Raw genomic sequence first — 56,165 nt, forward strand, 5'->3', positions numbered from 1 at the left:
CCGCCGACGAAGATCGTGTCACCGGAGAGGAGGTGCTTCTTGTTCACCAGGAGCGACGTCGACCCCGGCGTGTGCCCCGGCGTCGGGATGGCCAGCACCTCGACGATCACCTTGCCCATTCGGATTTGCGAATGGTTTTCCAGCGGCTCAAAGGAGACCGTTCCGTCCTGCACGTCGCTCGACGGCAGGTAGTAGGTCGCCCCCGTCCGCTTGGCCAATTCGGGGCCGCCGGAAATGTGGTCGGCGTGCACATGCGTGTCGGCGATGTGCCGGATCACGGCCCCTTCCTTTTGGACAAGCTCCAAATATACGTCGATGTGGCGACTGGGATCGACGATAAGCGCTTCCCCTTCGGAAATGAGCACGTAAGACAAGCACCCTTTGGCCAACCGGTTGACCTGATACAACTTCAGGTTCTCGTCGAAGGCCACTAGCTCGGGTTGATAGAACTGGCTCCACGCCAGCATGCCGCCTTCCAGGGAGACGGCGTTGTACCCCCGCTTGCGGAGTTGTTCGGCCACAAACTCCGACGCGCCGCCCTTGGCACAGACGACGACGATGTCCTTGACATCGTTCGGGATGGACTCCCAAATGGATTCGTCTTCTTCGACGAAGGCAAAATACGGCACATTGATCGAAGCGACGTGTTTTCCTTCGATTTTCCAGTTCGCGTACTCGTCCTCATTGCGAACATCCAAGATGAATATGGGTTTGCCGGAGGCAATCTTCTCATGCAATTCCTTTGTCGTAATAACAGGGATGTTGCTCACAGCCATTCCTCCTTTGCACGCAATTTAGAAGTTCAGTGTCACGTCGGCATCAAAGGCGAAATCGAGAAATGTCGCCGCACCGCCAATATCCACACCGTCGATGAAGTGAGAGCGGTCCAGCCCCATGACGTCGATCGTCATTTGGCAGGCGATCAGTTTGACGCCGGATTCCTTGGCCATGTCGAGCAGCTCGGCCACTGACGGTACACCGGCCTTGGAGAAGTTTTCTTTAAGATGTTCCTTACCGGGACCCAGTTGCAACATCGAGGCCGCATCCTTGTGAATAATCTCCAACCCGTCGAATGTGAAGAACACGGCCACTTCAGCATCGAGTGCTGCCGCCGCCGTGGCGATGTTCAGCACTTTGTAGGCTGTCTCCAGTCCTCCCGACGACGCGATGATGGCCACACGTTTTTTCTTATCGGCCATGATTTTCATCCTCCCTCATGATTCATTTGTCAGTCATCGATCCTGTCATTACACGCTGTTTTCCATGGGACCTTCCCACTTTGTCATCCCCGGGATCACGTTTTTGACATGAGCAAACCCTTTTTCGTCCAGCAGCTGGCACGCGAGATCGCTGCGGCTGCCTGTGCGGCAGATGACATAATACGTTTTGTTCGGATCCAGCACGGACAGTTTTTCTTCCAGTTCTCCCAGGGGAATGTTAACGGCCCCGGGAATGTGGCCAAAGGCGTATTCGGCAGGTTCGCGCACATCGAGGACCTTCACGTCCTCACCCGCGGCAAGCTTCTGTGCGAGCTCTTCGTTGGAGACGGTGTGCGGAAACCGCGTTTCCGGTTTTTCCTCTGCCGCCGTAGCCCGGCGGATATAGTGATGGAATTTCCCGTTTTCCTCCTTCACACCAAGGTAATGATGGCCAACCCGTTGGGCCCATCCTTTGAGATCGGCGAGAGATCCTCGATCGGTGGCCACCACCTCCAACACCTGGCCCGGGGCAATTTCATCAATCGCCTTTTTGGTCCGGACCACTGGCATCGGGCAGGACAGCCCCTCGCAATTGACGGTCTTGTCGACGCGAATATTCATCACTCCGATCCTCCTTTTCCGTCAGTCTCATTCCACGCCAACATGCCACCCCGCATGTTGCGAACACGGAACCCACGTTCCGCCAGATAGGCGCACGCTTTGGCGCTGCGATTGCCGCTGCGGCAGACGACGATCCACTCACGATTGGGATCAAGCTCTCCCAGACGCAAGGGCAATTCGTCCAGCGGAATGTGTATCGCGCCGGGAATATGTCCTTTGGTCCATTCTTCTGCTTTCCGCACGTCAAGCACACCAATTCGATCTTTTTTGCGCGCCAGTATCGTTCTTGTTTCCCGCGGCGTAACCTCGGGCACAGGAATGGTTACGTCGGTGTTTCACCTCCGTTTTATTTTACCTATACCCCTATGGGTATCATCTAGATCATAGTATGGGAAACTCAAATCGATTTGTCAAGGGGTTCTTGGCGGATTCATCCGCACTTGATTTGTAGCTTGAACCAACGCATTCCGAAATATTCCAGGAAAGTGATGGGAAGCTCAATTCCATACTAAGAAAAAGATATGTGCAGCACCGTTATTCGGATAGGAGGTTTCCGACGATGATGCGACGTGTATGGTGTCGCCTCTTGGTTTTGGTCGTGGTAACCGCTTTTGCAGTCCCTTCGGCGGCTGCACAAAAGACTGACGGCTGGGCCATCGACGTGGTGCAACTAGGCGATACCCTTTCCGTCATCGCCAAGCGCCACGGCACGACGTGGAAACGCCTTGCGCAACTAAACGGGCTTTCTCGCCCCCATTTGACCCCCGGTCAAGCGTTGATTGTGCCGCGTTCGTCGCTACCCGTGCGTTCCGGCGACACACTGTGGGAACTGGCCATGCGGCACGGCATGGCCGTTAGCCCGCTGGGTCACGCAAACGACCTGCGCGCCGAGCACTCCCTTGTTAGCGGAGAGCGCATCCGCATTCCGCAACCGGCACGATCGCCAATCGATGCGGGGCTGTTTTTTGTGCCCTCGGGCAACGATGCGAAAGACCGCGCCTTGCTCGCCCGCTACCGCTCGATGGTCCGTCGCGTGGGGCTTTTTGATGTGCGTATCAACGCAAATGGTTCGTTGCAGGTGCGTTCCTTCGGCCCTGCCACCACCCTATTGCGTAAGCAGGGCCAATGGCCCTATCCTGTGGTAACCAATTTGACGAACAAAGGATTTGACGATGAGCACATCCGGCACATCCTTTCCGATCCGGCCAGACGGCGCACCCTCGTCGACAGTATTTGGCACTTACTCAAGGCGAACGGCTTTCCGGGGGTCATGCTGGACATTGAAGGGCTAAAGCCGAAAGACCGTGTGCTGTACACGCAGTTCCTCCGCGACCTCAGCGCGAAGCTGCGTCGCTCCGGGATGGAAATCGCCGTTTCTGTGCCTCCCAAACAGAGGGCCGACATGCCCACTCACGCCGGCGCGTACGACTACCGTGCTATTGGGAAATACGCCAACCGCGTGTTTGTGATGGCCTACGACTGGTATATTCCCCCCTTCACCGGCCCCGGGCCTGTCGCTCCGTACCCGCAAGTAATGGCCACGATGGCGTATGCGTCCAAGGTTATTTCGCTCAAAAAGCTCTATTTGGGTATCCCCATGTACGGGTACGACTGGAACCTGGCGACCGGAAAAGGACGGGCGCTCTCCCAGCAGAAAGCACTTGAACAGGCGATCGATCACGGGGCGACGATTCGGTTCGATCACCGTTCGCGTACGCCGTATTACCAATACGCCGTAAACGGGCAGAAGCACGTAGTGTGGTTTGAGGATGCGCGGAGCCTGGCATCCAAATTTGCCCTTGTGAAACGGTATAAATGGGCGGGAATGGGCGGTTGGCAGATGAACCTGTTTTTCCCGCAGGGCGAAACGCTGTTTTGGTTAGTCTTCCGGCCGTTGTAGCCAGCACTGAATGACGTGGCTCGTGCCGTTATGGTAAAGCCCTTCTTTCCGTTCGACCTCGCCCCAGTACCAATGCTTGATCCGCCATGACGAAAAGGAAAACCAAAACTCAGCCGGATGATACAGGAGTGTTGGATCCGCCGGCCCTCCGGTACCATACTGGACCTGGTGCAGTGAAAAGACTTCCATTACCAAGTGGCCTCCCGGTTTGATCGCGGAGGCCATGAAGCTGAGCACCGCCTGGCGCTGTGGCGCGGGCAGGTGTAGGTAGGTGCAAACGACAACATCAAAGTGCGCCTCCGGCCATTTGGCTTTCGTTACGTCGACCCACTCCGTCGTCACCCGCACACCGCGCGATGCGGCCAGCCGCCGACACTTTTCAAGACCGGATTGGGCATAGTCCCACATGGTCACCTCGTGGCCTTGTTCGGCGAGGTATACGCGTTTCGCCCCTCCCCGTCGGCCACGGCCAATGTACGGCCCTTGGTCAGTTGCGGTGCCACTTGCCGCACAAAGGCGTTGGGCTCCGTTCCATATGCGTACGCTTCTTGCGCAAAACGACTTTCCCAGAACTTCCGATTGGCCATTACAATTCCTCCCTCTTTCGACTTTAAAAGAGAATGTCATACCAGATTTTAATGGCGGTCGCCAAAATCAAAGCGGCCAAAATCCACTTCAATACCTTAGCGTTGACACGCTTGGCGACACGCACGCCAAGGGGCGAAGCTAACGTACTGGCGATAACCATGATCACCGAGGGCCAGAAATACAAATGGCCGGTAAACACCTTCCCCACCGTCGCGCCAATGGACGAGATGAACGTAATGGCCATCGACGAGGCGATCGCCACACGGGTGGGAATGTTCAGGATCACCAACATGATCGGGATCAGGATAAACGCTCCCCCCGCACCGACAATCCCAGACAGCAGACCCACAATAAAAGCGGAAAGGACGGAAATCGATTTGGAAAACGCCACCTCGTCGGAATGGACGTCGCGTTCTGGTCTTGGAATGAACATCATCACAGCTGCGATCGCCGCCAGTATGGCGTAGATGAAGTTGATGACTTCATTGGCCAGATATTTTGAACCGTACCCGCCGAGAAAACTGCCAATGATGATCGCCGTTCCCATGTAGGTAACCAGTTTGGGATGAATGTATCGGTCCTTCCGATATGCCCATACGCCTATTAATGTTGTGAAGAAAACCTGCACGGCAATCACAGCCGAGACCTCCTGCGCCGAATAGGCCGCTACTCCAAAGAGAACAGGGATGTATAGTAATAAAGGATAATTGATGATCGCTCCTCCAATTCCTAATAATCCGCTGATAAAAGAGCCGACAAACCCGATAGCAAACAATGTCAACGCTTCGGTCAACGTCATGGCTTTCAATGCTTCTCCTTTCTTTTCGGGAAAAATACATATACCGGTATCGGTATTATATATCGTGATAAAAAACCGATCAACCTTGATATGGGCCTGCCGCTCCTTAACAACCACTATCTCGGACAATCTTATTTTTCAGCCAATCAACGGCAAGGTATACTTGCCTTTTGTCAACATCTTCGTTAATATACCCCTATGGGTATTTAGGAAACTAAAGGAGGTCCTTGACCATGTCCGTTGTGATCGTTACCGATCGGAATTTTGACCAAACAATTGATCAACCGAAGCCCGTTTTGGTTGACTTCTGGGCGCCGTGGTGCGGGCCATGCCGAATGCTGGCTCCCATTCTGGAGGAACTGGCACAAGAGTTAGGTGATCGCGTCACCATCGCCAAGCTAAATGTCGATGAAAACCCGTATACCGCCAGTCGATACGGTGTCATGAGCGTCCCCACGTTGAAGCTGTTCCGGGGCAGCATTGAACTGGGGACAACGGTTGGCTACAAACCAAAAGAGCTCTTAAAATCGTGGGTTGAATCGTATCTTTAACAAAATCAGGGGCCACTCTTTACCAGAGTGGCTCCGGTGGGTTTGAGACTACTAGCCTGTCACCTTTCAGCAGTCTCCCGGTTCTTTAAAGAACCAGGATGTTTACTAAGTTTCAATGTCTCTTTCATGCGAAAGGCTATCGTTAATCCTGCCAGCAAGGGTAATAACGCCACCATACCGATCGCCCAAGAGATGTTCAATACATCGGCAAGGATCCCTGCCATCAGAGCCCCGAACGCGTAACCGCTGTCCCGCCAAAGGCGGTACACTCCCATGGCTGACGCCCTCCATTCCGGGTGAGCCACATCGCTGATCGCCGCTTGCAACGTAGGATAGACCATGGCAGTACCCAACCCCAATAATATTGCTCCAATAATCCACGAAACAAAAGAGTCCGTAAACAGAATCCACCAGATGGACAAGGCCTGCAGCCACATGCCGGAAGCGATCATCCATTTGCGGCCGATCCGGTCGCTCAGCACTCCCGTAAACAACTGGAAAAAGCCCCACGCAGCTGGATAGAGAGCGACGATAATCCCGATTTTTCCGACAGCCAAACCCGCCGAGGCGAAGAACAGCGGAAACAATCCCCAGGCCATGCCGTCTTTCAAATTGGTGGACAAACCGGCGAAGCTGCAGGTGGACAGTGTTGGATCCTTCCACGTGGTTTGCCGGAACACGTTGCCGGTTGACATCTGTTGATCCGATTTCGTTAGTTCTTGTTGACGGGACTGTAGTTTCAGATGTTTGCCGGTGTCCTTTACCATGAGGGACAATATCAACCCGATTCCTACAAAACCGATACCAAGATAAAAAGGTTCCGGTCGCAGATCATATTGCGAGGCGATATATCCGGAAAGGACGGTGGTCAAAGCAACGCCGATATATCCCGCGAATTCATTCAGACCGATGGCCAATCCTCTTTGTTTAGCGGTAACCAGATCCACTTTCATGTTGACGGTCATGGACCAAGTCAGCCCTTGATTGATCCCCAAGAGGACGTTGGCAAAGACGACCCACCACCAGGAGTCCGCCCATATGACGATCAAAGGCACAAACAGTCCAATGATCCAGCCAGTGACCAATACTTGCTTTCGTCCTATCCAATCGGCAATCCGGCCGGCCAGGAAATTAACAATGGCTTTGGTGAAACCAAAACTGACGATAAACGACAGAGCGGCGCTTGTAGACGCTAGACCAAAAACTTTTTCTCCGATAAGTGGAAGAACCGTCCGTTCCAAGCCGACCATGGATCCGACAAACAGATTAATCACGACTAGCAAGGCAAACAACGCGAAATTTTCCTTTAAGCCAATTTTTACTTGTTCTCGTGTTTCTGGATATTTCATCAAACCTTCCTCCAACTGCTGGATTTGAAGAAGGCCCCGATTTTGGGGCCTTCCCTTTATTAATTTGCCTTTCCCTCATTGATTTTCCGGATTTTTTCATAGTTCTCCGGCTTCGGGGGGATATCTTTGGTCATGAATTCTACAAACTCTTCTTTGGATTGTATTTGCAGGGCCTTGTTCAGCCGCTTTTCAAAACCGATGGTCGAAGAAGGTTTGCCGCTTAAGAACCGGCCGCAGACAGATCCCGAATAGGCTCCAGGATATATTTCAATGTGGTCATCTAATTTCATCAGTTTATTAAACAGACTGTCGTACAAATCTCCAGCCCCTTTTTCCAAGGAGGATGCAAGTTCCGTACGTCCGACATCTCCAACCATCAGCGTATGGCCCGTTACAACAAACCAGGGCTCATCCCCTCTCGGGGTATCCGATACCAAAAGGGAAATGTGTTCCGGAGTGTGACCGGGTGTATGCAAGATCTTGATTTTGGTATTTCCCGCCATGATTTCATCCCCGTCATCCACCGGGGTAAAGTCATATTGAACATCCGCAGAACGGTGCAGGATGTATTTGGCACCGGTTTGTTCGGCCAATTTTCTTCCCCCGGAAACATGGTCTGCATGCAGGTGTGTATCAAAGACATATTCAATGTTCAAGCCCAGTTTTTTGGCTTCCTCAATATAAAGGTCTATGTCTTCCACAGGATCCACTACAACCCCTTGCGCTTTGCTACCACATCCAAACAGATAGGAAATAGCAATCGGATTCGTGTGTAAGTATTGACGAAAGATCATCGTAAAACCTCCCTGTATGCTTTATCAAGAAGTGGTCTGAAGCTCTTTCCATTCTCGTACTCCATCCTCCAAACGAATCGCCTCGATACCATGGGAACGAAACCGTTGGACGGCTTCAGCTGCATAAACACAATAGCGTCCTCGGCAATAAGCTACAATTTTTTTATCCCGTGGAAGTCGGGACAGATGTTGTTCCAACTCTTTTACTGGTATGGACAAGGCTCCCGGAATATGGGCGAATTCGTATTCTTCCCTGGGACGAACATCAATCAATACCAGATCCTCATTTTGGAGCCGAGACTTTAATTCGTCGATTCGGATCGGTTCCAGTGCATCGTGATTGGCTAGAAACTCATCCCGAAGTTGCTTTACTTCGGCCAATAAGTCTTCGCCAAGTTCTTGCATCAAAAGAAGTAATCGGTTGATTTTCGGATCGGATAATCGGTAAATGGCGTAATTACCTTTCTTTTGAAATCGAACCAAGCGGGCTTCCAGAAGGGTTTGTAGATGCTGAGACACATTGGCGACACTCATGCCTGTTTCTCGAGACAATGTCTCAACGGTTTTGGGGCTTTGAGACAACAAATCGAGAAGTTCCAGTCTACGGGGGCTGGATAAAGCTTTGCCGATCCGGGCAAATTGGGCATATACTGCGTCCTTAAACATACGCGAATCTAAATTCACAACATTCACCTCCCCTTATTCAACTATTCAACTAATCTATTGAATAGTATACCGCATTAATCCAGGGTTTAAACACAGGTTTTTTTAACCAGGGGTACCGCCAGCAATTTAAAAAAATCCTACGCTAAGCAACCAGCATGAGGCAAACAACGCCGATTTTCCACTTTAAGACAACGGGGGCTTTGAACTGGTGAGAGGTAACGTCATAGGGGCAATACCAGCGAAGCTGTCATCAGGGGCAAAGTAAAAATCATATGTAATCAATTTCCTGCAGAATTACTTTTGACAACACTAATAAGCATATGCTTATATATACATGGGGTGATGAGGATGGATATTCATCTTCTCGCAGAATGCCATAAGGCACTTGGAGACAAAACACGCCTACAGATTCTGGCGCTATTGAAGGAAGAGGATTTGTGTGTCTGTGAACTGGTAGAGATATTGAATATCAGCCAACCCGCCGTTTCCCAACACATGCGTAGGTTGAAAAGTGCTAAGTTGGTGAAGGAGCGCCGCCAGGGGCAATGGGTTTTTTATTCCTTGGATGGGTCGATGTACCCATTCTTTGAGCAAGTTCTTCAGTCTTTACCGAATGCTTCTGAAGAGATCGAGCAGCTAAAAAAGAAAGGCCTCAAAGTTTTATGCGACTGATAAGTTCCGATCATCATCCTTTGGAAAGGTTGTGTCTTAAGTGAGCGGTGTGATGAGAAGACTCTCATTTTTAGATCGGTATCTAACGTTATGGATCTTTCTTGCCATGGTTATTGGTATCGGATCCGGTTATCTTTTTCCGGGTATGGTGAAGGTCTTGACAGGTTTTCAGGTGGGAACCACATCGATTCCGATTGCCATCGGATTGATTCTTATGATGTATCCCCCTCTAGCCAAAGTGCGTTATGAGGAACTGGGACAGGTATTTCGTAACTTCCGAATTCTTGGTTTATCTCTGATACAGAACTGGGTCATCGGACCTGTTTTGATGTTCGTATTGGACATTCTGTTTTTACGAGATGAGCCGCAATATATGATTGGTCTCATTCTCATCGGCCTTGCCAGATGTATTGCGATGGTCATCGTATGGAATGACTTGGCGAATGGAAATAGGGAATACGCTGCGGGTTTGGTAGCCTTTAATTCGATTTTCCAAATCCTTTTCTATTCCGTTTACGCTTATATTTTTGTCACGGTTATCCCGAAATGGTTAGGCTTAGAGGGAGCAATTATGAATATTACCATGGGGCAAATTGCTAAAAGTGTGTTGATCTATTTAGGAGTTCCCTTCTTAGCCGGTATGATTACCCGGCTTACGTTGGTGAAAGTGAAGGGGCGTGAGTGGTACGAAACTACATTCATTCCGGTCATCAGCCCGATTACACTGATAGCGCTGCTGTTTACGATCATTGTCATGTTTTCCTTAAAAGGCGAATTGGTACTCCGATTACCGTTGGATGTGATTCGAATTGCAATCCCTCTTCTGATTTACTTTGTTGTGATGTTTCTCGTTTCGTTTTATCTGGGGAAAAAAGTTGGGGCAGATTACTCCAAAACGGTATCCCTCTCGTTTACCGCTGCAAGCAATAACTTTGAATTGGCTATTGCGGTAGCCATCGGCGTTTTTGGTATTCAATCCGGAGCTGCTTTTGCCGCTGTCATCGGTCCTCTCGTAGAAGTACCTGTCTTGATCGGACTGGTAAACGTAGCATTTTGGTTCCAACGGAAATACTTTAGGCAAAAACAAGCCGAGGTCTAAATAAAACAGGAGGTTCCATCCATGAAAAAAAAGATCATTTATTTCTTGTGTACCGGAAACTCATGCCGCAGTCAGATGGCTGAAGGATTTGGGAAGAAATACTTAGGTGATCGTTTCGAGGTATACAGTGCGGGAATTGAAGCACATGGACTAAACCCAAAAGCAGTCAAAGTAATGGCTGAAAAAGGTATTGATATCTCCAACCAAACTTCTGATACCATCGATCCCGAATTGCTTAATAAAGCGGACCACGTTATCACCCTCTGCGGGGATGCAAATGATAAATGCCCGATGACACCTCCTCACGTTCACCGTGATCATTGGGGGTTTGATGATCCAGCCAAAGCCCAGGGGACGGAAGAAGAAGTGTGGGAAGTATTCCGTCGTGTCAGGGATGAGATCGAAGAACGGATTCGACGGTTTGCAGAAGAAACAAAGGAGAGCTAAACGGATCATACCATCTCCCCAACCGACGATCAATATCCGCTTAATAATAAAAAGCTTCCTTGGAGGAAACTGTTTATGCACAAAGTAATCGTATTGGGAACTGGACCGGCTGGCCTGACGGCGGCCATTTATCTGGCTCGTGCCAATATGAAACCCCTCGTGATCGAGGGGCAGGAACCAGGTGGACAGTTGACCACCACTACCGAAGTGGAAAACTTCCCGGGCTTCCCGGACGGCATCCTGGGCCCGGAATTGATGGATAATATGCGAAAACAAGCGGAGCGCTTCGGAGCCGAGTTCAAACGAGGTTGGGTGACTGAGGTGGATCTGTCGAAGCGCCCCTTCAAACTTTCGGTGTACGGTTTGGGCGAACTGGAAACCGAATCCTTAATCATCTCTACCGGTGCATCGGCAAAATTGCTTGGAATCCCTGGGGAGAAGGAGAACCTGGGGCAGGGTGTTTCCACCTGTGCCACTTGTGATGGTTTCTTTTACCGGGGCAAAAAGGTCGCAGTTGTCGGTGGAGGCGACTCTGCCATGGAAGAAGCTAATTTCTTAACGAAGTTTGCCACCGAAGTGATCGTCGTCCACCGACGTGATCAACTGCGCGCCTCCAAGATCATGCAGGATCGCGCTAAGAAAAACCCGAAGATCAAGTGGGCAATGAATCGAGTACCAGTTGAGGTCGTATCTAAGGAAGAGGGCGGGGTTAAAGGATTGAAAGTGCATAACAAGGAAACTGGCCAAGAGGAACTCATCGAGGTAGATGGCATCTTCGTCGCGATTGGCCACCGCCCCAACACCGCCTTCCTGAACGGCCAGCTGAAAACGGATGAACTCGGCTACATTCAAGTAGAACCCGGCAGCACCCGAACCAGCGTCGAAGGCGTCTTTGCCTGCGGTGACGTACAGGATCGAGTTTACCGTCAAGCGATTACCGCCGCTGGAACGGGTTGCATGGCTGCGATCGACTGCGAAAGATTTCTTGAAGGTGAAGCTTCTGTTGACTGGAGCCAAAGCCTTTGAAAAAGAAAACCGCACCCCCTTACTGGGTGCGGTTTATTCTGTCTCCTCCAACAACAATTTTTCCATCGCCATCACATCAACGAACTGGCCGTCCAGCTTTCCTTGGTTTTGAAACACTCCTACTTCTCGGAAGCCCATTTTCCGATACAAACCTTGGCCGAGATGGTTAAAGGGAAAAGTAAACAGCACCATTTTGAAAAAGCCGTTTTCCTTCGCCTTTTCCTCCAACACCCGCAAAAGTCGGGAACCGACTCCTTTTCCCCGCCAGTTTCGATCGATATAAACGGAAACATCTGCCACCCCTGCATAAGCACACCGATGAGAATACGGATTGAGTGAAGCCCATCCCTGAACTTCACCGTTGAGCTCTGCGACCAGCACAACGTATCGGGGGGATCTTTGGTGAAACCATTGGTTCATCTCTTCCATGGTTTTGGGCTGCTCCTCTAATGTGGCAATCCGATCTTCAATCCCTTGGTTGTAGATGTCTCGGATCCGGGGGATATCTTTTTCTTCCGCTTTCCGGACGACCCAATCATAGCTCATTCATTTCACCTTCGCTTCCGTATGAAGGAGATTTAAGAAAAAACGGTCATTCAACTCCCGACAAAAGCATTCCAGGGTATCTTGATTTACGGCGTAATAGTGCCACTTGCCTTCTTTCCGCTCATGAAGAAGGCCGGCGTTTTTCAATTCTTTCAGGTGATAGGACACTTTGGATTGCTTCATATCCAACGCTTCTTGGATATCACAGACGCACATTCCTTTCGTGCAACATTCTTGGATCGGCGTTTCATTAAGGCTCCCTTTGGCTACCAGGTCCATGATCTGCAACCGAATCGGATCTGATAGAGCCTTAGCGATTAAGGATAATTGTTCATTCGTGCAAACCATAGGTGTTCACTCCTTTACTCCTGACACGGGTAAAACCCGGGCACCCTGCCCAGGTTTTACGGAAGGTTAACCGTTGTTGGTGGTGCAGCAAGCGCTACCAGATTCAAAATGAACGGAGGATTTTCCGTATTGATCTGCGTCTGCTTTTACCACAAACACTTCCCAACGATGTCCGTCGGGACTAGTCACCCAGATTTTATCCTGACGTGCGTAACAGCATGTGGTGTCCATCTCGTCGAAGGTTGCCAACCCGGCACTTTTGAGTCGTTCCTTGGCGGCCAGCACTTCTTCCGTCGAGCCCACTTGGATCCCAAGATGATTGATCCCGCCGTTGACTTCGCCTCCCTCATTCAACGTGAAGTTTAAGGCGGGTTCATCCAAGTCAAATTTAGCGTAACCCGGACGTACTTTGACAGGTTCTTCTCCAAATAGGTGCCGGTAAAATTCAATGGATTGCTCCAGGTTTCGGACGTTGATAGCGACATGGGGTTTGAGAATCATGGTCATCATCCTTTTCATGGGAATTAAAACGGTTGGGAACAGCAAGCCAATTGTTTTTGCAGGTACTGTTGGTATCGAGGATCATGGGGAAGGGTTTTGAACCACTCCAACCATTTACGAAGTCTAAACGGACTTTGTCTGACCATTTTTGCTTTCTGACGGATTTCCTCCGACCGAATCCTGCAATGCTCCAAATCGTTCATCATGGGGTTGCACCTCAAATCAATTTTTGTTGATTCGAATATACATCAATTATTTTTGATTCGTCAAGCACTAAAATCAACTTTTTTTGATTCGATTGCTTGGAGGAAAAATCATCGCAGAAACTCCATTCTACGATATAATCGAGGGAGGTTCCGTCAGAGAACGCCGATCAAAGGGCAGATTATCCCTCGGAATTTTTGTCACAGAATGATTTTCAAAGGAGGTCGGTTTGTGCATCCTACGATTCCCAATTTTTTATTCGACCTGAAATCGGACGGAAGAAGCCAGAAAACCCTGAAAACATACGAGGGAGTGATCCATCAGTTTATCCGGTGGTTTGAAGAGACGACAGGGGAAACATTTGACCCTGAGAACGTAACGCCAATTGACGCAGCAGAATATAAACAGTATCTCATGAATCGATCCAAACCAGCCACAGTTAACAAGACCCGTATCGCACTGAAACGGTACTTCGATTGGCTTGTGAAACAAGAAATGTTAAAGGAATCTCCCTGGAGTGCCATCCGACCTGTCAAGCAGGGTCGAAGAGCTCCCCGATGGCTAGATCGTAAAGAGCAACGTGCTCTTCTCCGGGCGGTTCAACAAGGGCGAAAGCCGCGGGACATCGCAATAGTGTACTTACTCCTGCATACGGGGCTCCGAGTTGAGGAATTGTGCCTCCTGCGCCTAGAAGACGTGGAGATGTCTGAACGGAAAGGAAAAGTGATCGTTCGCCAAGGAAAGGGGGGGAAATGGCGAGAGGTGCCACTGAACCGTGACGTCCGAAAGGCGCTTGAATCGTGGTTGGAAGTTCGACCTGCCTCAAGTCCTTGGCTGTTTGTTTCCACCCGGTCTGAGCGGATGACCCCTCGCGCCGTTCAGTTTGTTGTGCGGAAATATGGCCAACGGGCGGGGCTGGAACATTGTACTCCCCATGTATTGCGACACACGTTTTGCCATGAATTAGCGATCAAGGGAGTATCCCTCGACGTGATTGCCATGTTGGCAGGGCACATGACTGCCGACGGGCGCCCGAACATCGCTACAACGGCCATCTATACCACACCAGGGAACAGGACCTGCGCCGTGCCGTTGATCAACTTTCCTGGGAATAGGGGGGTGAAGTGTGTATCGCCGCACTCGAGAACTTCTGACGGAAGAACAAAGGGAGCAGTTTACGAAAATTTCCCCTACTTTGGACGAGTGGGAGCTGGGAGCTCATTACACACTAACGGAGCAGGATCGAGCTCTGATTCGCCGCCGCCGGGACGAGAACCGGATCGGCTTTGCCGTTCAGTTGTGCGTTCTCCGACATACGGGTTGGCCGCTATCGGAAATCAAGGAGGTCCCCGACCGGGTACTCCACTACATTGCCAACCAAATCGATGTGGACCTAGACGCATTCCAGCGTTACGCTACTCGGGAGACGACCCGGTGGGAACATATGCGGGAAATCCGGGAAGAATACGGATACCGTCCATTTACGGTCAGGGAGTACCGGCAGTTAGCCAAAGCTCTGCTTCCTCAGGCAATGGAAACAGACCATGCTATGCACTTGATCTACTGGGCCCTTAATTGGCTACGGGAACGGAAAATCATCCTCCCAGCCATTACCACCGTGGAACGCCTGGTCTGGGAGACCCGGCGGCGGGCGGAAGAGAAGATCTACCGTCTTCTGAACGCCGCCTTGACGTCCAACCAAAAAAAGCAGTTGGAAGAACTGATCAGGACCCGAATGGAAAACGGAAAAACGCCCCTGGGCTGGATCAAGGAAGACCCCGGTCAATCGTCTCCCCGGGCGTGCAAAAAGGCCATTGAACAACGGAACCAGATCCTAAAGCTGGGGCTGGAAGTGGACACACGGGGAATACATCCGCAACGGCTCCGGCAATTGGCCCGTCTCGGACGGAATTACGATCCGCAAGCCTTCCGCCGGTTTCCGGAACCCAAACGGTACGCAATTTTGGTGGCTTACCTTCTGGAACTGTGCCAGGACATCACTGACCAGATCATCGAGATCAGCCGCCGGCAAATTGCCAATTTGCACGCCAGCGGGAGAAAAGCACAGGATGAGATTCAAAAGCAAAACGGGAAGGCGCTGAATGAAAAGATTGTGCGTTTTGTGGATTTGACAACCGTTCTCCTGGAGGCCAAAAAGAAAGGACAGGATTTGGATGAAGCCATCGCCTCCACCATCACGTGGGAACGATTAGCCCAGGAACGAGACGAGGCACGGGAGTTGACCCGTCCTGCCAATTACGATTATCTGGACTTGGTAAAAAACCGATACAACTACTTGCGGCAGTATACGCCGACCTTCTTGGACGCCATGCAATTCCAATCCACCCAAGCCGCCGCCCCTCTGCTGGAAGCTGTTGATGTGATCAGAGACCTGAATCGATCCGGAAAACGGAAGGTTCCCGAGGATGCACCCCTTGAGTTCATTCCAGACCGATGGTTGCCTTATGTGATGGATGATCAAGGTCGGATCAACAAAGTGTATTACGAGATGGCAACCATGACCGAGTTGCACAACCGGATTCGCTCCGGCGATGTATCGGTAGTGGGAAGTCGCCAACACAAGGATTTTGAGGAATATCTGGTGTCTAAAGAGGAATGGGAACAAGTCCGTGCCACCGGAAACGTTCGGTTGACGGTTCCTCTTTCGGTGGAGGAATATCTTGAGGAAAGGACACAGGCGCTTCGGAAACGCCTGGAATACGTTTCAGAAAACCTGAACCGATTGGAAGATGCCCGACTGGAAGATGGAAGTCTCCATGTGGACCGGTTGGAAAAAGAAACACCCCCGGAGGCAGAGAAACTAAGCGACATCCTGTATGCGATACTACCACGGGTGAAGCTCACCGAACTGCTGGCTGAAGTAGCCCACTGGACGGGTTTTGACGAAGCGTTCATCCATGCTTCCACCGGCCACCCACCAAAGGGAGACGAAAAGGCCGTGGTGCTGGCAGCACTGATGGCAATGGGGACTAATATTGGGTTGACCAAGATGTCGGAGGCCACCCCGGACATCTCCTACCGGCAGATGGCCAACGCCGTCCAGTGGCGGCTGTACGACGACACCATGAAACAGGCTCAGAAAGTCCTGGTCCGATTTCAGCAAAAACTCCCCTTAGCCCGATACTGGGGTGACGGGACCACTTCCTCCTCAGACGGGATGAGGGTCCAAGTTGGGGTTTCTTCCCTTCACGCGGAGACAAACCCGCATTATGGCCGCGGAAAAGGGGCCACCTTTTATCGGTTCGTCAGTGATCAGCAGGTGGCTTTTCACGATCTGGTGATTAACGCCACAGCCCGGGAAGCACCGTATGTAATCGATGGTTATCTGAATCACGAGACGGATCTTCAAATCGAAGAGCATTATACGGACACAGCGGGGTATACGGATCAAGTCTTCGGGTTGGCCCACCTGTTCGGGTTCCGCTTCGCTCCTCGCCTACGAGATCTGCATAATGCCCGGTTGTTTACGATCGAGAGTGCAGACCAGTTCCCCCGATTGAAAGAATTTCTCCGCTATAAAATCCATACTCCGATCATCCGGAAAAATTATGACGATGTTCTCCGGATGGCACACTCCATCCAACAGGGAACCGTTTCTGCTGCTCTCCTTATGGGAAAGCTCGGGTCGTACGAACGCAAGAATGAACTATCCAAGGCCCTGCAGGAGATGGGGAGAATCGAAAAAACGATCTTTCTCTTGGATTACGTGTCGGACAAGGCTTTGCGACGCCGAGTTCAACGGGGCCTGAACAAGGGTGAGTCAATGAACTCCCTCGCCCGGGCCATTTTCTTCGGGAAACGCGGTGAACTGCGGGAGCGGGCACTGAACGACCAGTTGCAGCGGGCCAGTGCGTTGAGCCTTCTCATCAACGCCATCAGCATATGGAATACGGTCTATCTGACGAAAGCCGTAGAAGCATTGAGAAAAACCCGTTCCATCCCGGAACCCTTGCTGTCGCACATCTCTCCTTTGGGGTGGAACCACATCAACTTTCTTGGGGAATACAAGTTTTCTCTGGATCGGGTCCCCAGTCTGAACAACCTTCGCCCACTCATACCTTTGGGTGAATAACGAAATAGGTATTATTTCCTAAAATCCCAATTATACCGGACGATTTCAGGAATGAAGACGGTAGTTACGTTCCACAACCTTGCTTCGTACTTAAAACACGAGAAAACGAAAATCTGACGGCCTGAGAGGGATTCATTCTGTTACTCGTGAGAAGAAAACGAAGGAACCAATCCCCCGTATTTCGGCGGGGGTTTTGTCTTAAAGTGAAAAAAATACCTTTTTGCTTCACTTGGTTGCTCCCTCAAGGAAATAAGCCAATCTCACGAATCCTCACTCGTTCTCCCTTTTTCAAGGAACAAACGAACCACTTGACGGAGGATGTTTGAAGGAAAGAAAGGAGTTGGCTATCCAGTGGGCAGTAAAGAAGGGGGAGGTACCCCTTTTCCAAAATATAGTCGCGCATGGATCTCCACTATACCCTTGTGGCGTGCCCTCCCATGTCTCACAGGGTCTTCGCCCTTACATTCCTTCGTTCAGCCTGCCAAGGGGTGGAGGCCAGTGGAATACTTAGCGACAGGGTCATGCCCGTATGGTCTCTTTCGTACCGGCTCTCCGCGCTTCGTTTGTCCGTGATGAAGGTAAAACGGGAAGAATCCAGAGATTATACAGCCATCTGTATCTGGGAACAGCGAATGTCTCCTAGCATCTTGTGAACATCATAGGTCATCTGTCGCCTGCCAAGTGTGAACAAAACCCGGATTAACTTGCAACACAGAGCAATCAGGGATTGCATCTTTTTCAGCGGATTTTCCGGACGCGTCGTCAGATACCGATGTAATGCCCGAAATTCCGGATTGTGGGCTGTCAGCGGTAGAATGGCTTTAAACAACAGAGATCGTAGACGAGGTCGTCCCCTTTTGGTGATGCAAGTGCGCCCCTTGTGCTGTCCGGAACTGTTTTCTTTGAGGTTCAATCCTGCCAGTCGGATCACCTGTTGTGGATGATCATAGGCCGTCAAGGGACCCACTTCCGACAGAAACCCGGCTACGGTCGCCCATCCGATCAAGGGGATACTCAGCATCTCCCTGGTACCGGGAATGGACTGTAGCAGCTCTTGGATTTTGGTGGAGAGTTGATCCATTTGCCGACGTAAAAACTCATATTGCTCCAGAAGCATTTGCAGCTCCATCCGGGCCATCGTCAAACCCTCGGTTAAACCAATGGAATTCCGGGCGGTTTGCACCAACCATTCGGCACGTTTTCTACCCACAGCCCGCTGAACCACAGTTTTCCACTCGGCTGCGATCCTTTCCGCTCCCCGTTCCAGGATGTCCTTGGGAAGTGGAAAATGCTTCAGCGTGTACAGGGAAGCCTTTCCTTCCCAGTCCTTAAACACTGTCGGGTATTCGGGAAAATACCGATCGAACCAATGGTGCATCCGGTTCTTAATTCGCTTGAGATCTTCCGTTAACCGGTCCCGTTGGATCATGGCAATCCGTAGGTCGGCATAGACACTAGTCGGCACATTAGGTTCCGAGTACCGCCCGTCTTTAACCAACTGAGCGATGACCTTGGCATCCTTTACGTCGTTCTTGGTTGGTGAATTGTCGTCAAGTTCCTTGCTTTTCTTTACGTGTAAGGGATTGACCAGCACCACTTGGATGCCTTGTTTTCTAAGAAACTGAGCTAATGGCAGCCAATAATGGCCGGTTGGTTCCAATCCAAAAAGGACGTGCGTTTTCTCATGTTCTGCCTGGAGTGTTCGAATCCACCGAATCAGCCGGTTGAATCCAGCATGGGTGTTCTCAAACGTCAAGCGGGATCCGTACTCGATTCCTCGAAAGTCCTGTGCCCGGGCCACATGAACTTTCTTGGCGATATCCGCACCGACAATGAGGCTAGATTCTGTGATTTGCTCCAATTTCCGATTTTGTTTATACTTCATGTGAGTACCTCCTTGTTATTCAGGGATCAAGGCCTTGACACCCCGTATGTTAACAGGAGGTACTTTCTTTTTTCAAAGTGCCTCTTCTTTTGTTACAGGAATGCTTAGCGTAGGATTTTTTTAAATTGCTGGCGGTACCCCGTGCTGTGGTATATTCGTTTATCTTGCAAACCGGTTTGAAATAAATAAGGAACATACTGTTGAAAAGTTGACTGACTTAATCGGCGAAACAGATATCGACCATTTCTCTCGTCAACTGATTATCCTACACAAACATCCATTCTCGCTGTTGATATAGATTGAGCAAAAAAGACTGCAAAAGGTGTCAGGAATCCGTCTGCCGATCGAATTAGGGACATAATGGAAGGAGCATGCTATGCATACTGCAGCAGAATGAAGTCGATTGCCACGGCCACACATGATGGGAAAATATTGGGGTGCCAACAGCATTTGTAAGTGTCCAACGCAGGGGGAAATTTGATCGTAGCATAAGGTCTTACGATGAAAATCAAGATGAACAGGTGAAAAGCTGTGAAGAACAATACTGAGCGTATTCAACCCCGTTAAAAATGAGCGGTTTCTTTCCGTTCTTGGCGTAGGTTATTTTAAAAAGCCGGTGAAACGTTCTCATGAAAAGAACCCAATGGGTATTGTTGTTCCGCGATTCGGCATGATTCGGTCGGATATGCGATCACACGTGAGTTTGGGAGAAGAACAAAGTGACTCCCGTCAATTGGGGGGAGATTCCGTTAAATAAAGGCTTTAGGGAACCGGTTGTTTTGTGTCCAAAATGTGTCTAACGAAATGATCCGGTGAACCCAACCCTCACCGTTCGTTTGCAGGGTTCTACCAGTTGTACAGGTAAGGAAACACATGGCGGATAACCGTCGTCGCCCGTTCGGGAAGATGGTGATTCCCTTCGCGACGAACGGGCGGGTTGTTTAAAGAAAACGACGGACGGTTGGCCTATTTTTGTACAAAATCAAACTGCTCCCATGTGCTCGCTGTCGGACGGTTCGCCACCAGAACTGAATCCAAGTTGAGATCGGCGCTTAAGTAATTGTGATTTCCAAGATTTTTCAACGCTTTTTTTCCGTTTGCCTGAGTTTCCACCTGGAAGGTTTCCCATGGACCGACAGTTTCTTTATCGGCGAAAACCGAGCCATCTGATTTGACGGAGACGAATTTGTAATCGGTCGAAGACAAGAGTGCCACTTTGCCGTTGCCCAGGTCCTTCACTTCAAACATTTCCCATACGCTGGCGCCATCGCGGTTTGCGCGGAGTTTGCGGTCACCGACAAACTTGTCCACTGTCACAAATTTGTCGTTGGCCGCCGCTTTAAGCGCGATGAAGTTTTTCGCGGGAGCGGGTTCATACTCATTGTTTTGGCGCTGATAGACGCGGACATAATCGATTTTGTAATTTTGCGGGAAGATGGTGGTGTTGTCCGGCGCGCCGGGCCAATCCCCGCCTACGGCCAAATTCAGGATGATGAAGAAATGATGGTCAAAGACCCACTTGCGCCCGTCCAGATCGTGTGGCGTCCGCACTTGGTACAGTTGGCCATCCACATACCACCGAATCACGTTGGGTTCCCATTCCACCGTATATGTATGGAATTGTGTGCTGATGGTGTCAGGCGTATCATGATAGGCGCCGATTCCCGTTGAACCGTTGTAACCGGGACCATGCAGAGTTCCGTAAACAGTGGCGGGGGTTTTGCCCACATATTCCATGATGTCCAATTCGCCGCAATTGGGCCAACCCACTTGGCCATAGTCGCTCCCCAACATCCAAAATGCGGGCCACATGCCTTGTCCCCGAGGGAGTTGTGCTCTTATTTCGATTTTGCCGTATTTGAAATCAAATTTGCCTTGGGTATTCAGTCTGGCGGAGGTATAGTTAAAGGTTCGGCCATTGTAAACCTTGTCTTCCCGTTTGGCTTGGATGACCAAATATTTGTTCCCGGCATTGTTGGGATCATTTTCGAAATAAACGTTGTTGGTCGTGTATAGTTGGAGTTCGTTATTGGGACCGGGGCCGGTTTCAAAATTCCACTTGGAACCATCAACGCTATTGCCGTTAAATTCGTCACTCCAGACTTGCACCCAAGAGCCGGCCGCTTCAACCCGCTGGAGAGAGGGCGGCATCAACCCGTACGCCAGGGTGGCAGTCAAGAACAATAAACATATTCCCGCGGCCAACGACTTCTTCAATAACATGGAGGTACCTCCTTTTTGGATGGATGGGAGACTTAAGACAACACAACCTTGTGCTCTCTTATTTTTCTCCATTTTCAAAATATAAAATTCTTTATGTATAATCTTATGATACATGCTGCAATCAGTCAATAGGGGTTATCGGGCAGGGCGGACGCAACAAATGGATTTCATTTCTTGGGCAGGTGGCGGCAAAGCGTTGTTTTTGTATCAACCGTTTAAAACCTCAATTTCCCGTAAAACGGCCTCCCTGTTTCCATCACCACGGATTCCCGGGATAATGCAGCTGTCAGCAGCGGTTGGGCACCGAGAACGATGGACAATAAGCCGGGGGATACGTCTGCATCCAAAGCCAAGAAGAAAAACAACTGATATCCAACTTGCATCGTCAAACCGGTGATGATCACATCCCGCCACTCCGATCGATCCCTCGGCCAAGCGGGACGCAAACATAGGGATATCCCCCACATCGGTACCATGGCCCATATATGACGCAACGACAGAAAAGCCATCGGCGAAGCGTCTTGCAATCCCCACTCCACAAAAATGGCGCCGCTGCTCCACAACAGGACAAACACTGCCGGTATGATCCACTTCCCCACTCAACATCGACCTCTTTCCCGGCTTATCTCAGTGACTTGCTCCGCACGGCTAAAGTACCGGAGGCACTCCCTTCGGTCGCCGTGGGCTTCTCGCTTCATCCGGCATGGCAACCCACATCCATCCGCGAAGGCTTCGTCCAATCTTGGAAAAGGGTCGGTTCTGATTGTCCGTATTTCTGCCCAGGAACGTATCCCAATCGGAGGATTTCTGCGGCATTGACCTCTCTGCCTGCCACATATCCGCATGGGCAACGATAGATACGTTTTTTTCATGTCTCCTTTACGCTCTGACCACATTTGGAGCATGCCTGTGACGTGTTGTGAGGATCGACCGTGATCACCTGCTTGTCGGTTGTCTTGTAAGCCGTGAATTGAACCGGCATCCTCCAACCGGCATCAGCCCGTGGATTGTGATTCTTCATCAGCATGGATCAGAAGGGAATTGAAACAATGTCAGACTTGTGAGAGAGGAAGCCTTCCCGCGTCCGACGCTCGCTTCTCATCCCAACCCTAAAGGGCTGGGTTTTCCCGCTCGCTCTATATAAAACCACCCTGATATCGCAATTCATACACTTTTGTATCTTTCAGGCGGATTTCCTCATATCCATGAAAGCGATCCAGTGTTCCCTCCCATTGGTTCAGATAGATAAGCGACCCATTTTTCCAGATGTCCGGCCCCCGATAAGGCGCCTCCTCCGATCCCAAGCGCAATGCTTCTCGCAAGAATGCATAGATGGAACGAATCTGTTCCCGATCGCTGATGTTGAGCACTCCTCCCCCATAGCTCATAGCCCATACGGGTTGGTCCAAATGATATACCGTTTCCATCCCTGTAAACCTCTCCATACCGAAATAGATATCCCGGTAGAAATAAGCACCATCACGATATTCCAATTGTTTGGATCCTTGTAACTGTGGTGGGACGGTAGCATCGTCTCCTTGGGAAGCATATGTGGATCGTTTGGCTGTTAGGAGGAAAGAAATGAGTCTGCGGTGCATATGGATCATCTTTGTGGTTTGTTATGCAAACCTGTATGTAATATTATACGGTTTGTTGAAATCATGACAGCAGAAAGATTGCATTAATTCCCACTTCTTCTACATCATATCATAGATATTGGAACTTGTAACAAGCGAAAAACACATGGATGAAAAGGGGGTAGAAAGAAAAAATACCGAGCCGGCAAAGTATTTCCCCTAGCTCCGCGGTCCCCACAGCATCACGGACACCCCAATCAAGCAGATCCCTGCTCCAATCCAGTCATAAAAATCGGGGGTCTTCTTATCGATGACCCATCCCCACAAAACGGACATAACAATGAACACTCCCCCGTAAGCAGCGTAAACCCGCCCAAAGGAAGGGAAAGATTGAAAAGTGGCGATTACCCCGTACAAGGCCAAGGTAAGCCCGCCAACCATTCCCCAGTAAAACGGCTTTCCCTCCCGTAACCAAAGCCAGATCAGGTATCCTCCGCCTATTTCCGCCAAACCGGCAAGAAAAAACAAAATCGCTGCCTGAATCATTGGTTTGTTCACCCCATCCATTTACCAAGCCGGTCTTCAAAGAAAAGCCTGGTTCCTTCTCCGATCCACGCGATCGGCTGATCAAAGGATTCCAATGCCCGGACCGCAGCTTGCGCATTGGTAGCTTTGGAGTCATTATAATACGCGACACCTTCCACCCCGGATTACGTGATCGTCACGGCAATTCTGTTACTGCTGGCCATCGGGGTTGTCATGGTGTACAGCGCCAGTGCCGCCTATTCGTATCATCTTGCCGCCAACGTTAACTGCGAATCGGCCAACATAGTATAACATTCAAAAGGGGTCCATATGAAGGATAAGTGAATCATCATGGCCGGAAGCAGAATTCGGTATGGTGGGGCATATGCTTGCTCTTACTCTCTCTCATCCTCCTTCACAGAATGATATATACAGTGAAGGAGGTGTCTTCTTCATGTGTTTGCCATGCACCAGTAAACGTTAGATTCACTCAGTCAGCAACGGTGTACGCGTCGGTGGTCGTGTCCCGATCGCTACCCAACAATCTGTCCGAAGTACCGCTAATGCTCTTGTGGGCAAAGTGGTGATAGTCCGTACCACATTGGGATCGTTTGTCGGTTGCCTTCTTGGTGTGTCACGAAGGAGCATTCGGTTACTTGTCTTCAACGGGGTTTTCTTCATGTCCATGACAATCCCCAGACGGATCATTTTTTCCATTTTTCGCTTCCCTTGCCCATAAATCTCGGCGGTCATCCCCGGTTATCTGGGGCTTTTTTTACTCTATAACAGGAGGCAATCCGAAGGGGCGATATTGTCGAAGCATCAGACTTACCACTCCAGAGGTATCACTAAAGGGAAGTATGTCAATCGTGGAGGCATGTTTTCCGGAACACATATTCCGGGGAACTGATGTTTGTTCTTTGGAGCAGATTCGTGTATACTGGAGAAAATGGGAAACATCATCGACTAGGAGTTGAGGGTGATGACAACGCGACTCTCCTCGCGGCAAAAGGCAATCTTGGACTACATAAAGAAATCGGTCAAAGAGAGGGGATATCCACCGTCTGTTCGCGAAATCGGAGAAGCAGTGGGCTTGGCGTCCAGCTCGACGGTACATGGTCATCTTGCCCGTTTGGAAAAGAAGGGGTTCATTCGACGCGATCCCACCAAACCGCGGGCCATTGAACTATTGGATCGCGGTGATCCGGAGGAAACGGTCCGCTCCTCTGACACCGTATTGGTACCGCTGGTCGGGAAAGTCACCGCGGGGGAACCGATCACTGCCATCGAAAATGTGGAAGAATACCTCCCTCTCCCTCGTCGCCTGGTCGGCAATGCAGAACGGGCGTTTGTCTTGTCCGTTCACGGCAACAGTATGATCAACGCCGGTATTCTCGACGGTGACCATGTGGTGGTGCGTCAGCAGAACACCGCCGAAAACGGGGATATCGTCGTGGCGATGACCCATGACGGGGAAGCCACCGTAAAACGCTTCTACAAAGAAAAGGATCATATCCGCCTGCAACCGGAAAACGACGAGATGGAACCGATCCGCCTGACAAGTGTCAGTATTTTGGGGAAAGTAATCGGGGTATTCCGGGAAATTCATTGAGAAACAGAGAAGTGACTGAGGCCATCAACAAACCCAGCGGAAATAACGCTGGGTTTGTCATTGTTGCAGCCTCAGTTTTCTCCTGTCAATTTACAACATTGATGCAAGAACACCACTACGCGTCTAAAGGATCAATTCCTGCTTTTTCGGCTTCCTTGATCCGCTTTATGAGTTTCTCCAATGGAATACCCGCATAATTGGTACTCGTATAATCCAGCTGATACACAAAACCGGCTGCGGACCTCGACTCCGTAAGTGGATGGATCTCCAGTTTCCATCCATTCAAATCATGTGCAAGATGCTCCTTTTGCTCCTCATTCTCGATTGCAAAAAATGCAACTCCTCCGGGACGGTCCACAAAATGATCGTGATACACACAATGACCTCTTTTTTTGTCCCCGATATAATCATTAAATAAAGCATTTGCTTCTCTTAGCTTCAATTGTTCAGGAGCGTTGGCGACTACAAGATAACACCGGGGTTTCATTATTTTCACCTCCTTGTATCGCAAATGAAAAATGAATGAACATTTTCGATCACACAAAAGGGAAATCCTTCTCCGGTACACAGTAGCCAACTCTGAGATTTGTAATGATACCCTTATGGAACGAAGGGTAAGAGTGGACCATTGTCTCCAAAAAGGATGTCTGCCCTGGAGAATCACCCACCCCAACAACACATCAGCAACCGTGAATAAAAAGACGAGAATAAGAAAAGCCTGATATTTGAACAAACCAAAATGGGTGATAAAGATGAGAAAAGGTTATCTGATCTTCATCGCATTGGTCCTACTTTTGGCGGGATGCAATCCAACCAAACAAAGCAGGGAAGCAAATCCTCGTCCCAAGCAGCTGAGCAATCAGGCTGCTCATCCGGAAACAGTGCCCATGGAGAGCAGAGGCAGGATACTCCCTGACAAAAGAGGGGATCATAACCTCCCAACCAACGCATCCAAACCCCGCATTGAGTCCATTGGCTTTTTGGAACCGGTCAACCCCGTGCAAGCAGTTTCCGATGTCAATGAAGCCGGTCGGAACTTGACTTACATCGGTTTTTTCAGTTACCGCGTTCAACCCAATGGAGATTTGATTCCTTTAAATGATGCGATCCCCTTGTCAGCCGCCAAACGGAACCGTGCAGTCCCGATGTTGGTGATCACCAACTTCGCTAATGGAAATTTCCAGCCGGATATCGCTCACCGGATCTTTACGGACCCCACGGCGTCTCAACGGCTGATTCAAAACGTAATCCGTGTCATGAAGCAAAAGGGATACCGTGCCTTAAACATAGACTTTGAACACATCCGCGAAAAAGATCGGCAGCTGTACAATGGATTTTTGGCGAGATTCGTGCCACAGATCAAAAAGGAAGGCTATCCGGTATCCACCGCCCTGGCTCCAAAATCCAGTGACAAACAGGCTGGTCCTTGGCATGGTGCCCATGATTATGCCTTCCATGGAAAAATAGCGGATTTTGTCATTTTGATGACCTATGAATGGGGTTGGACCGGCGGACCTCCCATGGCCGTTTCTCCGATCCCTCAGGTTCGTAAAGTCGTGAATTATGCCGTTTCCAAGATCCCTCGGGAAAAGATCATCATGGGAGCGCCGCTGTACGGTTATGACTGGACCCTGCCATACAAAAAAGGCGGCCCCCCGGCTAAACGGGTGTCGCCGCAGGAAGCCGAGACTTTTGCTCACATGAAGTCGCTGAAAATCCAATACAATAACCGAGATCAAGCTCCGTACTTTTTCTACACGGATCAACGGGGCAAAAAACACGTGGTCTGGTTTGAAAACGCACAGAGTGCCCAAGCCAAATTCAACTTGATCAAGGAGTATCGGCTTCGGGGGATCGGCTATTGGGTTCTGGGCGAGGATTTCCCCAGGAACTGGTCCCTGCTGCAAGATAACTTCAACATCCGTAAGTATTGAATCAAAAAGGGAAAGGGCAACCGACGTAATTGCGACCATTACGTATCCACCGGAACAAGAACCCCGTATAAACATGCGGGGTTCTTGTACAAAAACGAAACACGATCGCAGAAATTCATGCTGGCGGTGTATGCGGGGGAAGCTTCAACCGTCCATCATTAGCTGTCCGATGACACAAATCAGCCCTCCCACTACAAATGCCCACAGCATGGGCAATGCAGGGAATAATTTCTTTCCGTTGATAACTGATGGATGACAGCAAAGCTCCTGTTGCCACGGACGATTCACACCTTGCGCTTTTCCCCTTCTCATTTGGTTCAACACATGTTCATACGTTACAATAGCCGAACAACAGCTTCCGCTGCTCCCGATAAATCATCAAACCGCAATTCCCGAATCGGTCTTGCGGAAGTTTGAAACCGTGTTTCGCCAACAAATCAACCGGTCTACCCATGCGGAATAACAGAATAAAATTTCTCTTAACTGCTTCGCTTGATCCGCTTTCATCAATGTTCCATACGTAGATCCTTTTGCAGAAACCCTTATGAATTCAGCATTTCCGTATTTGCCAAACCAAACAAGATACGTCTCTTTCTCCTTGTTCTCGTAATTCACTTGGAAACGGGCATCCTCTTTTCTGGACATTGACGGATTTGTTCCTTCTTTCCAATTGACGTTCTCTACAATCGTCATTACCTTTTCAACGATCTTCGTTTCATCAATCGTTGTTTTGTATCCATTCGTTTTTTGAATCACAATTGCAATGGGTTTTCTTGCAGGCATTTCACTGCAACCCACTAACCCGAGCAACAGCACACAGAAACATAGCAAAAACGAAATTTTACGCATTTCAATTCAACCCCTTAATCGGAACATCTCAAAAACCGTCTTGGATGAAGACAGCCAGAACCGCTCTTGGGCGGGATCACGGAATATGCTACAATCCAAAAACAAAAGAGATTGAATGGGGGGGAGAACAATGAGAAGTGAAAAGGAAATGCTCGATTTGATACTGAATTTTGCGAATGATGATAAACGGATCCGCGCGGTCATATTGAACGGATCACGCGCCAATCCGAATGCGCCCCGCGATCTGTTTCAAGACTACGACATCATGTATATCGTATCCTCCGTGGATGATTTTGTCCAAGACCGCAGTTGGATCAATACCTTCGGAGAATTGATCATGATGCAAACGCCCGATGAAAAAGTTTTCCCGCCACCAGATCCTAACGATGGCAGCTTTGCATTTCTGATGTTGTTCACGGATGGGAATCGGATCGATCTCACGTTTTATCCCGCTGACAATATATCCGAATTGCGTTTGGAAAGCACCAGTTTGCTTCTGCTGGATAAGGACGGAATATTGGAACCGTTGCCACCGGCAAGTGACAAAGATGGTGTCCCTGCACCTCCTGCTGAAAAAGAGTTTCAGGACTGTTGCAACGAATTTTGGTGGATTACAACAAACATCGCCAAAGGATTGTGGCGCAAGGAGCTTCCATATGTGAAGTACATGTACGATCGTCCTGCACGGGATGCGCTTAACGCGATGTTGAGTTGGTATATTGGTACTCAAACAGGCTTTTCCGTCGATACAGGAAAGTTTGGCAAGTATTTCGAGAAGTATCTTGATCCGAAGCGTTGGAAAGCATTCGTCCAAACATTCCCTGATGGCGAATACGATAATATTTGGCAGTCCCTTTTTGTGATGTGTGATCTCTTTAGGGAGACCGCGATTGAGGTGGCGCTGCATTTTGGATTCCCCTATCCATATGACGATGATCGGAGAGTCACCGATTATCTGAAACGCGTACGGGTTCTTCCACGAGACGCGGAATCCATATTTTAACAGGATGCCGCCAACAAAAGTGTGCGCCAAGCACATCGGGAGAAATTTCACTCCGGTCTGCGAACGAAACCAAAGACAAACCCCGCTGGGGTCACCGGATCAAAAATGAACACAAAACCCCACGTAGGAGAGCCAAGGTTTGTTTCTGAACAAAAATTTCTTGACGAGGAGCAATCATGGCGTTCATTTGCTAAACAAAAATCAGACTACCGACCATGCTCGGCAGTCTGATTTTTGTTTATTGATACTTTTCAACGAAACGTTGAATCCGGTCCAGCGCTTTTTCCAGTTGTTCCATGGATGTCGCATACGAGATGCGGATATGATCGGGAGATCCGAATCCCGATCCGGGTACAACCGCCACTTTTTCTTCGTCCAACAAGGCTTTCACCCATGCATCCACATTCTCGAAGGGTGAAGCATCCGTGGCCGCACGCACATTGACGAACGCATAAAATGCTCCTTGCGGTGGCAAGATGCGGAACCCGGGGATCTCGGACAGACGTTTCACCACGAAATCGCGGCGTTCCTTGAAGGCGGCCCGCATGGTGTCCACCGGTTCCTGCGTACCGGTCAACGCGGCAATCGCCGCATATTGAGCGATGGAGGTGGGGTTGGAGGTGCTGTGGCTGGCCAATCCCGTCATCGCTTTGATGATACGGGCATCTCCAGCGGCATAACCAATCCGCCAACCGGTCATCGAGTAAGTTTTGGATACACCGTTGATGACAATGGTATTCCGGTAGAAGTCCGGCCCCAGGCTGGCGATGCTCACATGTTTTTCTTCACCGTAAATCAGGTGTTGATAAATTTCGTCGGAGATGATCGCCACATCGTGTTCAAGGCACACTTCACCGAGCGCCCGCAGCTCCTCCGCCGTATAGACCATTCCGGTCGGATTGGAAGGACTGTTGATCAGAAACGCGCGTGTCCGATCGGTGATCGCGGCGCGCAGTTGCCCCGGCGTGATTTTGAATCGTTGTTCCTCAGTCCCTTCCACGATCACCGGAACGCCTCCGGCCAACTTCACCTGCTCAATGTAGCTGACCCAGTACGGAGCCGGGATAATCACTTCGTCACCGGGATCCAACATGGCCTGAAACAAGTTGTACAGTGCATGCTTGGCACCGACTGTCACCACAATCTGATCCGGTTCATAACGCAAACCGTTGTCTTGACGAAACTTGTCGGCGATGGCTTTTTTCAACTCGGGAATCCCGCCTGAAGCCGTGTATTTCGTGTGCCCCGCACGCATGGCTTCTTCGGCCGCCTTCAAGATGTGTTCCGGCGTATTGAAGTCCGGCTCGCCGGCGCCGAGGCCGATAACGTCATGTCCTTGTTGTCTCAGTTCTTTCGCTTTAGCGGTGATGGCCAGCGTGGACGAAGGGGTCAGTTGCTGAGCCCGCTCAGAAAGTTTCATGGTTCTCCTCCTCCAAATCCCCTGGTTTGCTCCATATTGTACTGCAACTGTCTGTATACATCAATCGTTAACCGTTGACCGAAGGTTCAAACCGGAGGAATGAACAGGCGTATTGGGTGACAGAAGGGTGAGCCTTTTTCATCGGAAAAAGACCCACCCTTGTTCATCATGAATGTTTCACCAGATTTTTGGTCTCACGCGCAATCATCAATTCCTCGTCGGTCGGGATGACCAACACGGACACCCGGGAGTTTTCCGTACTGATGATCCGCTCTTGTTTGGAGCGTTCGGCATTTTTCTCCCGATCCAACTCTACACCCAGGAAATTCAACCCCTTGCAGACGCGTTCGCGCACGAGCGAAGCGTTTTCCCCGACACCGGCAGTGAAAATGATGGCATCCACGCCGTCCATGGCCGCCGCAAAAGCCCCGATCGCCTTGCGCAGGCGATATGTATACATATCCAACGCAAGACGGGCCTGATCGTTACCCTCAAACATCGCTTCGGTGATTTCGCGCATATCGGCGGACAATCCCGACACGCCCAAAAGACCGCTGTGTTTGTTCATCATGGAATTGACTTCGGCCAACGTCAATTCCTCTTTGGCCATCACAAACGGGACGATGGCTGGGTCGATGCTGCCGCAACGGGTTCCCATCATCAATCCTTCCAACGGGGTCATACCCATGGTGGTATCCACGGATTTTCCGTGTTGAACGGCCGCGAGGCTGGCCCCGTTGCCGATGTGGCACGAAATGAGCTTCAACTCTTCCAACGGACGCCCCAATACTTCCGCCGCGCGCAATGTTACGTATTTATGAGATGTACCGTGGAAACCGTACCGACGGATCTTGTACTTCTGATACAGCACCCGAGGGAGCGGGTACATAAACGCATAGTCCGGCATTGTCTGATGGAACGCCGTATCGAATACCGCCACATGTCGGGCATGGGGCAAATGTTGGCGTGCCGCTTCAATCCCGAGCAGGTTGGGCGGATTGTGCAGCGGCGCCAAATCCACGTTGCGCCGGATCTCACGGATGACTTCGTCGTCGATAACGACGGATTCAGAAAAAGATTCGCCGCCGTGAACCACGCGGTGGCCGACAGCGGCAACCTCCTCAACACTTTGGATCACGCCTTTTTGCGGATCGGTCAACAAAGAGAGCACTTTGTTCAATCCTTCACTGTGATCCAAAATCTCCGCCGTTTCCACCCATTCGTCCCGGTCGGTTACGCGATGCGTCAAAATCGCGCTGTCCGTACCGATCCGTTCGACCAAACCATTGGCCAGAACCGACTCGTCTTCCATCTCAAACAACTGATACTTAATGGATGAACTCCCGCAATTGATCACCAGAACCTTCATTGGACATCCTTCCTATCCAACCGATCTCCGTCTTCGTTGTAGCGGAAAAAGCCTTCCCCTGTTTTGACGCCGAGATGCCCGGCGCGCACCATCTTTTTGAGCAACGGTGCCGGCCGGTATTTGGTGTCACCGTACTCGCGGAAAAGACGTTCCATGGCGGCGAGTACGGAATCCAAACCAAAGTGATCGGCCATTTCCAGCGGACCCATGGGGAAATGGTATCCCCGTTTCATCGCCAGATCGATCTCCTCGGCGGATGCCACCCCTTCCATCAGGGTGTGGATGGCTTCGTTGATGAGAAGGATGATCAGCCTGGTCGTGACAAAACCGGGCGACTCATAGACTTCGATTCCGACCAGATCCATCTCCTTGACCCAGTCACGAATGGTCTCAAACGTTTCATGCGATGTTTTGAGTCCGCGAACGATCTCCACCACGTCCACTTTGGCCACCGGATGAACAAAATGAAGGCCGATCACACGATCGGGCCGTTGGGTCGCAGCGGCGATTTCCGTTAAACTCAAAGTGGATGTATTGCTGGCCAAGATGACTTCCGGCCGGCAAATCCGGTCACATTGAACAAACACATCCTTTTTCACATCCAGGTCTTCATAGACCGATTCGATGACCAAATCGGCACTTTTCAGTGATGCGTAATCCGTCGTGAACCGAATGCGGGAGAGAATTCCCTTCTTCTCGGCAGCCGTAATTCCCCATTTGGCCAGCTGCTTGTCCAAGCTGATCTCGATATGATGGCGGGCTTGTTCAGCGTGTTTCGGGGACTGCTCCAACAGTGTCACCTCAAATCCTTTTTTGGACAACAGTTCGGCAATCCCCTGGCCCATCGTGCCACCACCGATCACTGCGATTTCATGAATCGATGACAAGGCACATCTCCTTCCCTTCTACCCGATCTTGGCCTTGTCCCGATACCGCGTCCTTCATCATCATGCGGAATTGCTCTCCGGAAAGCGTTTCTTCCTGCAGCAGTACCTGCAAACAGGCGTCAAACAGTTTGCGGTACCGGGACAGCATGTCGTACGTTTCTTTTTGCAGTGCATTCAAAATCCGGGTCGACTCTTCCTGCATCTTTTCCTTGTTGATCCACTCCGGATCGATGATGCCGAGATCGGAAAGACCCGTTTCGATCAAGGTCCGGGTGTACTGGTTGGCTTTTTGGTAATCGTTGCGAGCGCCGGTGCTGCGGTTGCCGTAAATCAGTTCTTCGGCAGCTGCACCCGCAAGGCAAATCTTGATCTGGTCCTCGATCTGTTTCCGCGTGTACAGATACCGGTCTTCACCCGGATGCTGGCGCACATATCCCAGTGCCTGTCCGCGCGGTGACAGGGCCACTTGCGAAACGGAACCGGGTCGGACCAGCTCCGAGACGATGGCGTGCCCCAATTCGTGAATCGCCACACGCTCACGTTCTTCTTGCGTCGCTTCCCTGTCCGTTTTTTCTCCCATCATCACCTTGTCGACCGCAGCGGACAAATGACGTTGCGTAATTTCCGGACTGTTCTCCCGCATCGCATAAATCGCCGCCTCATTGGTGACACTCTCCAACTGTGCTCCGGAAAATCCGAAAGTCTCCACAGCCAGACGTTCCAGGCTCACATCCTCGGCCAGCGGCTTGTTTTGTGTGTGCAGCCGGAGAATGTGCAGACGGGCTTTTTTGTCGGGCAGATCCACTTCGATCTGCCGATCAAACCGCCCCGGTCTGAGCAATGCCGGGTCCAGCATATCCTTCCGGTTGGTGGCCGCGATCACGAGAATACGAATGTCTTGATCCGTCGAGATGCCGTCCATCTCCGTGAGCAGCTGGTTGAGCGTCTGATCGTACTCACGGTGTTGTGAACCTTCCCGATGTCCGCCGATGGCGTCAATTTCGTCAATGAAAACAATGCCGCTGGTTTTCTGATTTCGTTTGGCCAACGTCCGCACTTCTTGGAACAATTCACGCATCCGTTGGGCGCCCACTCCGACATACATTTCCACGAATTCGCTCCCGGACGCGGAAACGAACACCGAATCGGTATAGTGAGCCGCCGCCTTCGCCATCAGGGTTTTCCCCGTGCCTGGCGGGCCGGAGAGCAAAATTCCCTTGATGGGGCGGATGCCGTATTGCGAGATTTGGTCACGGTGGATCAGAAAGTCCAGCGCCTCTTTCAGCTCCTTTTTGGCGCGCTCGTGACCGCCGATATCGTCGAACGACGTCGTAGGCACCGATGCTTTGCTCTGAACCAACTTTTTCCGGCCGAAAGCAAACCCGCTGCCGCGCGATTGCGCAAACAGATACACGCCCGTGCCAATGGCCAGCAACGTGACCAACGGCAAGACACTGTAGCCCAATGTCAACAGAAACACGATCACCGCGGAGGCGGAACCGAAGGCAATCGCTTTACCCATTATCCTTCACCCCGGAGTTCGATTTATGCAACGGGAGAACGCGGTAAAGGGTATGCGGCCCACGATGCAGCTCCACGTAGAGAAACTGATCGTCCATCGTAATATCGTAACGGATCTGCATCGATTTGGCCACCGTTTCCACCGATTTCGGAATTTGCGAATATCGCGCGTTCACCAATCCTTCCTCAATGTCGAAAACCATCCGATTCCAAGCGCGGTTCAACACGGGGTCCGGCTTGTCTGCCAACTGAATGGTCACCGCGCGTTCACCCACCATGTTTTTCACACGTTTGTTCAAATCTGGAAATTGAGTGGTAAAAGAAAAAGCGGCATCTGTGTTTGCTTTTATCCATACACGATCGGGTTCGATGCGCAATTCGACCAATTGAAAATGGGGTTCGTTTGTCAGCATCGCCTCGATCGGTTTTTTCAACGCCCACCACTGATAAGCAAAATATCCGCCAAACAACAAGAACAGCGTGACAACCAAGCTGAGAATCGCAGCTGTGACGCGCGTTTTCACGGATGTCACGCCCCCTCTCTACGATTCTTTCGATCACAATCAGTATATCATAAAATATATATGGATTGATGGAAGGAATCACTGGAAAAACAAAAAAACGGCGGAAGTCCGCCGTTTCATCGCAAAGGGTGAAACACATAGCGAATGGTCTGCCGCAGTTGACCTTCGGAGCGAATCTCGGTCACCAACTGCTCCAGTTTATGGTTTTTCGGTACGTACCACAATCGATACCGCACGTCAAAGCGGTGTCCGATGATCTCTGCGAAGTCACTGGGCGGCGAACCCATCCATTTGCCGAGTATCTTTCCAACTTGGCGTCCGTTCAGATCCTTCTGAAGCACAATGACCCGCTTCCCCTGCCATTTGACCGATCCGATTCGTTCCACCCGCCCCTCTACGCGCTGCATCCAAAGCAGGTGATCGCGCGGAGACATCAATCCCAGTTGTCTGGGTGAAGCCGTTTCCTGCGTACCCGACCGGGACAAATGAATGCGATCCCCTTTCTTGACCACACGGATTTGTTTTCCCTCGTTTTTCATCATCCAGTCTTGTCCCGATTGTTCACCGTTCATGGTGATGGTTTCCCCACTGCCGTTTACAGTGAGCCGAAACGCGTATCGTTTTTGTGCCAATTGCTTTCCGACAACGGACCGCCATTCCTTGGCCGCTTGGACTTCCACGGATTGATCGGAGGAAGCGGCGGGCGCCGCGGGAGAACAAGCGGCCAGCAGAATCAGGAGGAAAAGGTAAGAAAACCGTCGCATGCCAGTCGTCCCCCTTCGCCGTTGGTATCATTCCATTGTATGATGACGACTGGCGGTTCACGACTCACCAAAAAGAAAATGCCCGGATTTACGGGCAGTTGGACAAACGTACAAAATGTGCTAGACATATTGGATACATCTCGGGTGATACTATTCCTACCCGAGGAGGTGAGCGTCATGACCGCTTCCCTTTCCTCCGGTTGGATTTTGGAGGTGCTGAAATCCCATCTGTCCGACGAAGAGTGGGACCGGATTCAGACAGTGATGCATGCGGAATCGTGGGCCTCCCCTTCTGCCCGTAAACGGCGTTGGCGGACGGAAGAGGAGGAGATCCCCTTGCGGTTCACATTGGACATCGATGTAAAATCTTGATTCAGTACCTAGTTTGACTACATTTCTCCTGCCTATACCTCTCCCCAACATTTACCTGCCCCGCCGGGGCATTTTTTTCAGCGAGCAATTGCCTGAAAAGCCCGATTTGCCTCGTAAATGATCCGTTCTTCATCCAATGTCAGACACTCGCGATCCTTCATGATCGGCCGGCCGTCGACGTAAACGTCCCGTACATCCGTGCTGACGGCCGCATAAGCCAAATGGGACTCCACATCATGCAGCGGCTGCAAATGAGCCTGGTGCAGTGCCACCGTGATGAAGTCCGCTTTTTTCCCCGGCTCCAACGTGCCGATTTCCCGGTCAAGGAATAAGGCTTCCGCGCCGTAGATGGTTCCCATGCGAAGGGCCACATCCGCCGTTACCGCCAACGGATCCTCATTGGCTCCTTTGTGGATCAGCGCGGCCAGACGGATTTCTTCCAGCATGTCCACATTGTTGTTGCTTGCAGGTCCGTCCGTTCCCAATGACGGTCGCATCCCGTGCGCCAGCATTTTGGGGATCGGCGCGATGCCGCTGCCCAGTTTGAGGTTGCTTCCCGGGTTATGCGAGACTTTCACGTCCTTTTCCGCCAACAACGCGATCTCTTCATCGTTCAGATGAACCGCGTGAGCCACCAGACAAGGCAAGTCGAACACACCCAGTTTGTCCAAGTGCTCCACGGGACGAACACCATACTGATCCACGTTTTGTTGGACTTCGGCGGCCGTCTCCGACATGTGGGTATGAATGGGCAATTGATACTCCGCGGCACTTTCCACAAACCGCCGGATGAAGTCTGGCGAACAGGTATACGGTGCGTGAGGGGCCATCATCGTCGTGATCCGGCCGTCCGCTTGATTGTGCCAATCTCGGGCGAATTGGACGGCTTCTTTCCATTTGGCCTCCTGCTCCTCTTCCGAACAGAGGCCGATCGCACCACGGCACAGACGGGCGCGGATCCCCGCCTCCGCCACGACTTCGGCCACTTGATCCATGTGATCATACATGTCGAGGAAACACGTCGTACCACCTTTGATCATCTCCAATACGGTAAGCGCTGTTCCCCAGCGAACCTGTTCGGGACCGAAACGCGCCTCCATCGGCCACATTTTTTCTTCCAACCACGTCTTCAGCGGCAGATCGTCTCCGTATCCGCGCAACAGCGACATGGCGGCGTGGCCGTGGGTATTGACCCATCCCGGTAAAATGGCATGTCCGCTCATGTCGATCACTTCATCATAACCGGAACGATCTTCCGGTATGGGACCGACGTATGTAATCCGGTCGTTTTCCACCGCCAACGCGGCATTGGTCAACGGTTTTTCCCCGTCCTTCATGGTCAGGATGGTTGCATGGATAAACAATCGTTTCAAAAACAGACGCCTCCCCACACATGAATTGCCAGTCAGAAACCACGATAACCGAAATAGCGCGGAGAAACAAGAGGGCTCACTCGGGTAACCACTTTAGGATATCCGTCAGATCGTGCCGCGAAACTTCAGCAAGCAACCCGGCAAACAAATCCCCTTTTTCCGCCAAGCGCCCATGAATGGTGGCCAGCGTAAACTGTTCCGGACGAATACCTTGATTTAGTTCTTCCCATGTCAGCGGAGTGGATACCGGTGCACCTTTACGCGCGCGGGGTGAATAAGGGGCGATCAGGGATTTGCCTCGCCAGTGCTGCAAGTAATCGAAATAAACCTTGTCCCCTCTGTTTTTCACCGTCCGCTCGATCGTGATCAAACGCGGATATTTTTGAGCGAGATACATGGCGACAAACCGGCTCACCTTGCGTGTATCCTCAAAGGTGTAGCGGCGGTGAATCGGCACGTACACCTGCAAACCGGTCGCGCCGGACGTTTTGACGTACGACGACAGTCCCATGCCGTCCAATACCTCTTTGGTGTAAAACGCCACTTCCACCACTTTTTCAAACGGCGGCGCAGACGGGTCCAGGTCAAACACGAGTTCGGGCGGCATGTCCGGGGCATCCACGCGGTCAAACGAAAGGTGAAACTCCAAGCAGGCCAAATTAGCCAGCCACGCCAATGTGGCCGCATCTTCCAAGAGTATGTATTCGACTTCGTTCCAAGTGCCGGTGCGCACCCATTCGGGAGCGTGTGACGGTACATTCTTCTGATAAAACGATTTGCCATGCACCCCGTCCGGAAAACGGATGGTCGTCAGCCATCTTCCGCGGCAATGGGGCAACATCCACGGAGCCAATCGTGTCAGGTGCAACAGATACGACCATTTGGTGATCCCGTCGTCGGGATACATCATCTTGTCCGGATTGGAAATCGTCAGTTCTTTTCCTTCCACACGAATCGTGCGTGTTTTTTTCGCACCCACGGCGACTTCACTTCCTGCGCCCATTTTTTCGGGACAAACGTCCAAATGTCCCATTCTTACATACATTGGGAATGTGCCTGCACGATTAAGAAAGAAGAGGAGGAATATCAGATGGCAAAAGAAGAGAAAGCCCCAAAGAAAACGAAAGCGACTGCCCAAGTGAAAAGCGAAGCTGAAGCCGCCTTGAACGAAAACGAATTGGATTACCCCGCTTATGGCTATGGCGCGGAAGGTTTTTACGAAACCCCCGGTTATTGGGATGATCCGTATCCCGCCACCAGCGAGTATTTTTCGACGGGCGACGGTTATTACCCGTACGATTACGGTACTTACGATTACGGAACCGCGACAGTCCCGGGGGATGCGAACGCAGATGTTAGCATATTCCCCTTTTTCCGTCCGTTCCCGTTCTTCGGCTTTCCTTTCTTCCGCCCGTTCCCGTTTTTCGGGTTCCCGTTCTTCCGTCCGTTCCCGTTCTGGTGACAAGTCCACTGTCGCTCCGACCAATAAAACAAAGCGGAAAAACCAAAAGAAAACGACCGCTCAAGCGAACGCGAAGTCGCCCGCTGCGGTCCGGGAATTGATCAAGGATATCCCGATTATTCGGTTGATCCGGATCCCGCCGCCAGCCCAGGAACCGTGTCATCGGGTGACGGACAGCTCATCCTCTCAGACACAATATGACCGTCACCCTTATTGTTTCCCCTTATCCCCCCATCCCTATTCGCATCCCCCACCGTCCTTACACTCCCGTACCCTTGCTGATCATCCGAACCCTTTCGCCCGCTTCGGCAAGGAATTCATCCTCGCGACAAGCGGGCTTTTCATTCAAGTTGACAAAGAGAACCCTTTGATGACGGGAGAACGCAACGTTCCATCCGGCGTCCAGGACAGGAACCGTACTTGCACGGTCAACAACGGCTGCAACCAAACGACGGTATCCGTTGACGGAAAACGCGGTGCGACGGCAATCGGCGGTTTGGATATGCGCAATTGTGGAAGAAATTGCGTCAGTACGGTAAGTTCCTTTTGATTCAATCCGGTAGCCGCTTTCCCGATATACCGTTCGGGCGCGACGGCGGGTTCCCCCAATATCAGCGCGTTTGCACGTCCTTGCCGTAAAGTGGCTCCGATCACTGCCGCCCGCATCTCGTGAAAATGTTTTACCTTCAGCCATGTGGGATGTTTCTTCCCCACATGATACATACCCTCACGTTCCTTGATGACGATCCCTTCCATTTCTTTCTCCTTTACGGTCTCAAACAGGGCCGTACCGTCTTCATAATTGTCGCAGACATGGATTCGCTTCAATCCGGGAGGAATCAGCCGGGACAGCCGTTCGTAACGTTCAAACAGGGGACGGTCCGTCCACCAGCGTCCGTCGGCGAACAACAAATCAAACACCATATAATACACCGGAATGTGAACCATCAACCGTGATTGGTTGGCCGGAGATCCCAAGTCCCGTTTCAACACCCGAAAAAAATCGGGACGTCCGCCTTCGAGCGCCACCACTTCTCCGTCGAGCAGCACGCTCTCACATTCCAGCAACGACAACTCCGTCAGCAGATCGGGATATGTGTGCGTTCGCTCGTTTTGCTTGCGGTTGTACAGCCACCACCCGGATTCGTCTTTGCAGGCCAGCAGACGAACACCGTCCCATTTGACTTGGTACCAGTACCTGTCGCTTTCGGGAATCGACTCTTGCGGGATCGGCTCCATCGGTTGAATTGCGGGCATTCTCATTTTGCGTCTCCCTCCACGGTTTAGTCTGCCCCAATCCCAATGAAAAGCCCAACCCAATCTCAATCCGGAAAGCGCAGAATGTGATCGTCGGCAATATCCGCTGCCTTGCCCGCATCTTCTCCCCCCGGCTCCGAGCAGTCTTCAGCCCCGGGTCCCGGCAGGACAGAGCGAAGAGTAAGCCGGAAAAGGATGCGATGACACGCCCTGCCGAGACATATCACCAAAACGCCGGTTTATAAACAGCGAGCGGGAAAACCCAGCCCTCTCGCAAGTCCGACAATTTCCCGTATTTCTCAAGGACCATTTTCATTCCTTTGGATTGCCTTTGAAGACTTAAACATTCGGGCGATGGTAAAAAATCACCATCTTGCCAAGAGCATTGCAGACGCTGGTAGGAGGATGTTGGTTCAATTCACGGCTTACAAGGCAGAGTGGGCCGGTAAGCTAGTGATGGAAGTGGATCCTCGCCACACGTCGCAAGTTTGCTCGGAGTGCGGTCGGATCGTAAAGAAGACCTTAAAAGAACGTACATTGTTGCTCATGCGGATATGTGGCAGACAGAGATATCAATGCGCAAGAAATATCCTGCATCGAGCGATGGGAACCGTTCCTGAACCGAAATACGGACAATGAGAATGAAACCTTTTCCAGGCTTGGACGAAGCCTTCGTGGATGGATGTGGGTTGCCACGCCAGATGAAGCGAGAAGCCCACGGCGACCGAAGGGAGTGCCTTAGGTGCTTCAGCCGTGTGGAGCAAGTCACGAGTCGCTCTTTTTCCACCACTGCGCCCACTTTCTCGCCAACCAGTACGGTCCGATCAGCAAAAAACGGGGATTGCTGAAAAACGAAGGCTTTTTTCCTTCAAATGCATGACCGACAAATTGTAAAATCCATCCCGCCACAAACAGGATAAGGGCGGTTTTCCATTGAAAAAGCACCAGCGGAATCGAGATGACGATCATCGGGATGCCGAACGCATGCGTCAGTTGGTTGATCGGATGTTGGTGATCCTGTTTGTATTTCTCCAATAATTCAGATAAACGCATACACCAAACACCTCCCGTATTTCTTTTTCGCTTCGTTCCGACAACTCCCCTTCTGAATGTCCCGGTTGTCCCATATAGATAAAAAAAGCGGATTTCAAATGGAGGCGGCCATGAAACCGGGAATGAAACAAATCTTGATGCAGTCTGTCATTTTCACCGCATTGGCGGTCAACGTGATGTTGGGTGCCCTTCTTTGGGCGAGGGGGCAAGTGTCTCTGCCGGCCACTGCGCCCACCGCCGCCGTACCCGTCTTGCCGGGTGAACGGGTGGAGGTGCGGGATCGGTTTGAAGGAGTCGAACGACACGGTGACTGGTGGATTGAAACGTATGAGAAAGTGGAGTATCGCTACGATCGTTACGGTCGGTTGTTGGAGGCCCTTCCCACTGGAGAAAAAACCTATTTGCGATACTGGGGCAATCAAAAGCGGCCGAAACCGTGAGCACTTATTCCGTTCCGGCCGCCTTCTTTCTTTTTTGGGCCGCTTCGATGCTCGCCTTGAGCGCTTCCATCAGATCGACCACTTTTTCCGGTTCGGCTTCCGGCGCCTGCACAATTTCTTCGCCGCTGATTTTCTTTTCAATCGCTGCTTGCAACGCTTCGCGGTAATCGTCCCGATATTTTCCGGGATCAAACGATGTGGACAAGCTTTCGATCAGCTGGCGCGCCATTTCCATTTCTTTTTCCGGCAATGCCGTCTCTTCCGGAACCCCCGGCACCAATGCCGCAGAACGCACTTCATCAGGGTAGAAGATCGTTTCCATCACCAGACAGTTTTGATACACCCTGACCACTGCCAGGCTTTGCTTGGAACGAATCGTGATCTGCGCCACGCCGATTTTCCCCGTCTCCTCCATCGCTTCCCTGAGCAGGGTGTACGCCCGTTCACCGGTATCTCCCGGACCCAAATAATAGGTGCGGTCAAAGTAGATCGGATCGATTTCCCGCAAATCCACAAAGTCGAGAATTTCGATTGTTTTGCGGTTTTCCGGTGCGATCGCCTCCAATTCCTCTTTTTCCATCAATACGAATTTCCCGTCCGCGTATTCCACACCTTTCACGACATCGGCCCACGACACTTCCTCCTGGCAATAAGGGCAGGTGCGCGTATATTGCAACGGCGTCCGGCACTTCTTGTGCAACAGGCGAAACGGCACTTTTTTCCCTTCGGTGGCCGCATACATTTTGACCGGAATATTGACCAAACCGAAACTGATCGCACCTTTCCATATGGTATGCATGGCGTATCCCTCCATTCACGTGGACAATTGTTGCCAGCGTTGCCGGGTCAAATCGGGGCGTCCCTCGATGAAATGGCACAATCCTTCGTAAAAGACGGGTTCTTTCCATTGGGTGCACAGCTGTTGCGCTTGTTGGAACAGCCGGGTTGCTTCCGCAACACGCCCCTGTTCCAATAAGATGCGCCCCTTTTGAAAACAACCCATTGCTTGCACGGATGGCACCGACTGCTGCATGACCGTCTCCGCCAGCGATTCCGCCCGGGAAAACTCGTTCAGATGGGTCAGCAACTGGGAACGGATCAACAACCAATCCGGTTGCTGTTTGACCTCATCCGGCACCCGTGTCATGATTTGTTCCGCCTTGGTCCATTCACCCTGCTGCATCCGCATCCAAAGCAGGGTGAACAGCAAATCCGGGTTCTGGGGAGCCAAACACAACCCCTTTTTCAGCCACATCTCGGCATCCGTCGTTTTGCCGAGCGCCCACAGGTTCCAACTGATTCCGTGGTAAGCGGCAGGATTGACGGGATCGTGCGACAGCAATTTCCGATACCACAATAAGGCTTCCTCCGGCTTGCCCATCTCCTCATAGTCGTGGGCGATCGCTTCCATCACGTGAGGGTGACGTGTTTTTTCGTATACCCAGATTCGCCAGTACAGACCGTTTTCCCGTTCCCCTATCCGCTGATAACACTGTGACAGAGACAGCATGGATTCCCAATCTTCCTCATCCAGCAGGATCGCCTGATAAAAGTGGCGGATCGCTTCCATGTATTCTCCCAGACGGAAGTGACACGTTCCGATGTTGAACCACGTATCCGGATTGTGCTGGTCGTACGACAGCGCTTTTTGAAACGCCCGGATCGCTTGGCGGTCATCCCCGCGTTTGACCCGTACACATCCCAGCATATGATGGGCAAAGCCGAGAAAGACATCATGCGTCGCCGTTTTGGCCACCATTTGGAACTGACGGTCCGCTTCGTCCCAATCACCGGACTGAAAGTGGCTGAGCGCCAAATAGATGCGTCCGAGCAGAAAGTCGGGTTCTTCCTCCACCACCTGCTGAAATGCATCCTCCGCTTGCGCAAACATCCGCAATTGGTAATATCCCTGACCCTGCCGAAACTGTCGTACCGATTCCTCACGCAGCCAGAATTCGTCTTCCAGCACCTGATCCTGCACGGACAACTCGGGATGACGCTGAAGCAAACGTGCCATCTGTTCCTCCACCAATGCCCACGACTCCAGCAAATGGTGGCATGTTGTCTGGATCTGGTGAAACCGTTCTTTGAGTCGTTCACGCTCCTGAGCGGTTCCGGCGGGATATTGGGCTTCGATTTCGGACAACCCTTGCAGGATGGTATCGATCCACTGGCGAAACACGTTCATCCCTCCCCGGCAGCGGTTTTCGCTATGAGTATCTCCCGTCGTCCGTTTTCCATGCTGAAAAATGGTGGGATCAAAGGGGTGATCCCGCCGAGCCGAAAAAAAAAGCCGTTCCCTGTTGGAACGACTTGTTGATTCATTCGTGAATGGTCCCGCATGACTAAAGCAACTCATTGCGATGGCTTCCCGCTTTTTATAAAATCGTGCCGTGTATTTCTTCCCCGATCACCGTCTGGATCTCGTTGTTCTCTCCCATGATTGCGATCTTGGGTTGGTGACGGGCGATCTCTTCCTCACTCATCAAAGCATAAGAGATGATAATCACCTTATCCCCCGGCTGTACCAACCGGGCCGCTGCCCCATTCAAGCAAATCGTCCGGCTGCCGCGCGGACCGGGAATGACGTAGGTTTCCAAACGGGCCCCATTGTTGTTGTTGACAATCTGCACTTTTTCGTTGGGCAAAATGTCGACACGTTCCAAAATCTCCTCGTCGATGGTCACACTGCCCACGTAGTTCAGGTTGGCTTCCGTCACCGTGGCCCGGTGAATCTTGGCTTTCATCATCGTGCGAAACATGCTCCGTCCCCCTCTTCCGGCAGAATCAGGTTATCGATCAACCGCGTGGAGCCGAACCGAACCGCCACCGCCATGATGATGCGCTCGTTTTCCAAACGGTCAACCGGCTCCAGACGCGGATAGGTCAGCACCTGCACGTAGTCGATGTCTGCCAGCGGTTGTGTACGGATTTCTTTTTCCAAAAAAGCAGTCACATCTGCCGCCCGTGTCAGTCTGCCCGCTTCAATTTGCTCCTTTGCCGTGCGCAGAGCCCGGTACAACACGGTCGCTTGCTTTCGTTCCTCCGGTGTCAGGTACACGTTGCGGGAACTCATCGCCAAACCGTCCGGCTCCCGGACGGTCGGACAGGGTACGATCTCCACCGGAAAATTGAGGTCTTCCGTCATCTGCTGAATGACCGCGACTTGTTGCGCGTCTTTCAAACCGAAATACGCCTTGTCGGGTTGGACGATGTGAAACAGCTTCGTCACCACGGTCGCGACTCCGTCGAAATGGCCGGGACGCGATACGCCGCACAAAGGCTCGGTGATCCGTCGCAGGGTCACGGTGGTCAACGATTCCGACGGATACATCTCGTCAACACTGGGTGCGAACAAAAAGTCCACGCCCGCAGCTTCGGCGATCGCCGCATCTCGTTCCAGATCTCTGGGATAGCGGTCGTAATCCTCATTCGGCCCGAACTGCAACGGGTTGACAAAAACGGATACCACAACCGTGTCGCACTCTTGGCGAGCCCGATCCATCAGGCTTTGATGGCCTCGATGCAAGTAACCCATCGTCGGTACGAAACCAATGGTTCCCGCACGAAGCGGTCGCAAGGTTTGCCGCAATTCCTGAATCGAATGAATGATCTTCATTTTCTGCTCAATCCTTTACCTCCATACAATGTGGCCATTGCTTCGTTTGAAAGATGGAATACGTGTTCTTCCTGCGGGAAACGCGTTTCCCTGACCGCTTGCACATAACGCCGGATTCCTTCCTGCATCACCGCTCCCGCCTCGGCAAACGCTTGGACGAAGGAAGGGTTCACTTCGCTGGCGATTTGCAGCACGTCGTGGAAGACCAGCACCTGACCGTCACAGTAGCGGCCCGCCCCGATCCCGATCGTCGGGATGGTGATCGCTTCCGTAATTTCTCGTGCCAACTCCTCCGGCACGCACTCCAACACCAACGCGAACGCCCCGGCTTCTTCCAACAAACGGGCATCGCGTATCAGGCGCTGCGCCGTTTCGGCATCGCGCCCCTGCACCCTGTAACCGCCCAGTTGATGAACCGATTGCGGTGTCAAGCCCAGGTGGCCCATCACCGGTATGCCAGCCGCCACACAAGCGCGTACCACTTCCAGGATTTCTTCACCGCCCTCGATCTTGACGGCTTTGGCTCCAGCCTCCTGCATGAGACGTCCGGCGGCCCGAAGCGCATGCTCCGTTCCCAGATGGCAGGTCAGAAACGGCAGATCGGATACGACAAATGCATGTTTCGTTCCCCGGGTAACCGCTTTCGTATGATGCACCATATCGTCGATGGTGACCGGAATGGTGGAATCATACCCCAATACCACCATTCCCAGCGAATCCCCCACCAGAATCACGTCCACCCCGGCCTGATCCGCCAATTTGGCCGAAGGATAATCATAGGCCGTGATCATGGCGATTTTCTGTCCTTTCGCCTTCATGTCGCGCAACATGCGGGTGGTGATTTTTTTCCGCCCTTCCATCTCGTTTCCCTCCGATTGCTCCTGAGCCGAACGGAACCCGCCAAAGACAAAAAACGCCTCCCAGCCGGAAAAAGGACTGAAAAGGCGTTGGTTTCACCCTTTTCTCTGTCTCCGTCCCTCAGGCTCAGAGCAGATTTGCAAAAACGATTCAGTTTTCCCTTATGATGTCCATCAGTTCCAAAGTGACGTGCAACTCCCGCAAATGGGATATTGCCGTCACCTTAAGGGTAACGCAAATGAACCGGTTTGGCAATCCCCGCTCATACCTGCCGGATGTCCGCCGAGTAGACGGGAACGACTCCTTCGTCGGTTTCCAACAGCAACGCTCCGGAAGCATGAAGCCCCTTGGCTATGCCCTGTCGCGGCCCTTGCGGGGTATGAGCCGTTACGGATTGGCCGAGCATGCAGGCGAAAGATTCCCAGGAACGGCGAATCGGTTCAAATCCTTCGGTCAGATACAGATCATACACATGCTCCAATTCTTCCAAAATCGCCGCAATCAGCTCCGCCCGCCGATAGGTGCGCCCGCTTTCGGCGGTCAGGGAGGTGGCGATGGTTTTCAAATCCTCGGGAATCGATGAAGCCGGTGTGTTGACATTCACCCCGATCCCCAGAACGACGTAATGAATTTGATCCTGCTCCCCTCTCAATTCCGTCAGGATGCCGCACACTTTTTTTCCGTTGATCAACAGGTCGTTGGGCCATTTGATCGTCACCGGCAAACCCGTTTCCTTTCGGATGGCCCGCGTCACCCCGACTGACGCCATCAGCGTCAACTGTGGAGCGAGATTGAGCGGGATCGGTGGCCGCAACAACAAACTCATCCATATACCGGATCGCGGCGGTGAGTGCCATTTGCGCCCCATGCGTCCGCGGCCCTGGGTTTGTTCGTCGGCGAGAAACAAGGCCCCCTCTTCGGCACCGGACCGCACGCCTTGGTGAGCCAACCACTGCGTCGAACCCACCGATTCCACATAATGAATGGTATGTCCGAACCGTCGCGTGGAAAGCAATGCCTTGATCTCCTCCGGCGCAATCCGATCCGGCTGATAACGGAGACAATATCCCGCTTTCGGTTTGGCCTCGATTTCATACCCCGCTTTCCTCAGTTCGTCGATATGCTTCCAGATGGCCGTCCGGGTACAACCCAATTGTCTGCTGATCTCCTCACCGGATACAAAATGATCGGCATGCTCGACCAGCAACGCCAACAGGCGTTCGCGGATCTCACTTCCCAAATCGCCTTCCCTCCTCCAACAAACGGGAACGTTCGTTGGGCAACCGTCCCAACGCCACTTGCTCCAACAAATACGCCAAAGCCTGTCCCACCCACCGACCGGGAGGTTCTCCCGTCACCCGGATCAGATCGCTGCCGTCAATCGCGAGATCGGACAGCTGTCGTACAGGCATTTCCTTTGCCCATCTCTCAAACAGGACTTCCAGTCGTTCGGCTGTCTCTGTTTCCAGATGACCCATTACCCGGCTCCATTGAAGAGACTGCAACACCGGCTCCGTTCCGTGTTGAAGAAGGAGCCGTTTCCCTTCGGTCGGCGTAATCGGGTGCCAATGCCGACTGTCGAACGCCAACTGATAGATCCGGTTGATCATTTTCACATCCGCCGACTTTAACCGCAACAAACGCAAATGACGCGCCGCTTGTTCCGGAAGAACGTGGCAATCGTGCAACAATAACCCCCATCTGCCTTCGCGGGTGGTAAGACGGTCGAATCGTTCCGCCGGCAGCAGTGCCGCCTTTTGGATATGGTTCCAGCGGTGAAACGGCGGCAGGTGGGGTAACAGTTCCCATTCCTGCAGATACTGCACCCCGATGGAAGGAGATGGCACCGACCACATTTTCTCCAACTCCGCCGTCACCCGTTCCACGGCCAGATGTCTCAGCGTATGGCGCATCCGGCGGATGGCACGTCCTGTCTCGTCAGTGATCCGAAACCCCAGTTGAGCACTGAAACGAATGGCCCGCAGCATGCGTAATGCATCCTCCGTGAATCGCGCTTCCGCGTTTCCAACCGCTCGGATTCGCCTCTCTTTCAAGTCTTTCTGTCCGCCAAACGGATCATACAGTCGCCCTTCCCGATCCATCGCCATCGCATTGACGGTAAAATCCCGTCGTGCCAGATCTTCCTCCAAACGGGAAACAAAGACCACTTTGTCGGGTCGGCGATGATCCGAATAGCCTGTCTCAACCCGAAAAGTGGTCACCTCTACCGGTTGTCCGTGGTGTATCACCGTTACGGTTCCATGTTTCAGACCTGTCGCTGCCGTACGGGGAAACAACGCCTGCACCGTTTCCGGCCGGGCATCCGTTGTGACGTCGTAGTCCTTCGGCTGTTTGCCCAACAACTCGTCACGAACGCAACCCCCGACCAGATACGCTTGATATCCTGCAGACTCCAGCCGTTCCATCACCCACCATGCCGCTTTTCGTGGGTCCATCTTCGTCCTCCTACTTTCGTGGCTCATTCAATACCCGCCGATACAACGCTTCGTATTCGTCCGCGATTTTCTCCGCACTGAACTGTTCCCGCGCCCGTTTCAACCCGTTTTCAGAAAAACGCCGGTGTTTGACCGGGTCCGTCAAAATCTCCAGCGCATATGCCGCCATTCGATCCACATCCCCGATGTCCGCCAGGTACCCGGTCTCCCCGTGCTTCACTACCTCCGGCAAACCGCCCGCGTTGGATGTGACGGCCGGGACGCCGCAGGCCATCGCTTCCAGTGCAACGAGTCCGAAGCTTTCCTTCGCGGAAGGCAACAACAGCAAATCAGCGAGGGAAATAAGCTGCGCCACTTCGTCCTGTTTCCCGAGAAAGACCACTTTTTGATCCAAATTCAGCTCATGCACAAGCTCGGTCACCCGTGGCCATTCCGGCCCGTCACCCACCAGCAACAGTCTCGCGGGGATTTGGCGCTGCACTTTTTCAAACACACGGACCACGTCATCCACCCGTTTGACGGCACGGAAATTGGAGATATGAAGCAGCAGCTTTTCATCCGGTCTCGCGTATTGGGGCCGGATGTGCGAGACGTCGCGCGGATAGTAGACACGCGGATCGACGAAGTTGTAGATGCGTTGAATGGACGAATCCACGCAAAACGACTCACGCGTCTGCTTCACCAGATCGTCCGACACCGCCGTCACCGCATCACTCTCATGTATGCCAAAACAGATGATGTCCCGAAGTGACGGATCTTCCCCCAATACGGTAATGTCCGTTCCGTGCAGGGTCGTCACCACCCGAAACGCCCCGCCGGTCATTTGTTTGGCCAGATACGCGCAGATGGCGTGCGGAACGGCGTAGTGGACATGCAGAATGTCCAATCGATGGATCTTGGCCACTTGGGCCATCCGGTTGGCCAATGCCAGATCATAGGGAGGATATTTGAATACTGCATAACGGTTCGCTTCCACTTCGTGATAATGGATATGATGATGAAATCGTCCGAGACGAAATGGCATGCTGTACGTGATGAAATGAACCTGGTGACCACGCTCCGCCATCATCTTGCCCAGTTCCGTGGCCACCACACCCGATCCCCCGTGTGTGGGGTAACATGAAATGCCGATTCGCATCCTGCTGATGCCTCCTCGTCACAGGAGCCGATCCATCGCCAACGGACGGGTCTTTGCCAATCCTTCCCCGTACAATGCGCGTATTTGATGGCCCCAAAGTTGATCCCGCCCCCGGATCATCGCCAGATAGCTGGGATGATTGAGCGGTGTGTCCACTTCGCCCCGGGAGCGGTCAAACTGACTGGCATAAGCCAGGATCGCCTCCATCTTTCGTTCGTAGACATCCGTGATATCGACAATGACGTCAGCCGGACCCACATCGTTGATAAAGTAATGGAACACTTGTTCCACCCGATGGGCGGGCCAGTCCCCGTCCACTTTTCGGTTGCGGATTCCGGCGTCAAACACTGCTTCCTTCACCATCCGGCTGCAGGCCACATGGTCGGGATGACGGTCCTCGCTGTACGGAGCCAACACGATGCGCGGGCGCAATCGTCGGATGACCTCAATCATGCGTCGAATCTGTTCATCCGTCCCCTTCAGCCCCCGGTCTGGAAATCCCAGATTGACCCGTTCGGTAAGGCCAAGGACAGCAGCCGCTTTTTCCGCCTCCTGTCGGCGCAGTTCCACCGTACCGTTGGAGGAGAGTTCTGCTGCCGTCAGATCGCAGATCGCCACCGAAAATCCCTGGGTCTGGTGTTTGGCCAAAATGCCGCCAGCTCCGATCTCCACATCATCCGGATGGGCGCCAAATGCCAGAATGTCAACACGTTGGCCGACTGTCATGCGTTTCCCCCCTCTCTGGCATTGGCCTGATTCACGATTTCCCGCCATGCAAAATCTCCTTGTTGGATCGAGCGGATCATCACTTCCGCCGCCGCGAGATTGGTAGCCACGGGAATGCCGTGCACGTCGGCCAACCGGAGCAGTGCCAGGATATCCGGCTCGTGCGGTTGGGCCGTCAACGGATCGCGGAGAAAAATGATGCAATCCATTTTGTTTTCCGCTACCAGTGCCCCGATTTGTTGGTCGCCGCCGAGCGGTCCCGACAGGAACCGGTGGACGTGCAGACCTGTCGCCTCCATGATCTTCTGACCCGTCGTTCCTGTAGCGTAAAGATGGTGTTGCTTCAATATATCCCGATAGGCGATCGCAAAATTCACCATTTGCTCTTTTTTCCGGTCGTGCGCGATCAAAGCAATGTGCATCGGCTCATCCCTCCCGTGTGAAAGAATGGGCATGCGTAAACAATGCCGGCGTTCCTCCGGTGTGCCAAAACAGGACACGGGAACCGATTCTGCCGCGATGGAACAGATCCAACAAACCCGCCAACGCCTTGCCGGTATAGATGGGATCGGCGAACAACCCTTCCGCCCTGGACAAAAGACGGATGGCTTCATTGCCCGCATCCGACGGAACCCCGTATTTTTTCCCTATGTAGCCGTCTTCTATGTGCACGTCAGCGGGTGAAACACGTCGATCCGAACCCAAAAATGCCAAAAGATCGTTCGCCATGCGAACAACCACCCGTGTCAGCTCGTCCGCTTTCAGCCATACGCTGATCCCGATCAGCCTGATCGGGGCGGGACGAAGCACTTTCCCCGCCAACAAACCGGCCAACGTACCGCCACTGCCGACAGCCAGTACGATCGACTCCGGCTGGGTTCCCGCTTCTGCCAGCTGATCCAGCAATACATCCCACGCCCGCTTATAACCGTAATCCCCGATGGGTGTGGAACCACCGACCGGAATCACATATGGTTTTTTCCCTTTTTGCCGCGCTTCATCGGCCCATTTCTCCATTTCTTCGAGCAGTGGTTCGGACCCGTACACACCGGTCGTTTTCATTTCCGCACCCAAAATATGGTCCAACAACAGGTTCCCCTGTTGCGTACCCATATGCTTCCCGGCAAAACAAAGCCATGGTTCCATTCCGGCACGCCGCGCACATGCCGCCGTCAGCCGCGCGTGGTTGGACTGCGGGCTGCCGCCGGTGATCACCGTGTCGCATCCTTTTGCCAACGCATCGCCCAACAGATATTCCAGTTTGCGCACCTTGTTTCCGCCGAACGCAATCCCGGTCAGATCATCCCGTTTGATCCAGCATTCCTCCAGCCCTGTGACCCGCTCCAAGCCGTGCAGGCGGTGTAGCGGCGTCTCTCCCCACATCAGCGGATAGCGGGACAAGTGTGCATCCACCTTGTCACTTCCTTTACAAATCCAAGATGTTTTCCAGGCCGTAAACCAGATGATCCAATTCCATCACTTTCTCGATCGCCAGCTTTACACCCGGCATAAACGACTCCCTGTTCATCGAATCATGACGGATCGTCAACAACTGCCCCGGTCCGCCGAACAGGACCTCCTGATGTGCCACGATACCGGGAAGGCGGACGCTGTGGATGCGAAAACCGTTGTAGTATGCACCGCGCGCCCCTTCCATCGTCTCTTTTTCCTCGGGATGTCCTTGGCGAAACTCACTCCGTACGTCCGCGATCAACTCCGCCGTCTTGACAGCTGTGCCTGAAGGTGCGTCCAGCTTTTTGTCATGATGCAATTCGATGATCTCCACATGCGGCAGATACTTGCTCGCCTTGGCCGCAAACACCATCATCAGCACCGCGCCGATGGCGAAGTTGGGTGCCACGATCGCCCCGATGCCCTTGTCCTGACAAAGTGCATCCAATTCACGCAAATCCTCCCTTGACAGGCCGCTGGTGCCGATTACCGGACGCACGCCCGCTTCCAGCGCGATCTCCGCATGCCGCCGCACTGCATGTGGCGTGGTGAAATCCACCAGCACGTCGGGCCGGTCTTTGGCGATCGCTTCTTCCACCGATCCTGTAAATGTCACACCCAGTTTGCCGATGCCCGCCACTTCTCCAACATCTTGTCCCACTGCGGAACGGGAAATGCCGCTGACCAGCGTCATTCCCTCTTCCCGATGCAACAATTTCACCACTTCTTGTCCCATCCGGCCGCTCGCCCCGGCCACCGCTACACGAATCTCGCTCATCGGTTGCTCCCTCCCCTGAATGTACTCACGCTTCGGTCGCTTCTGTATTCGATTCGATGCGGGTCCAGCGATTGGCGTCCCGCGTATTGTATTTGTGCATGACGCGGTCAAACGCCTCTTCCAAATCAATTCCGAGTGAATTGGCAAAACAGATGATGATGAACAGGAGATCACCCAATTCCATATCAATGCTGTTCTCCGCTTCACTCTCTTTTTTGGGCTTTTCACCGTAGCGGTGATTCACTTCCCGCGCCAGTTCGCCCACTTCCTCGGTCATGCGGGCCAACATGGACAACGGTTGAAAATATCCTTCCTTGAACTGACGGATATATAGATCCACTTCTTGTTGCATGTCATACATGGTTTTACGATCCATTTTGTGAACCCTCCTCAATCTCCTACATGTTACCCCATTTCGGGATCGGAAGACAAATCCCTCATCCATCCTTTACAGATCCTCATTGATGCCGCAATAACCCCCCTTGTATAATATAGCAAGTGGTAAACTGGGCATTTTAAATACGGAAAAGAAGCAAAGGCGGGATCATATGAAAAAGCACGTGAAAAACATTGCGCTCATCCTGTTGGGTGCATTTATCTATTCGGTCGGTGTCAATTACTTCGCCGTCAACAACCGGCTGGCCGAGGGCGGCTTTACCGGTTTGGCGCTGCTGGCACACTATCAATTGGGGATCTCTCCGGCACTCATGATTTTCATTCTCAATATCCCGCTGTATTTTATCGGGTACAAAGTGTTCGGAAAACAGACGCTCATCTACACCTTGATCGGTACCAATGCGGCGTCCTTGTTTTTGGAACTGACCAAAGGATGGGGCAGTCCGCTCGATGACCTGCTGTTGGCCGCCCTGTACACCGGTGTGCTGGTGGGGGTCGGATTGGGGCTGATTTTCCGCGTTGGTGGAACCACTGGCGGCGTTGACATCATCGCCCGTCTGCTCAACAAGTATTTCGACTGGAGTATCGGACGTACGTTCTTCCTGTTTGACTTGGGCGTGTTGACGCTGTCCTATGTGTATATCGGCCGGGAAAAAGCAATGTACACCATGGTGGCCGTCTTTGTCGGCGCGCGTGTCGTCGACTTTGTCGTAGAAGGGTTGAATGCGGCCAAAGCGGCGACTATCATCTCCAACTCCGCTGTCGACATCTCCAACAAAATCACCAAGGAAATGGATCGGGGCGCCACTTTGTTAAAAGGGAGAGGCGGCTACACCGGTGTGGACAAAGAAGTGCTCTACGTGGTCGTCAACCGGAACGAACTGCCCCGGCTCAAACAACTCGTCCACTCCGTCGATCCGTATGCGTTCGTGGTCGTTCACGATGTTCGGGACGTATTGGGAGAAGGGTTTACCTACGACAGCCTGGAAAAAGCCAAAACGCAATAATCCCCGTCTGGGTGGACGGGGGCAGGTTTTTGACAAAGCTGTCATTTGGAACCGGACTGCCTTTGGCAACACGCTCAACCCAGTAATCATGACGGGGTTTTTTTGTTGAGGCAGAAAGTCCGGTCCGTTTTCCGAATATAGAGATGGGTGAACATGACATGATTGATTGGGGAGAAAAATGAAAAAGACTCGCCTTCTTTTTTTGTTCCTTTTTGTTTAAGGCATGATGGTCATTTTTGAGTATCCGGAGTGTTACTTGGCGAAATGTGATTTTCCGTTTGAGAACCTTTGTTTGGAACTGCTGGAAAGATGGATTGCTCCATCTCCGGTGTCGGTTTGTGGTTGTTGGGATTGGGATGTTTCGGGAGCGGAATAAAAAACACAATCGTACAACACTACGGAAAACGCACAGCCCGATACTTTTTCCAACTGACATAAGTCAGCACGAACACGATCACACCGCCTGTCATCAGCATGAATGAGACGACCGGCATGTCCCATTTACCGTACATGGCCGTCACTTGTTCCTCCGGTCCGTAAAACAGCGGATTCAGCATCCCGCGCAAACGGCTCACCCCACTGCGCAACAACGCAGGATTCCACGTCGGCCGCGATTGGTTGCGCAAAAAGGACAGCACCGAATCCACCTTGGCCACCGTCGTCGGAGTCCGCGAGATCACAATGGCGGGGCGTATCAATCGGTAATGATCAATCAGCGCATCCACCGCCATGCGGGCACGGACTTGATTTCCGGCGTTGATCGCGCGGTCGATGGCAGCCAAATCCCTTTGCAACACTGAGTAATACTGTCGCCACAGCGGTTGGTTGGGATGCGTCAGCGCATCAAATGCCATCCGCATCCGAAGCGCCGCCGCCATCAATGCGGTCGGGTTGGGACGGACGCGATTCAGCTCCTGTTCCATTTCCACCAATGTTTGCGATAACGTGCGAATCTGCTCCACCGTCAATCTGAGAGGAGACAGGTTTGCACGGGAAAAACTGCGCGAAAGCACCGTCAACGCATCGCGTGCGGCCAATAAATCCCCCCTCTCCACCAACTGATACACCCGCTCAGCCTGCCTCGCCCACTGCACCGGTTGCGTTTGTTCCATGGCGAATGCCGGTTCTGATTCATAGGGATGCAAGATGGCGAAACTGCTCCACAATATGACCAAGAAGCCGGTCCATCTCTTCCACATGTGAACCTCTCCCGATATAAAGAAAATTCCTTGTCCATACAGTCTATTCGGGAAGATGGACGAGATATGAATGCATTTTTTCATGTGGCGGGATCGGTTTCATTTCCTTTGAGGGAGTTGAAATTGTCGGTGATCTTTGTTTGTGCAGCAAACCAGTTTATTTTTTATAAGATAAAAAAGGGAATAAATTCCTGCCCCAAGTATCCCGGATCTCTCCGTGTGACAGAACACATCCCCAGTGACCAGGATAACGGGGTGGGCAAGGATTACCGTAATCAAAATGAGCCGATGATTTTTATGCCGGCTAAAAATGAAGACCACAAAGCGACCGGCCGAAACCGGATCATCTTCCACCATCGAATCGGGCTTGATGTTGGAGAAGTAAGGTACGCTGTAGCCGCATGACGTTTTCACTTCACGTATGTTTACATGGATGATTTGTCGTGCACCCGGAAGAAGATCAAAATGATGGATCAATTGATTCCATTCCGATGAATCAGGCAATATTACGCGCCCTCGGCCATATAACCGGAGGATCATGGGCGGGCCTTCCAACGCAACAAACATCAACGTAATTCTTCCATTCTCCTTCAAGTGTGCACTTGTTTCGTTTCCGCTGCCTGTCAGGTCCAGATAGACCACTTCTGTTGGCGAAAATATGCGCAGCACATCATATCCTTTTGCAGAAAGATTGATGTGCCCCTCTTTACTTAACGGAGCCGAACCCACAAAAAATAGGCGTTGTTTCTTGATGAAGGCCTCATGTTCCGGGAGTAAAGCCGGAAAAAGCTTTCCCATCCCGATCCCCCTTTACTGAAGGAGAATTTTTATCCATATATATCAGATCATTTCTTCCAACAAATGTTACACCTTGGGAGATATGATGTGAACATCCACATATTCCAACTCCCTCATCATCACATTCATGATTGATCCTTTCACGATCTAGTCCCAGCGCGTACTGGCGGAAAGACCCATCATAATCTGCGTGATCTTATATTCGCTGCACACGTCCACTATCGGGCAAAGGCTTGCCACTCCTTTAAATCGGTTTCTTCTTCCGACGGGCGTGATAGTATACGA

61 protein-coding genes and 2 pseudogenes (1 of these 63 running past the window's edge) are annotated in these 56,165 nt (G+C 51.9%); 16 read left to right on the top strand and 47 right to left on the bottom strand.

Going from position 1 to position 56,165, the window contains the following annotated elements; translation table 11 throughout:
* The 4 genes in view from JQC72_RS08560 to JQC72_RS08575 are tightly spaced (at most 48 nt apart) and all read right to left on the bottom strand, a layout consistent with a single transcriptional unit that may run on beyond the window.
* On the bottom strand, positions 1-776 hold the 5' portion of the coding sequence (locus tag JQC72_RS08560; RefSeq protein WP_205494769.1) for an MBL fold metallo-hydrolase. 382 nt of this gene lie to the left of the window's left edge; the window shows 776 of its 1,158 coding nt (coding positions 1-776); the start codon lies at positions 774-776; its stop codon lies off the left edge, out of view.
* 18 nt (positions 777-794) lie between these two features.
* Complete coding sequence (locus JQC72_RS08565) at positions 795-1,199, bottom strand: DsrE/DsrF/DrsH-like family protein (RefSeq protein WP_205494770.1); 405 nt, start codon at positions 1,197-1,199, stop codon at positions 795-797.
* Between the two features lie 48 nt (positions 1,200-1,247).
* Complete coding sequence (locus JQC72_RS08570) at positions 1,248-1,820, bottom strand: sulfurtransferase TusA family protein (RefSeq protein ID WP_205494772.1); 573 nt, start codon at positions 1,818-1,820, stop codon at positions 1,248-1,250.
* Positions 1,820-2,134, bottom strand: coding sequence for a rhodanese-like domain-containing protein (locus JQC72_RS08575; protein WP_205494774.1), 315 nt, complete (start codon positions 2,132-2,134; stop codon positions 1,820-1,822). Before JQC72_RS08575 ends, JQC72_RS08570 begins: the two co-directional genes overlap by 1 nt.
* A gap of 245 nt (positions 2,135-2,379) precedes the next feature.
* Here JQC72_RS08575 and JQC72_RS08580 point away from each other — a divergent pair, with 245 nt between their 5' ends.
* Positions 2,380-3,720 (top strand): glycosyl hydrolase family 18 protein, encoded by a 1,341-nt coding sequence (locus JQC72_RS08580; RefSeq protein WP_205494777.1) that lies wholly within the window; start codon positions 2,380-2,382, stop codon positions 3,718-3,720.
* Here the strand turns inward: JQC72_RS08580 and JQC72_RS08585 are convergent.
* From JQC72_RS08585 to JQC72_RS08590, 3 genes are read right to left on the bottom strand one after another with little or no spacing between them, the layout of a single operon-like run.
* A complete protein-coding gene (locus JQC72_RS08585) occupies positions 3,700-4,128 on the bottom strand; it encodes a class I SAM-dependent methyltransferase (protein ID WP_302104619.1) in 429 nt (142 codons plus the stop codon). The two genes, JQC72_RS08580 and JQC72_RS08585, sit on opposite strands and share 21 nt — an antisense overlap.
* Before the next feature lie 2 nt (positions 4,129-4,130).
* Entirely contained in the window at positions 4,131-4,307 is a 177-nt protein-coding gene (locus JQC72_RS16505; RefSeq protein WP_302104621.1) for a hypothetical protein, read from the bottom strand.
* A gap of 23 nt (positions 4,308-4,330) precedes the next feature.
* Complete coding sequence (locus tag JQC72_RS08590; protein WP_205495330.1) at positions 4,331-5,107, bottom strand: sulfite exporter TauE/SafE family protein; 777 nt, start codon at positions 5,105-5,107, stop codon at positions 4,331-4,333.
* A 233-nt stretch (positions 5,108-5,340) separates the two neighbouring features.
* Here JQC72_RS08590 and trxA point away from each other — a divergent pair, with 233 nt between their 5' ends.
* Positions 5,341-5,658 carry a thioredoxin gene (gene trxA, locus JQC72_RS08595; protein ID WP_205494779.1) on the top strand — a complete coding sequence of 106 codons (318 nt, stop codon included), beginning with the start codon at positions 5,341-5,343 and terminating at the stop codon, positions 5,656-5,658.
* Positions 5,659-5,717: 59 nt separating this feature from the next.
* Here trxA and JQC72_RS08600 read toward each other — a convergent pair whose 3' ends face one another.
* From JQC72_RS08600 to JQC72_RS08610, 3 genes are read right to left on the bottom strand one after another with little or no spacing between them, the layout of a single operon-like run.
* Positions 5,718-7,007, bottom strand: coding sequence for an MFS transporter (locus JQC72_RS08600; RefSeq protein ID WP_205494781.1), 1,290 nt, complete (start codon positions 7,005-7,007; stop codon positions 5,718-5,720).
* A gap of 59 nt (positions 7,008-7,066) precedes the next feature.
* The gene (locus JQC72_RS08605) at positions 7,067-7,801 is read right to left on the bottom strand and encodes an MBL fold metallo-hydrolase (RefSeq protein WP_205494783.1); all 735 of its coding nucleotides are present in this window, start codon (positions 7,799-7,801) and stop codon (positions 7,067-7,069) included.
* 24 nt (positions 7,802-7,825) lie between these two features.
* Positions 7,826-8,467, bottom strand: coding sequence for an ArsR/SmtB family transcription factor (locus tag JQC72_RS08610; RefSeq protein ID WP_205495331.1), 642 nt, complete (start codon positions 8,465-8,467; stop codon positions 7,826-7,828).
* A gap of 348 nt (positions 8,468-8,815) precedes the next feature.
* On the opposite strand from JQC72_RS08610, the gene JQC72_RS08615 reads away from it, so the two are divergent.
* From JQC72_RS08615 to trxB, 4 genes are all read left to right on the top strand, one after another.
* Positions 8,816-9,139 (top strand): ArsR/SmtB family transcription factor, encoded by a 324-nt coding sequence (locus JQC72_RS08615; RefSeq protein ID WP_205494784.1) that lies wholly within the window; start codon positions 8,816-8,818, stop codon positions 9,137-9,139.
* Positions 9,140-9,191: 52 nt separating this feature from the next.
* A complete protein-coding gene (arsB, locus tag JQC72_RS08620; RefSeq protein WP_205495332.1) occupies positions 9,192-10,238 on the top strand; it encodes an ACR3 family arsenite efflux transporter in 1,047 nt (348 codons plus the stop codon).
* A 21-nt stretch (positions 10,239-10,259) separates the two neighbouring features.
* Positions 10,260-10,685: an arsenate reductase (thioredoxin) gene (gene arsC, locus JQC72_RS08625; protein WP_205494785.1), complete on the top strand. Its 426-nt coding sequence runs from the start codon at positions 10,260-10,262 to the stop codon at positions 10,683-10,685.
* A 75-nt stretch (positions 10,686-10,760) separates the two neighbouring features.
* Positions 10,761-11,711 (top strand): thioredoxin-disulfide reductase, encoded by a 951-nt coding sequence (gene trxB, locus JQC72_RS08630; RefSeq protein WP_205494786.1) that lies wholly within the window; start codon positions 10,761-10,763, stop codon positions 11,709-11,711.
* 33 nt (positions 11,712-11,744) lie between these two features.
* On the opposite strand, the gene JQC72_RS08635 is transcribed toward trxB, so the two are convergent.
* The 3 genes from JQC72_RS08635 to JQC72_RS08645 form a co-directional block, all read right to left on the bottom strand.
* Positions 11,745-12,257 (bottom strand): arsinothricin resistance N-acetyltransferase ArsN1 family A, encoded by a 513-nt coding sequence (locus tag JQC72_RS08635; protein WP_205494787.1) that lies wholly within the window; start codon positions 12,255-12,257, stop codon positions 11,745-11,747.
* Positions 12,258-12,605 carry an ArsR/SmtB family transcription factor gene (locus JQC72_RS08640; protein ID WP_205494788.1) on the bottom strand — a complete coding sequence of 116 codons (348 nt, stop codon included), beginning with the start codon at positions 12,603-12,605 and terminating at the stop codon, positions 12,258-12,260.
* A gap of 66 nt (positions 12,606-12,671) precedes the next feature.
* Entirely contained in the window at positions 12,672-13,106 is a 435-nt protein-coding gene (locus tag JQC72_RS08645) for an ArsI/CadI family heavy metal resistance metalloenzyme (protein WP_302104624.1), read from the bottom strand.
* Between the two features lie 411 nt (positions 13,107-13,517).
* Between JQC72_RS08645 and JQC72_RS08650 the strand changes: the two are divergent.
* A pseudogene (locus tag JQC72_RS08650) lies at positions 13,518-14,315 on the top strand (tyrosine-type recombinase/integrase); the annotation flags it as partial.
* A 121-nt stretch (positions 14,316-14,436) separates the two neighbouring features.
* Positions 14,437-17,403 carry a Tn3 family transposase gene (locus JQC72_RS08655; RefSeq protein WP_205494789.1) on the top strand — a complete coding sequence of 989 codons (2,967 nt, stop codon included), beginning with the start codon at positions 14,437-14,439 and terminating at the stop codon, positions 17,401-17,403.
* Positions 17,404-18,004: 601 nt separating this feature from the next.
* Here the strand turns inward: JQC72_RS08655 and JQC72_RS08660 are convergent.
* The 6 genes from JQC72_RS08660 to JQC72_RS08685 form a co-directional block, all read right to left on the bottom strand.
* Positions 18,005-19,288 carry an IS110 family RNA-guided transposase gene (locus tag JQC72_RS08660; RefSeq protein WP_205494791.1) on the bottom strand — a complete coding sequence of 428 codons (1,284 nt, stop codon included), beginning with the start codon at positions 19,286-19,288 and terminating at the stop codon, positions 18,005-18,007.
* Positions 19,289-20,254: 966 nt separating this feature from the next.
* Positions 20,255-21,511, bottom strand: coding sequence for a family 16 glycosylhydrolase (locus JQC72_RS08665; protein ID WP_205494793.1), 1,257 nt, complete (start codon positions 21,509-21,511; stop codon positions 20,255-20,257).
* 215 nt (positions 21,512-21,726) lie between these two features.
* Positions 21,727-22,110, bottom strand: a complete 384-nt coding sequence (locus JQC72_RS08670; RefSeq protein ID WP_205494795.1) for an EamA family transporter — start codon at positions 22,108-22,110, stop codon at positions 21,727-21,729.
* A gap of 269 nt (positions 22,111-22,379) precedes the next feature.
* The gene (locus JQC72_RS16865; protein WP_419179852.1) at positions 22,380-22,538 is read right to left on the bottom strand and encodes a zinc ribbon domain-containing protein; all 159 of its coding nucleotides are present in this window, start codon (positions 22,536-22,538) and stop codon (positions 22,380-22,382) included.
* Positions 22,539-22,647: 109 nt separating this feature from the next.
* Entirely contained in the window at positions 22,648-23,004 is a 357-nt protein-coding gene (locus tag JQC72_RS08680) for a DUF5680 domain-containing protein (protein WP_302104627.1), read from the bottom strand.
* Between the two features lie 303 nt (positions 23,005-23,307).
* Positions 23,308-23,634 carry a YnfA family protein gene (locus JQC72_RS08685; protein ID WP_205494802.1) on the bottom strand — a complete coding sequence of 109 codons (327 nt, stop codon included), beginning with the start codon at positions 23,632-23,634 and terminating at the stop codon, positions 23,308-23,310.
* Between the two features lie 961 nt (positions 23,635-24,595).
* Here JQC72_RS08685 and lexA point away from each other — a divergent pair.
* A complete protein-coding gene (lexA, locus tag JQC72_RS08690) occupies positions 24,596-25,225 on the top strand; it encodes a transcriptional repressor LexA (protein ID WP_205494804.1) in 630 nt (209 codons plus the stop codon).
* Positions 25,226-25,340: 115 nt separating this feature from the next.
* Here the strand turns inward: lexA and JQC72_RS08695 are convergent, their stop codons facing one another.
* A complete protein-coding gene (locus tag JQC72_RS08695) occupies positions 25,341-25,712 on the bottom strand; it encodes a hypothetical protein (RefSeq protein WP_205494806.1) in 372 nt (123 codons plus the stop codon).
* A gap of 265 nt (positions 25,713-25,977) precedes the next feature.
* Here JQC72_RS08695 and JQC72_RS08700 point away from each other — a divergent pair, with 265 nt between their 5' ends.
* Positions 25,978-27,159 (top strand): glycosyl hydrolase family 18 protein, encoded by a 1,182-nt coding sequence (locus JQC72_RS08700; RefSeq protein ID WP_205494808.1) that lies wholly within the window; start codon positions 25,978-25,980, stop codon positions 27,157-27,159.
* A gap of 144 nt (positions 27,160-27,303) precedes the next feature.
* On the opposite strand, the gene JQC72_RS16870 is transcribed toward JQC72_RS08700, so the two are convergent.
* Complete coding sequence (locus tag JQC72_RS16870; protein ID WP_419179856.1) at positions 27,304-27,369, bottom strand: SpoVA/SpoVAEb family sporulation membrane protein; 66 nt, start codon at positions 27,367-27,369, stop codon at positions 27,304-27,306.
* A gap of 168 nt (positions 27,370-27,537) precedes the next feature.
* Positions 27,538-28,008, bottom strand: coding sequence for a YhfM domain-containing protein (locus tag JQC72_RS08710; RefSeq protein ID WP_205494812.1), 471 nt, complete (start codon positions 28,006-28,008; stop codon positions 27,538-27,540).
* Between the two features lie 130 nt (positions 28,009-28,138).
* On the opposite strand from JQC72_RS08710, the gene JQC72_RS08715 reads away from it, so the two are divergent.
* On the top strand, positions 28,139-29,011 hold the full coding sequence (locus JQC72_RS08715; RefSeq protein WP_205494813.1) for an aminoglycoside 6-adenylyltransferase: 873 nt from the start codon (positions 28,139-28,141) through the stop codon (positions 29,009-29,011).
* Between the two features lie 238 nt (positions 29,012-29,249).
* Here JQC72_RS08715 and JQC72_RS08720 read toward each other — a convergent pair whose 3' ends face one another.
* The 6 genes from JQC72_RS08720 to JQC72_RS08745 all read right to left on the bottom strand — a co-directional run bounded on the left by JQC72_RS08720 (position 29,250) and on the right by JQC72_RS08745 (position 35,496).
* Positions 29,250-30,431 (bottom strand): pyridoxal phosphate-dependent aminotransferase, encoded by a 1,182-nt coding sequence (locus JQC72_RS08720; RefSeq protein ID WP_205494814.1) that lies wholly within the window; start codon positions 30,429-30,431, stop codon positions 29,250-29,252.
* A gap of 166 nt (positions 30,432-30,597) precedes the next feature.
* Positions 30,598-31,800: an acetate/propionate family kinase gene (locus JQC72_RS08725; protein WP_205494815.1), complete on the bottom strand. Its 1,203-nt coding sequence runs from the start codon at positions 31,798-31,800 to the stop codon at positions 30,598-30,600.
* The gene (locus tag JQC72_RS08730; RefSeq protein ID WP_302104631.1) at positions 31,797-32,687 is read right to left on the bottom strand and encodes a 3-hydroxyacyl-CoA dehydrogenase family protein; all 891 of its coding nucleotides are present in this window, start codon (positions 32,685-32,687) and stop codon (positions 31,797-31,799) included. The genes JQC72_RS08725 and JQC72_RS08730 overlap by 4 nt, the downstream gene beginning before the upstream one ends.
* Positions 32,671-34,209, bottom strand: a complete 1,539-nt coding sequence (locus JQC72_RS08735) for an AAA family ATPase (protein ID WP_205494816.1) — start codon at positions 34,207-34,209, stop codon at positions 32,671-32,673. Before JQC72_RS08735 ends, JQC72_RS08730 begins: the two co-directional genes overlap by 17 nt.
* A complete protein-coding gene (locus JQC72_RS08740) occupies positions 34,202-34,732 on the bottom strand; it encodes a hypothetical protein (protein ID WP_205494817.1) in 531 nt (176 codons plus the stop codon). The genes JQC72_RS08735 and JQC72_RS08740 overlap by 8 nt, the downstream gene beginning before the upstream one ends.
* Positions 34,733-34,848: 116 nt before the next feature.
* Entirely contained in the window at positions 34,849-35,496 is a 648-nt protein-coding gene (locus tag JQC72_RS08745) for a hypothetical protein (protein ID WP_205494819.1), read from the bottom strand.
* A 177-nt stretch (positions 35,497-35,673) separates the two neighbouring features.
* Here JQC72_RS08745 and JQC72_RS08750 point away from each other — a divergent pair, with 177 nt between their 5' ends.
* Complete coding sequence (locus tag JQC72_RS08750) at positions 35,674-35,868, top strand: hypothetical protein (protein ID WP_205494821.1); 195 nt, start codon at positions 35,674-35,676, stop codon at positions 35,866-35,868.
* A gap of 77 nt (positions 35,869-35,945) precedes the next feature.
* Here the strand turns inward: JQC72_RS08750 and JQC72_RS08755 are convergent, their stop codons facing one another.
* Positions 35,946-37,205 (bottom strand): amidohydrolase, encoded by a 1,260-nt coding sequence (locus tag JQC72_RS08755; RefSeq protein ID WP_205495335.1) that lies wholly within the window; start codon positions 37,203-37,205, stop codon positions 35,946-35,948.
* A 112-nt stretch (positions 37,206-37,317) separates the two neighbouring features.
* Positions 37,318-38,220: a non-homologous end-joining DNA ligase gene (ligD, locus tag JQC72_RS08760; protein WP_335342419.1), complete on the bottom strand. Its 903-nt coding sequence runs from the start codon at positions 38,218-38,220 to the stop codon at positions 37,318-37,320.
* A gap of 111 nt (positions 38,221-38,331) precedes the next feature.
* Here ligD and JQC72_RS08765 point away from each other — a divergent pair, with 111 nt between their 5' ends.
* Positions 38,332-38,703: a hypothetical protein gene (locus tag JQC72_RS08765; RefSeq protein WP_205494823.1), complete on the top strand. Its 372-nt coding sequence runs from the start codon at positions 38,332-38,334 to the stop codon at positions 38,701-38,703.
* A gap of 345 nt (positions 38,704-39,048) precedes the next feature.
* Here the strand turns inward: JQC72_RS08765 and JQC72_RS08770 are convergent, their stop codons facing one another.
* The gene (locus JQC72_RS08770) at positions 39,049-39,966 is read right to left on the bottom strand and encodes an ATP-dependent DNA ligase (RefSeq protein WP_205494825.1); all 918 of its coding nucleotides are present in this window, start codon (positions 39,964-39,966) and stop codon (positions 39,049-39,051) included.
* Between the two features lie 399 nt (positions 39,967-40,365).
* Here JQC72_RS08770 and JQC72_RS16875 point away from each other — a divergent pair, with 399 nt between their 5' ends.
* Entirely contained in the window at positions 40,366-40,599 is a 234-nt protein-coding gene (locus JQC72_RS16875) for a zinc ribbon domain-containing protein (protein WP_205494827.1), read from the top strand.
* Positions 40,600-40,725: 126 nt separating this feature from the next.
* Here the strand turns inward: JQC72_RS16875 and JQC72_RS08780 are convergent, their stop codons facing one another.
* On the bottom strand, positions 40,726-41,013 hold the full coding sequence (locus JQC72_RS08780; protein ID WP_205494829.1) for an Mpo1-like protein: 288 nt from the start codon (positions 41,011-41,013) through the stop codon (positions 40,726-40,728).
* Positions 41,014-41,123: 110 nt separating this feature from the next.
* Between JQC72_RS08780 and JQC72_RS08785 the strand changes: the two genes are divergently transcribed.
* The gene (locus tag JQC72_RS08785) at positions 41,124-41,453 is read left to right on the top strand and encodes a hypothetical protein (RefSeq protein WP_205494831.1); all 330 of its coding nucleotides are present in this window, start codon (positions 41,124-41,126) and stop codon (positions 41,451-41,453) included.
* A 4-nt stretch (positions 41,454-41,457) separates the two neighbouring features.
* On the opposite strand, the gene ku is transcribed toward JQC72_RS08785, so the two are convergent.
* From ku to JQC72_RS08850, 13 genes are all read right to left on the bottom strand, one after another.
* Positions 41,458-42,252: a non-homologous end joining protein Ku gene (gene ku, locus JQC72_RS08790; protein WP_205494840.1), complete on the bottom strand. Its 795-nt coding sequence runs from the start codon at positions 42,250-42,252 to the stop codon at positions 41,458-41,460.
* A 15-nt stretch (positions 42,253-42,267) separates the two neighbouring features.
* Positions 42,268-43,635 (bottom strand): tetratricopeptide repeat protein, encoded by a 1,368-nt coding sequence (locus JQC72_RS08795; RefSeq protein WP_205494842.1) that lies wholly within the window; start codon positions 43,633-43,635, stop codon positions 42,268-42,270.
* Between the two features lie 196 nt (positions 43,636-43,831).
* The gene (gene panD / locus JQC72_RS08800; RefSeq protein WP_205494853.1) at positions 43,832-44,215 is read right to left on the bottom strand and encodes an aspartate 1-decarboxylase; all 384 of its coding nucleotides are present in this window, start codon (positions 44,213-44,215) and stop codon (positions 43,832-43,834) included.
* Positions 44,200-45,072, bottom strand: coding sequence for a pantoate--beta-alanine ligase (panC, locus tag JQC72_RS08805; protein ID WP_205494855.1), 873 nt, complete (start codon positions 45,070-45,072; stop codon positions 44,200-44,202). The genes panD and panC overlap by 16 nt, the downstream gene beginning before the upstream one ends.
* Positions 45,069-45,932: a 3-methyl-2-oxobutanoate hydroxymethyltransferase gene (gene panB, locus JQC72_RS08810; protein ID WP_205494857.1), complete on the bottom strand. Its 864-nt coding sequence runs from the start codon at positions 45,930-45,932 to the stop codon at positions 45,069-45,071. Before panB ends, panC begins: the two co-directional genes overlap by 4 nt.
* Positions 45,933-46,192: 260 nt before the next feature.
* A complete protein-coding gene (locus tag JQC72_RS08815; protein WP_205494859.1) occupies positions 46,193-47,170 on the bottom strand; it encodes a biotin--[acetyl-CoA-carboxylase] ligase in 978 nt (325 codons plus the stop codon).
* Positions 47,160-48,386, bottom strand: a complete 1,227-nt coding sequence (locus JQC72_RS08820) for a CCA tRNA nucleotidyltransferase (protein WP_205494861.1) — start codon at positions 48,384-48,386, stop codon at positions 47,160-47,162. The genes JQC72_RS08815 and JQC72_RS08820 overlap by 11 nt, the downstream gene beginning before the upstream one ends.
* A gap of 10 nt (positions 48,387-48,396) precedes the next feature.
* Entirely contained in the window at positions 48,397-49,524 is a 1,128-nt protein-coding gene (gene bshA, locus JQC72_RS08825) for an N-acetyl-alpha-D-glucosaminyl L-malate synthase BshA (protein WP_205494863.1), read from the bottom strand.
* 18 nt (positions 49,525-49,542) lie between these two features.
* Positions 49,543-50,250 carry a bacillithiol biosynthesis deacetylase BshB1 gene (gene bshB1, locus JQC72_RS08830; protein WP_302104637.1) on the bottom strand — a complete coding sequence of 236 codons (708 nt, stop codon included), beginning with the start codon at positions 50,248-50,250 and terminating at the stop codon, positions 49,543-49,545.
* Positions 50,247-50,672: a methylglyoxal synthase gene (mgsA, locus tag JQC72_RS08835; protein WP_205494867.1), complete on the bottom strand. Its 426-nt coding sequence runs from the start codon at positions 50,670-50,672 to the stop codon at positions 50,247-50,249. Before mgsA ends, bshB1 begins: the two co-directional genes overlap by 4 nt.
* Positions 50,673-50,676: 4 nt before the next feature.
* Complete coding sequence (locus JQC72_RS08840) at positions 50,677-51,663, bottom strand: 1-aminocyclopropane-1-carboxylate deaminase/D-cysteine desulfhydrase (protein ID WP_205494870.1); 987 nt, start codon at positions 51,661-51,663, stop codon at positions 50,677-50,679.
* A 13-nt stretch (positions 51,664-51,676) separates the two neighbouring features.
* Positions 51,677-52,480: a 4-hydroxy-tetrahydrodipicolinate reductase gene (dapB, locus tag JQC72_RS08845; RefSeq protein WP_205494872.1), complete on the bottom strand. Its 804-nt coding sequence runs from the start codon at positions 52,478-52,480 to the stop codon at positions 51,677-51,679.
* Between the two features lie 25 nt (positions 52,481-52,505).
* Positions 52,506-52,856 carry a nucleotide pyrophosphohydrolase gene (locus JQC72_RS08850; protein ID WP_205494874.1) on the bottom strand — a complete coding sequence of 117 codons (351 nt, stop codon included), beginning with the start codon at positions 52,854-52,856 and terminating at the stop codon, positions 52,506-52,508.
* Between the two features lie 172 nt (positions 52,857-53,028).
* Here JQC72_RS08850 and JQC72_RS08855 point away from each other — a divergent pair, with 172 nt between their 5' ends.
* Positions 53,029-53,883 carry a YitT family protein gene (locus tag JQC72_RS08855; RefSeq protein ID WP_205494876.1) on the top strand — a complete coding sequence of 285 codons (855 nt, stop codon included), beginning with the start codon at positions 53,029-53,031 and terminating at the stop codon, positions 53,881-53,883.
* 395 nt (positions 53,884-54,278) lie between these two features.
* Here JQC72_RS08855 and JQC72_RS08860 read toward each other — a convergent pair whose 3' ends face one another.
* Both JQC72_RS08860 and JQC72_RS16510 read right to left on the bottom strand, forming a co-directional pair.
* Entirely contained in the window at positions 54,279-55,082 is an 804-nt protein-coding gene (locus tag JQC72_RS08860; protein WP_205494878.1) for a sporulation protein YpjB, read from the bottom strand.
* A gap of 375 nt (positions 55,083-55,457) precedes the next feature.
* Positions 55,458-55,880, bottom strand: a pseudogene (locus JQC72_RS16510) (pyridoxamine 5'-phosphate oxidase family protein); the annotation flags it as partial.
* Positions 55,881-56,165 lie beyond the last annotated feature (285 nt).

Source organism: Polycladomyces zharkentensis (assembly GCF_016938855.1).
In the GTDB taxonomy this organism is placed as follows: domain Bacteria; phylum Bacillota; class Bacilli; order Thermoactinomycetales; family JIR-001; genus Polycladomyces; species Polycladomyces zharkentensis.

Bases quoted from the DNA above. Each gene is read 5' to 3' on its own strand.
- JQC72_RS08565 (WP_205494770.1), bottom strand. From the start codon at position 1,199: ATGGCCGATAAGAAAAAACGTGTGGCCATCATCGCGTCGTCGGGAGGA.
- JQC72_RS08570 (WP_205494772.1), bottom strand. From the start codon at position 1,820: ATGAATATTCGCGTCGACAAGACCGTCAATTGCGAGGGGCTGTCCTGC.
- JQC72_RS08580 (WP_205494777.1), top strand. From the start codon at position 2,380: ATGATGCGACGTGTATGGTGTCGCCTCTTGGTTTTGGTCGTGGTAACC.
- JQC72_RS08585 (WP_302104619.1), bottom strand. From the start codon at position 4,128: ATGTGGGACTATGCCCAATCCGGTCTTGAAAAGTGTCGGCGGCTGGCC.
- JQC72_RS16505 (WP_302104621.1), bottom strand. From the start codon at position 4,307: ATGGCCAATCGGAAGTTCTGGGAAAGTCGTTTTGCGCAAGAAGCGTAC.
- JQC72_RS08590 (WP_205495330.1), bottom strand. From the start codon at position 5,107: ATGACGTTGACCGAAGCGTTGACATTGTTTGCTATCGGGTTTGTCGGC.
- trxA (WP_205494779.1), top strand. From the start codon at position 5,341: ATGTCCGTTGTGATCGTTACCGATCGGAATTTTGACCAAACAATTGAT.
- JQC72_RS08600 (WP_205494781.1), bottom strand. From the start codon at position 7,007: ATGAAATATCCAGAAACACGAGAACAAGTAAAAATTGGCTTAAAGGAA.
- JQC72_RS08605 (WP_205494783.1), bottom strand. From the start codon at position 7,801: ATGATCTTTCGTCAATACTTACACACGAATCCGATTGCTATTTCCTAT.
- JQC72_RS08610 (WP_205495331.1), bottom strand. From the start codon at position 8,467: ATGTTTAAGGACGCAGTATATGCCCAATTTGCCCGGATCGGCAAAGCT.
- JQC72_RS08615 (WP_205494784.1), top strand. From the start codon at position 8,816: ATGGATATTCATCTTCTCGCAGAATGCCATAAGGCACTTGGAGACAAA.
- arsB (WP_205495332.1), top strand. From the start codon at position 9,192: ATGAGAAGACTCTCATTTTTAGATCGGTATCTAACGTTATGGATCTTT.
- arsC (WP_205494785.1), top strand. From the start codon at position 10,260: ATGAAAAAAAAGATCATTTATTTCTTGTGTACCGGAAACTCATGCCGC.
- trxB (WP_205494786.1), top strand. From the start codon at position 10,761: ATGCACAAAGTAATCGTATTGGGAACTGGACCGGCTGGCCTGACGGCG.
- JQC72_RS08635 (WP_205494787.1), bottom strand. From the start codon at position 12,257: ATGAGCTATGATTGGGTCGTCCGGAAAGCGGAAGAAAAAGATATCCCC.
- JQC72_RS08640 (WP_205494788.1), bottom strand. From the start codon at position 12,605: ATGGTTTGCACGAATGAACAATTATCCTTAATCGCTAAGGCTCTATCA.
- JQC72_RS08645 (WP_302104624.1), bottom strand. From the start codon at position 13,106: ATGATTCTCAAACCCCATGTCGCTATCAACGTCCGAAACCTGGAGCAA.
- JQC72_RS08660 (WP_205494791.1), bottom strand. From the start codon at position 19,288: ATGAAGTATAAACAAAATCGGAAATTGGAGCAAATCACAGAATCTAGC.
- JQC72_RS08665 (WP_205494793.1), bottom strand. From the start codon at position 21,511: ATGTTATTGAAGAAGTCGTTGGCCGCGGGAATATGTTTATTGTTCTTG.
- JQC72_RS16865 (WP_419179852.1), bottom strand. From the start codon at position 22,538: ATGCTGATGAAGAATCACAATCCACGGGCTGATGCCGGTTGGAGGATG.
- JQC72_RS08685 (WP_205494802.1), bottom strand. From the start codon at position 23,634: ATGATTCAGGCAGCGATTTTGTTTTTTCTTGCCGGTTTGGCGGAAATA.
- lexA (WP_205494804.1), top strand. From the start codon at position 24,596: ATGACAACGCGACTCTCCTCGCGGCAAAAGGCAATCTTGGACTACATA.
- JQC72_RS08695 (WP_205494806.1), bottom strand. From the start codon at position 25,712: ATGAAACCCCGGTGTTATCTTGTAGTCGCCAACGCTCCTGAACAATTG.
- JQC72_RS08700 (WP_205494808.1), top strand. From the start codon at position 25,978: ATGAGAAAAGGTTATCTGATCTTCATCGCATTGGTCCTACTTTTGGCG.
- JQC72_RS08710 (WP_205494812.1), bottom strand. From the start codon at position 28,008: ATGCGTAAAATTTCGTTTTTGCTATGTTTCTGTGTGCTGTTGCTCGGG.
- JQC72_RS08715 (WP_205494813.1), top strand. From the start codon at position 28,139: ATGAGAAGTGAAAAGGAAATGCTCGATTTGATACTGAATTTTGCGAAT.
- JQC72_RS08720 (WP_205494814.1), bottom strand. From the start codon at position 30,431: ATGAAACTTTCTGAGCGGGCTCAGCAACTGACCCCTTCGTCCACGCTG.
- JQC72_RS08725 (WP_205494815.1), bottom strand. From the start codon at position 31,800: ATGAAGGTTCTGGTGATCAATTGCGGGAGTTCATCCATTAAGTATCAG.
- JQC72_RS08735 (WP_205494816.1), bottom strand. From the start codon at position 34,209: ATGGGTAAAGCGATTGCCTTCGGTTCCGCCTCCGCGGTGATCGTGTTT.
- JQC72_RS08745 (WP_205494819.1), bottom strand. From the start codon at position 35,496: ATGCGACGGTTTTCTTACCTTTTCCTCCTGATTCTGCTGGCCGCTTGT.
- JQC72_RS08750 (WP_205494821.1), top strand. From the start codon at position 35,674: ATGACCGCTTCCCTTTCCTCCGGTTGGATTTTGGAGGTGCTGAAATCC.
- JQC72_RS08755 (WP_205495335.1), bottom strand. From the start codon at position 37,205: ATGAAGGACGGGGAAAAACCGTTGACCAATGCCGCGTTGGCGGTGGAA.
- JQC72_RS08765 (WP_205494823.1), top strand. From the start codon at position 38,332: ATGGCAAAAGAAGAGAAAGCCCCAAAGAAAACGAAAGCGACTGCCCAA.
- JQC72_RS08770 (WP_205494825.1), bottom strand. From the start codon at position 39,966: ATGAGAATGCCCGCAATTCAACCGATGGAGCCGATCCCGCAAGAGTCG.
- JQC72_RS16875 (WP_205494827.1), top strand. From the start codon at position 40,366: ATGTTGGTTCAATTCACGGCTTACAAGGCAGAGTGGGCCGGTAAGCTA.
- JQC72_RS08780 (WP_205494829.1), bottom strand. From the start codon at position 41,013: ATGCGTTTATCTGAATTATTGGAGAAATACAAACAGGATCACCAACAT.
- JQC72_RS08785 (WP_205494831.1), top strand. From the start codon at position 41,124: ATGAAACCGGGAATGAAACAAATCTTGATGCAGTCTGTCATTTTCACC.
- ku (WP_205494840.1), bottom strand. From the start codon at position 42,252: ATGCATACCATATGGAAAGGTGCGATCAGTTTCGGTTTGGTCAATATT.
- panD (WP_205494853.1), bottom strand. From the start codon at position 44,215: ATGTTTCGCACGATGATGAAAGCCAAGATTCACCGGGCCACGGTGACG.
- panC (WP_205494855.1), bottom strand. From the start codon at position 45,072: ATGAAGATCATTCATTCGATTCAGGAATTGCGGCAAACCTTGCGACCG.
- panB (WP_205494857.1), bottom strand. From the start codon at position 45,932: ATGGAAGGGCGGAAAAAAATCACCACCCGCATGTTGCGCGACATGAAG.
- JQC72_RS08820 (WP_205494861.1), bottom strand. From the start codon at position 48,386: ATGGACCCACGAAAAGCGGCATGGTGGGTGATGGAACGGCTGGAGTCT.
- bshA (WP_205494863.1), bottom strand. From the start codon at position 49,524: ATGCGAATCGGCATTTCATGTTACCCCACACACGGGGGATCGGGTGTG.
- bshB1 (WP_302104637.1), bottom strand. From the start codon at position 50,250: ATGACAGTCGGCCAACGTGTTGACATTCTGGCATTTGGCGCCCATCCG.
- mgsA (WP_205494867.1), bottom strand. From the start codon at position 50,672: ATGCACATTGCTTTGATCGCGCACGACCGGAAAAAAGAGCAAATGGTG.
- dapB (WP_205494872.1), bottom strand. From the start codon at position 52,480: ATGAGCGAGATTCGTGTAGCGGTGGCCGGGGCGAGCGGCCGGATGGGA.
- JQC72_RS08850 (WP_205494874.1), bottom strand. From the start codon at position 52,856: ATGGATCGTAAAACCATGTATGACATGCAACAAGAAGTGGATCTATAT.
- JQC72_RS08855 (WP_205494876.1), top strand. From the start codon at position 53,029: ATGAAAAAGCACGTGAAAAACATTGCGCTCATCCTGTTGGGTGCATTT.
- JQC72_RS08860 (WP_205494878.1), bottom strand. From the start codon at position 55,082: ATGTGGAAGAGATGGACCGGCTTCTTGGTCATATTGTGGAGCAGTTTC.